This is a genomic window from Pusillimonas sp. (assembly GCF_029263785.1).
In the GTDB taxonomy this organism is placed as follows: domain Bacteria; phylum Pseudomonadota; class Gammaproteobacteria; order Burkholderiales; family Burkholderiaceae_B; genus Pusillimonas.
Genome location: NZ_JAJUFE010000002.1, coordinates 57,016 through 113,394, shown reverse-complemented (window position 1 = coordinate 113,394; position 56,379 = coordinate 57,016). Strand labels below are relative to the sequence as shown.

General features: G+C 58.6%; 55 protein-coding genes and 1 riboswitch (2 of these 56 cut by a window edge). Of the genes, 24 read left to right on the top strand and 31 right to left on the bottom strand.

Translation table 11 applies throughout. The features are described 5' to 3' along the window. The 3 genes in view from secB to Q1J88_RS01140 are tightly spaced (at most 47 nt apart) and all read right to left on the bottom strand, a layout consistent with a single transcriptional unit that may run on beyond the window. Positions 1-265 carry the 5' end (the start) of a protein-export chaperone SecB gene (secB, locus tag Q1J88_RS01150; RefSeq protein WP_301115558.1) on the bottom strand. It extends 266 nt beyond the left edge of the window, so only the first 265 of its 531 coding nucleotides appear in the window; its start codon is at positions 263-265; its stop codon lies beyond the left edge, outside the window. A gap of 47 nt (positions 266-312) precedes the next feature. Next, positions 313-570, bottom strand: a complete 258-nt coding sequence (gene grxC / locus Q1J88_RS01145) for a glutaredoxin 3 (RefSeq protein ID WP_301115557.1) — start codon at positions 568-570, stop codon at positions 313-315. A 28-nt stretch (positions 571-598) separates the two neighbouring features. Beyond that, positions 599-1,009: a rhodanese-like domain-containing protein gene (locus Q1J88_RS01140; protein ID WP_301115556.1), complete on the bottom strand. Its 411-nt coding sequence runs from the start codon at positions 1,007-1,009 to the stop codon at positions 599-601. A 99-nt stretch (positions 1,010-1,108) separates the two neighbouring features. Between Q1J88_RS01140 and gpmA the strand changes: the two genes are divergently transcribed. The 4 genes from gpmA to moeB all read left to right on the top strand — a co-directional run bounded on the left by gpmA (position 1,109) and on the right by moeB (position 5,604). Beyond that, on the top strand, positions 1,109-1,858 hold the full coding sequence (gene gpmA, locus Q1J88_RS01135; protein ID WP_301115555.1) for a 2,3-diphosphoglycerate-dependent phosphoglycerate mutase: 750 nt from the start codon (positions 1,109-1,111) through the stop codon (positions 1,856-1,858). A 5-nt stretch (positions 1,859-1,863) separates the two neighbouring features. Then, a complete protein-coding gene (locus tag Q1J88_RS01130; protein ID WP_301115554.1) occupies positions 1,864-3,240 on the top strand; it encodes a peptidoglycan DD-metalloendopeptidase family protein in 1,377 nt (458 codons plus the stop codon). Between the two features lie 74 nt (positions 3,241-3,314). After that, positions 3,315-4,832 (top strand): S41 family peptidase, encoded by a 1,518-nt coding sequence (locus tag Q1J88_RS01125; RefSeq protein WP_301115553.1) that lies wholly within the window; start codon positions 3,315-3,317, stop codon positions 4,830-4,832. Further along, positions 4,825-5,604 (top strand): molybdopterin-synthase adenylyltransferase MoeB, encoded by a 780-nt coding sequence (gene moeB, locus Q1J88_RS01120; RefSeq protein ID WP_301115552.1) that lies wholly within the window; start codon positions 4,825-4,827, stop codon positions 5,602-5,604. Before Q1J88_RS01125 ends, moeB begins: the two co-directional genes overlap by 8 nt. Here the strand turns inward: moeB and slmA are convergent. The 7 genes from slmA to Q1J88_RS01085 form a co-directional block, all read right to left on the bottom strand. Continuing rightward, positions 5,601-6,173, bottom strand: coding sequence for a nucleoid occlusion factor SlmA (gene slmA, locus Q1J88_RS01115; protein WP_301115551.1), 573 nt, complete (start codon positions 6,171-6,173; stop codon positions 5,601-5,603). The two genes, moeB and slmA, sit on opposite strands and share 4 nt — an antisense overlap. Before the next feature lie 34 nt (positions 6,174-6,207). Next, positions 6,208-6,984, bottom strand: a complete 777-nt coding sequence (locus Q1J88_RS01110; protein ID WP_301115550.1) for a pyrimidine 5'-nucleotidase — start codon at positions 6,982-6,984, stop codon at positions 6,208-6,210. A gap of 9 nt (positions 6,985-6,993) precedes the next feature. Continuing rightward, positions 6,994-7,896: an acetylglutamate kinase gene (gene argB / locus Q1J88_RS01105; RefSeq protein WP_301115549.1), complete on the bottom strand. Its 903-nt coding sequence runs from the start codon at positions 7,894-7,896 to the stop codon at positions 6,994-6,996. A gap of 78 nt (positions 7,897-7,974) precedes the next feature. Then, positions 7,975-8,469 carry a TlpA disulfide reductase family protein gene (locus Q1J88_RS01100; protein WP_301115548.1) on the bottom strand — a complete coding sequence of 165 codons (495 nt, stop codon included), beginning with the start codon at positions 8,467-8,469 and terminating at the stop codon, positions 7,975-7,977. Further along, positions 8,466-9,176, bottom strand: a complete 711-nt coding sequence (locus Q1J88_RS01095; protein ID WP_301115547.1) for a BON domain-containing protein — start codon at positions 9,174-9,176, stop codon at positions 8,466-8,468. Before Q1J88_RS01095 ends, Q1J88_RS01100 begins: the two co-directional genes overlap by 4 nt. Further along, positions 9,176-9,769 carry a phosphoheptose isomerase gene (locus tag Q1J88_RS01090; RefSeq protein WP_301115546.1) on the bottom strand — a complete coding sequence of 198 codons (594 nt, stop codon included), beginning with the start codon at positions 9,767-9,769 and terminating at the stop codon, positions 9,176-9,178. Before Q1J88_RS01090 ends, Q1J88_RS01095 begins: the two co-directional genes overlap by 1 nt. An 8-nt stretch (positions 9,770-9,777) precedes the next feature. Continuing rightward, on the bottom strand, positions 9,778-10,269 hold the full coding sequence (locus Q1J88_RS01085) for a YraN family protein (RefSeq protein WP_301115545.1): 492 nt from the start codon (positions 10,267-10,269) through the stop codon (positions 9,778-9,780). 32 nt (positions 10,270-10,301) lie between these two features. On the opposite strand from Q1J88_RS01085, the gene rsmI reads away from it, so the two are divergent. Next, on the top strand, positions 10,302-11,225 hold the full coding sequence (gene rsmI / locus Q1J88_RS01080; RefSeq protein ID WP_301115544.1) for a 16S rRNA (cytidine(1402)-2'-O)-methyltransferase: 924 nt from the start codon (positions 10,302-10,304) through the stop codon (positions 11,223-11,225). 77 nt (positions 11,226-11,302) lie between these two features. On the opposite strand, the gene Q1J88_RS01075 is transcribed toward rsmI, so the two are convergent. The 10 genes from Q1J88_RS01075 to Q1J88_RS01030 all read right to left on the bottom strand — a co-directional run bounded on the left by Q1J88_RS01075 (position 11,303) and on the right by Q1J88_RS01030 (position 19,006). Then, positions 11,303-12,385: a septal ring lytic transglycosylase RlpA family protein gene (locus Q1J88_RS01075; RefSeq protein WP_301115543.1), complete on the bottom strand. Its 1,083-nt coding sequence runs from the start codon at positions 12,383-12,385 to the stop codon at positions 11,303-11,305. Continuing rightward, the gene (rapZ, locus tag Q1J88_RS01070; protein WP_301115542.1) at positions 12,382-13,254 is read right to left on the bottom strand and encodes an RNase adapter RapZ; all 873 of its coding nucleotides are present in this window, start codon (positions 13,252-13,254) and stop codon (positions 12,382-12,384) included. The genes Q1J88_RS01075 and rapZ overlap by 4 nt, the downstream gene beginning before the upstream one ends. 12 nt (positions 13,255-13,266) lie before the next feature. Continuing rightward, positions 13,267-14,196 (bottom strand): HPr(Ser) kinase/phosphatase, encoded by a 930-nt coding sequence (gene hprK, locus Q1J88_RS01065; RefSeq protein WP_301115541.1) that lies wholly within the window; start codon positions 14,194-14,196, stop codon positions 13,267-13,269. A 16-nt stretch (positions 14,197-14,212) separates the two neighbouring features. Further along, positions 14,213-14,677, bottom strand: a complete 465-nt coding sequence (locus tag Q1J88_RS01060; protein ID WP_301115584.1) for a PTS sugar transporter subunit IIA — start codon at positions 14,675-14,677, stop codon at positions 14,213-14,215. Positions 14,678-14,840: 163 nt separating this feature from the next. Then, positions 14,841-15,164 carry a ribosome-associated translation inhibitor RaiA gene (gene raiA / locus Q1J88_RS01055; protein WP_301115540.1) on the bottom strand — a complete coding sequence of 108 codons (324 nt, stop codon included), beginning with the start codon at positions 15,162-15,164 and terminating at the stop codon, positions 14,841-14,843. A gap of 176 nt (positions 15,165-15,340) precedes the next feature. Further along, on the bottom strand, positions 15,341-16,135 hold the full coding sequence (gene lptB / locus Q1J88_RS01050; RefSeq protein ID WP_301115539.1) for an LPS export ABC transporter ATP-binding protein: 795 nt from the start codon (positions 16,133-16,135) through the stop codon (positions 15,341-15,343). 54 nt (positions 16,136-16,189) lie between these two features. Beyond that, the gene (gene lptA / locus Q1J88_RS01045; protein WP_301115583.1) at positions 16,190-16,789 is read right to left on the bottom strand and encodes a lipopolysaccharide transport periplasmic protein LptA; all 600 of its coding nucleotides are present in this window, start codon (positions 16,787-16,789) and stop codon (positions 16,190-16,192) included. Continuing rightward, on the bottom strand, positions 16,770-17,408 hold the full coding sequence (lptC, locus tag Q1J88_RS01040) for an LPS export ABC transporter periplasmic protein LptC (RefSeq protein ID WP_301115538.1): 639 nt from the start codon (positions 17,406-17,408) through the stop codon (positions 16,770-16,772). The genes lptA and lptC overlap by 20 nt, the downstream gene beginning before the upstream one ends. Positions 17,409-17,411: 3 nt before the next feature. Beyond that, entirely contained in the window at positions 17,412-18,014 is a 603-nt protein-coding gene (locus Q1J88_RS01035) for an HAD hydrolase family protein (protein WP_301115537.1), read from the bottom strand. Between the two features lie 2 nt (positions 18,015-18,016). Then, positions 18,017-19,006: a KpsF/GutQ family sugar-phosphate isomerase gene (locus tag Q1J88_RS01030; protein ID WP_301115536.1), complete on the bottom strand. Its 990-nt coding sequence runs from the start codon at positions 19,004-19,006 to the stop codon at positions 18,017-18,019. A gap of 111 nt (positions 19,007-19,117) precedes the next feature. Here Q1J88_RS01030 and Q1J88_RS01025 point away from each other — a divergent pair, with 111 nt between their 5' ends. Next, complete coding sequence (locus Q1J88_RS01025) at positions 19,118-19,654, top strand: adenine phosphoribosyltransferase (RefSeq protein ID WP_301115535.1); 537 nt, start codon at positions 19,118-19,120, stop codon at positions 19,652-19,654. Positions 19,655-19,883: 229 nt separating this feature from the next. Here the strand turns inward: Q1J88_RS01025 and ilvA are convergent, their stop codons facing one another. Beyond that, entirely contained in the window at positions 19,884-21,425 is a 1,542-nt protein-coding gene (ilvA, locus tag Q1J88_RS01020) for a threonine ammonia-lyase, biosynthetic (protein WP_301115534.1), read from the bottom strand. Between the two features lie 80 nt (positions 21,426-21,505). Between ilvA and Q1J88_RS01015 the strand changes: the two genes are divergently transcribed. Both Q1J88_RS01015 and Q1J88_RS01010 read left to right on the top strand, forming a co-directional pair. Beyond that, positions 21,506-22,048, top strand: coding sequence for a YqaA family protein (locus Q1J88_RS01015; protein WP_301115533.1), 543 nt, complete (start codon positions 21,506-21,508; stop codon positions 22,046-22,048). Between the two features lie 87 nt (positions 22,049-22,135). Continuing rightward, complete coding sequence (locus Q1J88_RS01010; protein ID WP_301115532.1) at positions 22,136-26,083, top strand: FAD/FMN-binding oxidoreductase; 3,948 nt, start codon at positions 22,136-22,138, stop codon at positions 26,081-26,083. A gap of 64 nt (positions 26,084-26,147) precedes the next feature. Here Q1J88_RS01010 and phoR read toward each other — a convergent pair whose 3' ends face one another. Both phoR and phoB read right to left on the bottom strand, forming a co-directional pair. After that, entirely contained in the window at positions 26,148-27,455 is a 1,308-nt protein-coding gene (gene phoR, locus Q1J88_RS01005; RefSeq protein ID WP_301115531.1) for a phosphate regulon sensor histidine kinase PhoR, read from the bottom strand. Positions 27,456-27,490: 35 nt separating this feature from the next. Beyond that, positions 27,491-28,195: a phosphate regulon transcriptional regulator PhoB gene (phoB, locus tag Q1J88_RS01000; protein ID WP_301115530.1), complete on the bottom strand. Its 705-nt coding sequence runs from the start codon at positions 28,193-28,195 to the stop codon at positions 27,491-27,493. A gap of 229 nt (positions 28,196-28,424) precedes the next feature. Here phoB and ubiE point away from each other — a divergent pair, with 229 nt between their 5' ends. The 6 genes from ubiE (at position 28,425) to rfaE2 (ending at position 34,162) form a co-directional block, all read left to right on the top strand. Further along, positions 28,425-29,189 carry a bifunctional demethylmenaquinone methyltransferase/2-methoxy-6-polyprenyl-1,4-benzoquinol methylase UbiE gene (ubiE, locus tag Q1J88_RS00995; protein ID WP_301115529.1) on the top strand — a complete coding sequence of 255 codons (765 nt, stop codon included), beginning with the start codon at positions 28,425-28,427 and terminating at the stop codon, positions 29,187-29,189. Between the two features lie 166 nt (positions 29,190-29,355). Next, positions 29,356-30,309, top strand: a complete 954-nt coding sequence (locus Q1J88_RS00990; RefSeq protein ID WP_301115528.1) for a Tim44 domain-containing protein — start codon at positions 29,356-29,358, stop codon at positions 30,307-30,309. Positions 30,310-30,502: 193 nt separating this feature from the next. After that, positions 30,503-31,135, top strand: coding sequence for an SCP2 sterol-binding domain-containing protein (locus Q1J88_RS00985; RefSeq protein ID WP_301115527.1), 633 nt, complete (start codon positions 30,503-30,505; stop codon positions 31,133-31,135). A 2-nt stretch (positions 31,136-31,137) separates the two neighbouring features. Beyond that, positions 31,138-32,694 carry a ubiquinone biosynthesis regulatory protein kinase UbiB gene (ubiB, locus tag Q1J88_RS00980; protein WP_301115526.1) on the top strand — a complete coding sequence of 519 codons (1,557 nt, stop codon included), beginning with the start codon at positions 31,138-31,140 and terminating at the stop codon, positions 32,692-32,694. A 134-nt stretch (positions 32,695-32,828) separates the two neighbouring features. Then, a complete protein-coding gene (locus Q1J88_RS00975) occupies positions 32,829-33,689 on the top strand; it encodes a ferritin-like domain-containing protein (protein ID WP_301115525.1) in 861 nt (286 codons plus the stop codon). Then, positions 33,686-34,162, top strand: a complete 477-nt coding sequence (gene rfaE2, locus Q1J88_RS00970; protein ID WP_301115524.1) for a D-glycero-beta-D-manno-heptose 1-phosphate adenylyltransferase — start codon at positions 33,686-33,688, stop codon at positions 34,160-34,162. The genes Q1J88_RS00975 and rfaE2 overlap by 4 nt, the downstream gene beginning before the upstream one ends. Before the next feature lie 46 nt (positions 34,163-34,208). On the opposite strand, the gene Q1J88_RS00965 is transcribed toward rfaE2, so the two are convergent. The 6 genes from Q1J88_RS00965 to Q1J88_RS00940 form a co-directional block, all read right to left on the bottom strand. Continuing rightward, positions 34,209-35,534 (bottom strand): TolC family outer membrane protein, encoded by a 1,326-nt coding sequence (locus Q1J88_RS00965; RefSeq protein WP_301115523.1) that lies wholly within the window; start codon positions 35,532-35,534, stop codon positions 34,209-34,211. 15 nt (positions 35,535-35,549) lie between these two features. After that, positions 35,550-36,230: a protein-L-isoaspartate O-methyltransferase gene (locus Q1J88_RS00960; protein WP_301115522.1), complete on the bottom strand. Its 681-nt coding sequence runs from the start codon at positions 36,228-36,230 to the stop codon at positions 35,550-35,552. 87 nt (positions 36,231-36,317) lie between these two features. Further along, on the bottom strand, positions 36,318-37,130 hold the full coding sequence (gene thiD / locus Q1J88_RS00955) for a bifunctional hydroxymethylpyrimidine kinase/phosphomethylpyrimidine kinase (protein ID WP_301115521.1): 813 nt from the start codon (positions 37,128-37,130) through the stop codon (positions 36,318-36,320). A 43-nt stretch (positions 37,131-37,173) separates the two neighbouring features. After that, positions 37,174-37,968 (bottom strand): thiazole synthase, encoded by a 795-nt coding sequence (locus Q1J88_RS00950; RefSeq protein WP_301115520.1) that lies wholly within the window; start codon positions 37,966-37,968, stop codon positions 37,174-37,176. A 753-nt stretch (positions 37,969-38,721) separates the two neighbouring features. Then, positions 38,722-39,669, bottom strand: a complete 948-nt coding sequence (locus Q1J88_RS00945; RefSeq protein ID WP_301115519.1) for a helical backbone metal receptor — start codon at positions 39,667-39,669, stop codon at positions 38,722-38,724. A 28-nt stretch (positions 39,670-39,697) separates the two neighbouring features. Beyond that, a complete protein-coding gene (locus Q1J88_RS00940; RefSeq protein WP_301115518.1) occupies positions 39,698-41,641 on the bottom strand; it encodes a TonB-dependent receptor in 1,944 nt (647 codons plus the stop codon). Beyond that, a riboswitch (cobalamin riboswitch) is annotated at positions 41,602-41,778 on the bottom strand. Its footprint overlaps the gene before it by 40 nt. 258 nt (positions 41,779-42,036) lie before the next feature. Here Q1J88_RS00940 and metH point away from each other — a divergent pair. Together metH and Q1J88_RS00930 are read left to right on the top strand one after the other, a co-directional pair. Beyond that, entirely contained in the window at positions 42,037-45,810 is a 3,774-nt protein-coding gene (gene metH, locus Q1J88_RS00935) for a methionine synthase (protein WP_301115517.1), read from the top strand. 43 nt (positions 45,811-45,853) lie between these two features. Then, positions 45,854-46,693, top strand: coding sequence for a helix-turn-helix transcriptional regulator (locus tag Q1J88_RS00930; protein WP_301115516.1), 840 nt, complete (start codon positions 45,854-45,856; stop codon positions 46,691-46,693). A gap of 4 nt (positions 46,694-46,697) precedes the next feature. On the opposite strand, the gene Q1J88_RS00925 is transcribed toward Q1J88_RS00930, so the two are convergent. After that, entirely contained in the window at positions 46,698-48,137 is a 1,440-nt protein-coding gene (locus Q1J88_RS00925; protein ID WP_301115515.1) for a DHA2 family efflux MFS transporter permease subunit, read from the bottom strand. 69 nt (positions 48,138-48,206) lie between these two features. Here Q1J88_RS00925 and Q1J88_RS00920 point away from each other — a divergent pair, with 69 nt between their 5' ends. The 4 genes from Q1J88_RS00920 to Q1J88_RS00905 all read left to right on the top strand — a co-directional run bounded on the left by Q1J88_RS00920 (position 48,207) and on the right by Q1J88_RS00905 (position 50,553). Beyond that, positions 48,207-48,395, top strand: a complete 189-nt coding sequence (locus Q1J88_RS00920; RefSeq protein WP_301115514.1) for a DUF3460 family protein — start codon at positions 48,207-48,209, stop codon at positions 48,393-48,395. Between the two features lie 12 nt (positions 48,396-48,407). After that, positions 48,408-49,283 carry a ScpA family protein gene (locus tag Q1J88_RS00915; RefSeq protein ID WP_301115513.1) on the top strand — a complete coding sequence of 292 codons (876 nt, stop codon included), beginning with the start codon at positions 48,408-48,410 and terminating at the stop codon, positions 49,281-49,283. A 27-nt stretch (positions 49,284-49,310) separates the two neighbouring features. Continuing rightward, positions 49,311-50,165: a pantoate--beta-alanine ligase gene (panC, locus tag Q1J88_RS00910; protein WP_301115512.1), complete on the top strand. Its 855-nt coding sequence runs from the start codon at positions 49,311-49,313 to the stop codon at positions 50,163-50,165. A 115-nt stretch (positions 50,166-50,280) separates the two neighbouring features. Next, a complete protein-coding gene (locus Q1J88_RS00905; protein WP_301115511.1) occupies positions 50,281-50,553 on the top strand; it encodes a LuxR C-terminal-related transcriptional regulator in 273 nt (90 codons plus the stop codon). Here Q1J88_RS00905 and Q1J88_RS00900 read toward each other — a convergent pair. After that, entirely contained in the window at positions 50,493-51,167 is a 675-nt protein-coding gene (locus Q1J88_RS00900; protein ID WP_301115510.1) for a hypothetical protein, read from the bottom strand. The two genes, Q1J88_RS00905 and Q1J88_RS00900, sit on opposite strands and share 61 nt — an antisense overlap. Positions 51,168-51,334: 167 nt before the next feature. Between Q1J88_RS00900 and coaE the strand changes: the two genes are divergently transcribed. From coaE to Q1J88_RS00880, 4 genes are all read left to right on the top strand, one after another. After that, a complete protein-coding gene (gene coaE, locus Q1J88_RS00895) occupies positions 51,335-51,970 on the top strand; it encodes a dephospho-CoA kinase (RefSeq protein ID WP_301115509.1) in 636 nt (211 codons plus the stop codon). 22 nt (positions 51,971-51,992) lie between these two features. After that, positions 51,993-52,745 (top strand): cell division protein ZapD, encoded by a 753-nt coding sequence (gene zapD / locus Q1J88_RS00890; RefSeq protein WP_301115508.1) that lies wholly within the window; start codon positions 51,993-51,995, stop codon positions 52,743-52,745. Between the two features lie 119 nt (positions 52,746-52,864). After that, positions 52,865-54,118, top strand: a complete 1,254-nt coding sequence (locus Q1J88_RS00885) for an MdtA/MuxA family multidrug efflux RND transporter periplasmic adaptor subunit (protein ID WP_301115507.1) — start codon at positions 52,865-52,867, stop codon at positions 54,116-54,118. Positions 54,119-54,141: 23 nt separating this feature from the next. Further along, positions 54,142-56,379, top strand: partial view of an MdtB/MuxB family multidrug efflux RND transporter permease subunit gene (locus Q1J88_RS00880; RefSeq protein ID WP_301115506.1) — the 5' portion only. The gene runs 870 nt beyond the window's last position; only the first 2,238 of its 3,108 coding nucleotides appear in the window; the start codon lies at positions 54,142-54,144; the stop codon falls past the right edge of the window.

Below are 56,379 nucleotides of genomic sequence, written 5' to 3'. Positions count from 1 at the left end.
CTTGCGTGGCTTCGATCAGGTACAGCACCTTGTCTTCGACGCGAGTCGTGACCGTGGCGGTGACAGTGGATTCAAATATGGTGTCAGCCAGTCGCTGGCCGCCAACATTGATCGATACCTCGACGGTGGGGCCTTCTTGCTCCAGAAAAATCTGGGGTGCATTAGGCATTTCGAGCGAGACGTCCTTGATGTACGTGCGCTGCAGGCCGAAGCTTGGCTCGGTGTTGTTGGTCTGGTTGGCTTGATTCTGGTCCTGGTCGGCCATTTGTCTTCCTAGAAATAATAATAGGCGCCGTAGCGCTTGTGAGTGGTTCAGCGATTAAGTAACGGCATGAGGCCGTCCGCGCGGTCAAGCGCAGCCAGATCATCATAACCGCCGACATGTGTGTCGTCGATGTAGATCTGTGGAACAGTACGTCGACCCGTGCGCTGCATCATTTCGGCCCGACGTTCGGGCTGCAGGTCGACACGGATCTTGTCGATCTCGGTTACGCCGCGCTGTTTGAGCAGCATTTCGGCGCGAATGCAATAGGGGCACGTTGCCGTGCAGTACATCGTTACGTTGGCCATGAAGATCCTCGGCGAGTAGGGGTGTGGCTCAGGCTTTCTTGGTTAGCGGCAAGCCCGCTTGTGCCCAGCCGCGCAGGCCGCCTTCGAGGCTGACGGCTTCGCGACCGTGTTTGCGCAACATTGCAGCGGCGCGGATTGATTCGCGTCCGGTGTCGCAAAACACGATAAGCGGCTTGTTCTTCGGCAAGGAGTCAAGCTTGGCCTCGAGTTCAGCTAGGGGCACATTGCGTGCCTGGGCGATTGTGCCCGCTTTGTATTGCTCGGTTCCCCGTACATCGATAAAGACTCCTTGGCTTCGGTTTGCCAGTTGAACCGCTTCGGTGGCGGTGACCGGGTGCGTGCCGCGCCGGGTGCTCAAGGTTGGCCACAGAAGCAATGCCCCTGAAACTATGGCAATAAGTACAATGATGAGGTTGTTCTGGCTTAGGAAGAAGTCCACGATATGTATCTCGATTTATCTCTTGAAGTAAAGAAGGATCGGTCGATTATAAAATGGACGCCAATATTCAACTAACTCCATATAAAACGTGGGCTTACTATGCATAAACTCGTTTTGATGCGCCACGGCGAAAGCCAGTGGAATCTCGAAAACCGTTTCACGGGCTGGACGGACGTCGACCTTACCGACACAGGCCGTGAGCAGGCTCGTCAGGCCGGAGAACTTCTCAAGCGGGAAGGCTTCGAGTTCGACCTGGCTTTTTCGTCGGTGCTCAAACGCGCCATCCGCACCTTGTGGATAGCTCTTGATGCCATGGACGCCATGCACACCCCCATCGGGCTCAGCTGGCGTCTGAACGAGCGTCATTACGGCGCGCTCCAGGGTCTCAACAAAGCAGAGACGGCAGCCAAGTTCGGCGAGGAGCAGGTCCTGGTATGGCGTCGCGCGTACGCCATCGCTCCAGACCCTCTCGACGTTGACGATCCGCGCCATCCCCGTTTCGACAAGCGCTATGCCAGGGTGGCTCCCGAGAATTTGCCGGCTACCGAGTGTCTTCGTGATACCGTTGAGCGCGTCGTGCCTTTCTGGAACGAATCGATTGCTCCGGCGCTTCGTTCGGGACGGCGTGTGTTGGTGGCCGCTCACGGCAACAGCCTGCGCGCCCTTATCAAGCATCTGGATTCCATCTCGGATACCGACATCGTCGGCGTCAATATCCCGACGGGTCAGCCGCTGGTCTATGAGCTGGACGACGACCTCAAGCCGATACGCCATTACTACTTGGGCAATCCCGACGAAATCCAGGCGGCCATGGCTGCCGTAGCGGCACAAGGCAAAGCCAAGGGCTGATTCCCATGCAGCGTATCGGTCTGGCGGTGCTGCTGGTCATGTGGCTGGGGTCGGCGGCTGCCGCCGACTCATCCGTTGCCCTGAAGGGCCGACAGGCCGAAGCGCAGGCACAACAAGCGCGTCTGCGTGACCGGATCGATACCCTGCAAAAAGATATCGTGCGACAAGAGTCGTCGCGAAAGGATGCTGCCAACGCGCTCAGAGAGTCCGAAAAAGCCATCTCTGATATTGATAGTAGGTTGCTTGAGCTTGATCAGCAACAGCGGCAGGCCGAAGCGGATATCAAGCGTCTCGAAGAGGAGACTGTTCAGCAAAACCAGATATTGACGCGGCGCCGCGCAGAGCTGGCCGATCAGTTGCGTGCGCAGTACGCCAGTGGTTTGTCGCCGTGGGCCGCGCTGCTGTCAGGCGACGACCCCCAGGCAATTGGTCGCGAGTTAGGCTACCTGAGTTATGTCTCGCAGGCGCAAGCAGAGGCAGTTCGAGCCGTTGATGAATCCATCCAGACCTTGACGCAGCTTCAGGCTCGCACCGCAGAGCGACGCAAGGACCTGGCCCGGCTCGAGCAGGAAACGCGCAGCAAGAAGGCCGAGCTCGTAGAGCAAAAGGCCGAACGACAGCGCGTGCTCAACGACATCAGCGAGCAGCTCAAGCAGCAGAAGGCTCAGGCCGAGACCTTGCAACGTGACGATCAACGCCTGGGGCGGCTTATTACCGGGCTCGAAGCGGCGATTGCAAAGCAAGTTGAAGAAGAGCGAATTGCCGAAGAACGGCGCCGCGAAGCTGCACGCCAGGAAGAGGCGCGGCGTCGTGAGGCCGAACGTCTGGCACAGGAAGAGCGCAAGCGTCGCGAGCAAGAATTGTCGAAATCCCGCCGCGATCAGGAAGCGGCAACCCGGGCTCGTGAGCAGGTAGAAGCCGCCAGGGCGCGTGAGCGGGCCCAGGAGCAGTCGCAAGCGGCGGCTCCGGCTGCGCCCAGTCCTGCCACGGCCTTACAGGGTCTGAGCCAGGGATTGCCGTATCCTGTGCGGGGGCAGGTTCAGGGTCGGTTTGGCATGGAGCGTCCTGAAGGCGGACGATGGAGAGGAATCGTTCTGCGTGCGCAGGAAGGAACCCGGGTCAACGCCATTGCTGCCGGCCGGGTAGTGTACGCCGACTGGTTGAACGGGTTTGGAAATATCCTGATCCTGGATCATGGGCAGCAGTATTTAAGTGTATACGCATACAATCAGAGCCTGCTGAAACAGGTGGGGCAAGTGGTATCAGCCGGCGAGGCCATTGCGACGGTCGGTGCCACGGGCGGTCAGGTGGAGTCCGGTCTATACTTTGAAATCCGTCATCAGGGCAAGCCGGTCAATCCGCTTCTATGGCTGGCGCGTTAATTTCGGTACTATTTGTGTCTGACGGCTTTTCATTGCGGCTAGCCGACTCTACATAATATTTCAGGAATGTGTGCATGGGCACTCGCAGGGTACGAAGTTTCGGTTTAGTGTTTTTGGGCGCGGTAGGCGGCATTCTGGTCAGCCTGGGCATATCCGCGCTGGCTCAGCGGGCCGAGCCGTTGCCGTTAAAAGAACTGCAACAGTTCGCTAACGTTTTTTCGGCGATCAAGGCCAGTTACGTCGAACCCCTTACCGACGAAAAGCTCATCAACGATGCCATCAAGGGCATGTTCGATGATCTCGATCCTCATTCGGCGTACCTGGACGCCGAGGCCTTCAAGGAAATGGAAGCCATCACGCAAGGCGGGTTCGGTGGCCTGGGAATCGAGATCGGCAGCGAAGACGGCATGCCAAAGGTCATCGCGCCCATCGAAGACACGCCCGCTGCGCGTGCGGGAATCCTTGCCGGCGACCTGATCACACATATCGATGGCAAGCCCACCAAGGGCATGACGCTGAATGAAGCCATAAAGCTCATGCGCGGCGAACCCAAGACGTCCATTGTGCTTACCATCAAACGGGCCGATCACGACAAGCCGATCGTCGTGAAGATCGTGCGAGACCTCATCAAAGTGCGCAGCGTGCGCAGCAAAATGCTCGAGAACGACATCGCCTACGTGCGCGTGGCCCAGTTCCAGGAGCGCACCACAAGCGACCTGGTCAATCAGCTGAAGAAGCTCGGCCAGAACAAACCTCCCAAGGGACTGGTGCTCGACCTGCGCAATGATCCGGGTGGTTTGCTCGATGCAGCCATCGGCGTCTCGTCGGTCTTTCTGCAACCCAATGTGCTGGTGGTCTCGACCAAGGGCCGCATCCCATCGGCCAATCGCGAGTACTACGCCAAGCGTAGCGATTACATGCGGTATTTTTCGGCCGGTGGTGACCCGTTAAGCGGCACGCCTGAATGGACCCGCACCGTACCCATGGTTGTGCTGGTTAACGTCGGTTCTGCCTCGGCTTCCGAAATTGTTGCAGGTGCCCTGCAGGATCACGGTCGCGCCAAGGTCCTGGGTAATCGAACGTTTGGCAAGGGCTCGGTGCAAAGTGTCTTGCCCTTGGGCGAAGACACCGGCATCAAGCTGACGACGGCGCGTTACTACACTCCCAAGGGTCGTTCGATCCAGGTGACCGGTGTCGAGCCCGACATCCTCGTCGACGACACGGCGCAAGGCAATCTGTTCAGGCTGCCCCGCGAGGCCGATCTGGCACATCACCTCGAAAATTCAATGGCAGCGCCCGAGGTCGTCACGCAGGCCGAAGAAGACAGTGACCAGCCCGAACCCAAGATGTTCGAGTTCGGCGGTGCCGACGATTTCCAGCTGCAGCAGGCCATAAACCTGCTCGAGGGGCGTCCGGTTCAAAAGAGCGGGCCGCGGGCCGCGATTGCCAAGGGCGAACCGTCTGCTGCACAGACTGCCCAGCCCACGGCCGAGGCAGAAAAAAAAAATGATGGCGCCCGGGACAACGCCCCGAAAGAGCGAGTAGAGCGCTACCGGCTTACACCCGACGGACTGGTGCCTGTTCATGAATGACCAGGATCTGCTGCGATACGCGCGGCACATCCTGCTCAATGAACTGGGAATCGAAGGGCAGGAGAAGCTGCTTGCAGCGCGGGTGCTGATAGTGGGTGCCGGGGGGCTGGGCGCACCGGCAGCACTATATCTCGCGGGCGCCGGCGTGGGCAGCATCATGCTTGCCGACGACGACGTCGTAGAGCTCAGTAACCTGCAACGGCAAATCATTCACACCACCGACCGGCTGGACCAGCCGAAGGCCGTGTCGGCAAAGTACGCCTTGAACGCATTGAATCCATCGGTTCAAATCGAACCGATCGTGCGCCGGTTAATGGACGACGACCTTGAAGCTGTTGTGGCCAAGGCTGATCTGGTGCTTGATTGCTGCGATAACTTCGCCACCCGGCATGCTGTCAACCGGGCATGTGTGCTGCACGGCAAACCGCTGGTTTCGGGTGCGGCGATTCGCTTTGCCGGTCAGGTCAGCGTCTTCGACATGCGTGACCCCGCTTCACCGTGCTACCAGTGCCTCTTTCCCGAGGCCGACGATGCAGACGAAGTCAGTTGCGCCACAACAGGTGTCCTTGGGCCGCTTGTGGGAATCATAGGCAGCACACAGGCTGCCGAAGCGATTAAGCTGATCACCGGAATGGGGCAGCCCCTGACAGGCCGACTGTTGTGTCTTGATGCGTTGACGATGCAATGGAGCAGCATACGTCTTCAGCGCGATCCTGGCTGCCCGGTGTGCGGACACCGCCAATCTGCCGGGACGCCGGAGTCAGGCGTTTAGAGACCGAGCAATTTCAGTCGGTCAGCGAATTTATCCGTGGGCTTGTCTTGCCAGCCACTTTGCACGAAGCGTAGCCATCGCCCTTGCACCCAGTTCATCAACATATCGGTAAGCAGGCTCCTGCTGTCGTCGGTTTCCGGGCTGGCCCTACCGGCCAGGCGGGTGCTTTGTTCCAACGCGCCGGCAATGGCATCCAGCACATCATTGACCTGGTGCAGGAGTGACGGAGCTTCGCCCACCAATGCGCTGCCCGTCAGCAAGCGCGCTGTGCCTGGATGGCGTTCAACAAAGAACAGCAGGGCGTGAACCTGCTTCCGCAGCCTTGTCGTAGCGAGTTTTTCGGTGGTGGCGATGTCGTGCAGATCTTCAAGGATCTGTGCCCGGGTCAGGGCGATCAAAGCCTGGAACATGGCTTCCTTGCCGGAGTAGTGACGATACAGGGCTGCTTCGGACTGATTCATTCTCTTGGCCAGTGCCGCAGTCGTGATGCGGCCGGCTGCCGGCTCTTCCAGCATGCTGGATAAGGCCTTGAGAATGGCGATCTGTCTGGATGAGGGCTGTTGTGGCATGGACCTGTCCTGATCGACGAGTCGGGCAGTTTGGTCAGTCGCGGAAAATATGACGCCCCGTCAGCAACTGGCCGATTGAATTGACGCGCAGGTCGACATACGCACTGCGGCCGGCATGCAGCCCGGAAAACGGCGTGCCCGGATGAAAGACATGCACCGTTTTCATACCGAGCTCTCGCGCGGCCTTGAGGTTCTTGAGCGTGTCTTCGACCAGCACCACGTTATGGGCGGGCTGACCGATGCGTGCCAGGACCTGTCGCATGAGTGCCTTGGAGGGTTTAGGGCGGATGCGGCCCTGCAACGCCATGTGGTCTACCGACCATAGTCCTTCGAACTGTTGCAAGATACCCAGAACCTTGAGAACGGCACGCGCATAGTTGAGCGGAGCGTTGGTCAGAAGTATTTTACGCCCTTTGAGGGCCAGCAGCTTGCGGGCGAGACCGCGTTCTGAATGCACAAGAGGGGCAGGATCAAAGCGATGGCTGCGTTCAAGAAATATATTCGCATCGACGCCATGATGACGCACCAGGCCGATGACCGTTGCCCCATAACGTTGCCAGTACTTGACCCGCAGTCGATGCGCTTCGCCCATGTCGACCTGCAGCGCTTCCATGACAGCTTCCGTCATGTTCTGGTCAATGGCGTTGAAGATGCCCGCCGAACAGTCATGCAGGGTATTGTCCAGGTCGAACAGCCATACGCGCTGCGAGGCGGAAGCGACTGAGCGCAATGGCTGTGTGGTACGACTGCGTGGACGATGCGGTGCCGGGGGCGTGAGCAGTCGCCGGTTTGACGCCGGCTGGTCTGACATACGGCGGCCTTAGTTAGAACTGATCATCGTGCCGACGCCCTGGTCGGTCAGGATCTCGAGCAACAGGCAGTGAGGAACCCGGCCGTCAACGACGTGGACGGAATTGACGCCATTTCGTGCGGCTTCGAGGGCTGACGATATCTTGGGCAGCATTCCACCGGAAATCGTTCCATCCTTGAACAGGGCGTCAATCGATTGCGCCGAGAGGCTGCGCAACAATTGGCCGCTCTTGTCGAGCACGCCGGGGGTGTTGGTCATCATGATGAGCTTCTCGGCGCCCAGCACCTCGGCAATCTTGCCCGCAACAACGTCGGCGTTGATGTTGTATGCGCGACCGTCTTCACCGTAACCGATCGAGGAAATGACCGGAATGAATTGATCATCTTGCAAGGCCTTGACCACCGCCGGCTCGATGTGGGTGATGTCGCCGACATAGCCGATGTCCAGCCACTCGCCCGGATTTTCGGCGTCAGGCATCAGCTTTTTGCGCGCCTGGATCAGCCGACCGTCCTTGCCGGTGAGGCCCACGGCCTTACCACCCGCTTCGTTGATCATCATGACGATGTCTTGCTGTACCTGCCCGCCCAGTACCCACTCGACCACCTCCATCGTCTCGGCATCAGTGACGCGCATCCCCTGGACAAAATTGCCTTCCTTGCCGATTCGTTTCAGGGCATCGTTGATCTGGGGACCGCCACCATGTACGACAATCGGGTTGAGGCCCACCAGTTTCAGCAGCACCACGTCGTGTGCGAAACTTCGTTGCAGGTCTTCTTCGATCATGGCATTGCCGCCGTACTTGACGACGACGGTCTTGCCATGGAAACGGCGAATGTACGGCAAGGCCTCGGAAAGCACATCGGCCTTGACGGTGGACGAGTAAGAGGAAAGTTCGTTGGCGGGTGTGTTCATGACTGATGTAAGAGCGTTGCTGTGAAAAACCCGAAAGCCGGGCGCTTTCGGGTTGGAGATTTCGAAGCGGGCCGGGGGTCAGCCGGCCAGCGCGCGTTCGACAGTCTTGCGAAACGCTACCTTGTCGTAATTGCCCAGGTAGCGCTTGATGATGCGACCTTGCTTGTCGACCAGGTAGGCGGTGGGAGTAAGCTTGACGTCATCGAAAGCCTTGGCGATTTCACCGCTTGAATCCATGGCCACGGTAAACGGCAGTTTGCGCGACTGTGCGAAGTTTCGTACGTATTCAGGCGGATCGTAATCCATTGCCACTGCGATGACTTCGTAACCCTTGTCGGAGTAATCGTTATACGCCTCGATGGTATCGGGCATCTGGGCAACGCACGTGACGCAGCTGGTGGCCCAGAACTTGACTAGGAACACTTTGCCACGCAGGTCTTCAGTGGTGAAGCGGTGACCATCCAGCGAAGTGAAAGTTACCTGCGGGGCGGTTTTTGCAGTGCCGGAGAACTGCCATAGGCCGAAACCGGCCACGATAACCAGGGCGACAGCGCCAAGTAGAAGCTTTTTCATTGGACAGGCATTGTTTGTACATCGGGCGAGCCGGTGTCGGAGGACATATCGGTTGCCGGTGAAGAGGAGTCTTGCGTGGGTGCCGCCGATTGGCCGGCGGGCGCCACGCTTTCAGGGGAGACGATCTCGAACAATTTTACAACCTTGTTGATTCCGCCCACACCTGCTGCGGCTTTGGCGGCGCGCTGGCCTTCGGCGTCGGTAACCCTGCCCATCAGATACACGACCCCGCGCTCGGTAGTTACTACGATGGTGCGCGTGGGAACGTCCTTGGTATTGATAAGCGTGGTGGTTACCTTGGTGCTGAGCCAGCTGTCGTTGGTGCGGACACTGACCGGGGTGATATCACCGACACGCAGCTGGTTGTACACCTGCTGAACCTTTTCAACGCGTGATGCGAGTTCTCCGGCGCGCTGCTTGTCCTGCTCGGTGGGAACGTCGCCCAGCAGCAGCACGCGACCCGCATACGAGACAGCATACGCCCGGCCATTTTCTCCGAGCAGCTTGCGCATTTCAGAACCGATCTTGAGTTCGATGGCCTGATCTTCGACCTGTTCTCCGGCGGTGCGCCGATCGGCTGCAACGACGGCTGTGGTGGCGGCTGCACCACCCACTACCAGCGGTGCACAGCCAGACAGCGTTCCGAGCGAGACGGCGGAAATGCAGACAGCGAGCAGAGGTTTCGTCAGATGCTGGGGCAGGTTCATTAGAGCGTGTCTCCGAGAAGCAGGGCGTCCATGCCGTCGCATAAGGCATGCAGAAGAAGAATATGGACTTCTTGTATGCGCATGGTGCGGTCATGTGGCACACACAAATGGATATCGGTTTCGTAAAGCAGGTCGTTGATTTTGCCGCCGCCTTTTCCGGTAAGGGCGATAACAGCCATTTCGCGTTCGTGGGCTGCTTCTATTGACCGCAAGACATTGGGGGAGTTCCCGCTGGTCGAAATCGCGACGAGGACGTCTCCGGGTTGGCCCAGCGCGTTTACCTGCCGCTCGAAAACGGCATCGAAGCCGTAGTCGTTGCCCACCGCAGTAAGGATGGAAGTGTCGGTGTTGAGCGCGATGCCGGCCAGCGGAAGGCGATCGCGCTCGAAGCGTCCGACCAGTTCGGCAATGAAATGCTGGGCATCGGCCGCCGATCCCCCATTGCCGCAGGCAAGGATCTTGTTGTTGTTGACCAGCGCGCTGAACAGCAGCTCAACGGCGGCGGACAACGGTTGAGCCAAGACCTGTGAGCTGGCCTTGAAGGTTTCGATCGCGTCGTCAAAATGCGATGTCATACGTGAGGTCATGTCCATGCCCATCATTATCTCATGGCTTCGAATGCAGATTTGATCCAGTCCAGGTTCAGGCTGTCGATGGCAATGACATCAAAACGACACCGTGGCGTCACACCCCGAAAATATCGCTGTGTCAGAATGGGCAAAAAATACCGGGCCGCACGCACCAGCCGCTGACGTTTCATCGTATCGACGCTGGCCGCAGCCCCACCGAAACGTGAATTGTGCCGTTGACGCACTTCGATAAACACCAGCACCGCGCCGTCCTGGCAGATCAGGTCGATTTCGCCGAGACGGCACGACAGGTTCCGCCCCAGCAACATTGCTCCTGACGCTTCAACATGGGCGGCTGCGCGCTCTTCGGCAGTGCGGCCCCGCCGCTGGCTGGGCGAGAGGCGGGGCAAATCGTCTGTGACAGCGTGTCCCTTCAGTTTCCTGGACGCATTGCGCCTGCGACGATGAATGGCCTTGTGCTGTGCGAGGCGAGCGAGCACGATGGGGTCTGACGTATCATCCAACCTTAGACACCTCCATTAAGCTGCCCTACAGTATGAGCCCAACCGTCACCTCTGATCTTCTTGCGTCATGGAATCGTCTTGCCCAAAAAGTCGCCGACCAGAATTGGCCGGCTTCTGCCTTGTACGTGGTGGCGACGCCCATCGGAAACCTGGGCGACCTCAGCCTGCGCGCGTTGCAGGCCCTGGCGCGTTGCGATGTGATTGCTGCGGAAGATACGCGTGCCAGTCGCGCCCTGCTGGACGCATGGGGTATTTCCACACCCTTGGTGGCTGCACACCGGCATAATGAAGCAGAGGCCTCGCAGGCGATTTTGCAGCGCCTGCGCAGCGGAGAGCGCGTCGCGCTGATCTCTGATGCCGGTGCACCTGGAGTCAGCGATCCGGGTGCCCGTATGGTGCGGGTTGTTCGCCAGGCCGGGTACACCGTCATTCCTGTTCCGGGTGCCAGCGCGGTCATTGCCGCCTTGATGGCCAGTGGCGCCACGTCAGACGAGAACCCCGCATTCGTCTTTGCGGGTTTTGCGCCCGCCAAATCGGCCGCACGGCAAAAATGGTTTCAGCAATGGACGAGTCTGCCGGCGCCGGTGGTAATGTTTGAATCGCCGCACAGACTGGCTGCGGCGTTGAAAGATTTGCTGAGGGTGTGTGGTCCCGATCGCCAGCTGACCATTGCACGTGAACTGACCAAGCGCTTCGAGCAGGTGGTGACGCTTCCGCTGGGCCAGGTGTCTGACTGGCTTTCTGAAGACGCCCATCGATCTCAGGGGGAGTTCGTTCTGATTGTGCATGAACCCGAGCCTGACCAGCAGGACGGTTCGCTGGATGCCGAAACGCTGGACTTGCTGGATACGCTCTTGGACATTGCAAGCGTCCGTGACGCGGTCCGTGCTGCCGCCAAAATCAGCGGAGTGTCTCGCGATGTGTTGTACGCAGCCGCTTTAGAGCGCAAATCCTGACCCGCTTCATTTGTGTTGGATAGTTGCCGGATTCGGCAAGTGTCAGCCATGGATCTTGGCGGCGTCCCGGCTCACAGCTAATCCCGGGTGGCCAGAGTTGCCTGGGCGCCGGTGTGCTGTTGAATGCGGAAGGCTGCGTTGACGGCTTCGGTTCGATTGGCAAAGGGGCCGATCCGCACCCGGTATAGGTCGCTCGAAGGAAACACCTGGGCGCGACGGCTTTCTACCATCGCGATCTGGTCATTCAGGCGCTGAGCGAGAAACTCAGCATTCTCCTGGCCGCTAAACGCTCCAAACTGCAAATAAATGCCTGTGCTGACGTCTTCCTCGAGCGTGGGCATTGTGCCGGACGATGGTTCAGACTCGTTTGAGGCTGAGGCAGTGCTCATGCCTGGCCAGCCTTCGGCTATTTCCAGTACAGCCAAGGCATCGGGAACGGGAGTCGCAACGGGTTCCGGCTCGAAGGTGCTGGCGGGCTCACTGTCGGTCATCTGCCGCGCCGGGGTCTGGGAAACCGGCACGGCAACCGGTGCAGGCGCGCTTGCCACCGGCTGGGCGACAACCTGACGGGATGTACCGGCCGTTGCCCAGCCTGTTCCGCCGGACTGGGCCCTGGCAATATCAGTGTGCGTAATGGCTTCCACCACTACCTTGCCGCTGCCCCGTCCGATCAGCCCGAGTTTTGCTGCAGCCGTGTATGAAAGATCGATGACCCGGCCGCTATGAAAAGGTCCGCGATCATTGACACGTACCACCACCGACGCGCCGGTATCGGGACGGGTTACGCGCGCATAGCTGGGTAGCGGAAGAGTGGGGTGCGCGGCTGTCATGGCGTACATATTATAGGTTTCGCCATTGGCTGTTTTTCGGCCATGAAACTTCCTGCCATACCAGGAGGCGATTCCTGTCTCGCGGTACGGTGTGTCTCCAGCCAGGGGGACGTAGGTTTTGCCCATCACGCGGTAGGGGCGCATGTTTGCCCGAGCGTAGGGTTCGATGCGAGGCACGGCGTCGGGGGTGCTGAGGATGTCTGCCGGAATATCCGAGCCCGGGCCGTCGTCCTTGTAATAGCCCCCTCGTTTGCTCGTCGACCCGCAGCCCGCCAAGATCAGTGCCACACCAATACAGGCTGCTGCAGTGAAAAGGCGGGAGTTCATCATGGTATGTCTGCTGCCGGCTGATTCCGGTGGCGGATCAGCAAGGGAGAATGGTCGGCGAAACGCTGTGCGAGCTGCTCGGTCACGTAAACCGAGCGGTGCTGTCCCCCAGTGCAACCAATTGCCACCGTCAGATAGTTGCGGGTATCTTGCATGTACAGGGGCAACCAGCGTCGAATAAAGCCGGCGATGTCGTCGATCATGGTCTCGACGCTTCCAAACTGTGAAAGCCATTTGGCAACCGCTTCGTCCCGGCCGGTCAGCGGTCGTAACTCGCGATCATAATGCGGGTTTGGCAGGCAACGCACATCGAACACCAGGTCGGCATCGCCGGGCACGCCGCGCTTATAGGCGAATGACTCGAAGGTCAGCACCACCGAGGATCTGTCCGCCTGAACCAGATCGCGCATCCATGCTCGCAATTGGCCTGGCGTCAGATCAGAGGTGTCAATGACGTGTTCCTGTTCCCGCAACGGAGCCAGCAGCTCACGTTCGGTGTTGATGCACTCTTGCAAAGAAGGTGATTTGTTGTCTTTGCTCAGTCGATCGGTCAGGGGATGGCGCCGACGCGACTCGGAGTAACGCTGCAGCAACGTGTGATCATTCGCATCCAGGAAGATCACGCGAAATTCAGTGCCGCTTGCACGTAACGCGGTAATGACTGCCGGCAGATCCTCAAGTTCGCCGGGTGAGCGTACATCGATGGCGACTGCCACGCGTTCCAGGCCGTCTTCGCGTGTGCTGGCAATGAAGTCGTGCAAGAACCGGACGGGAAGGTTGTCCACGCACAAGTAGCCGGAATCTTCGAGCAGCCGCAAGGCTACCGATTTGCCAGAACCGGAGATGCCAGTGATCAGAACAATTTTCAGCATAGTTACCAGGCCCTAGTCGGGGCGGCTACTTTCCATGATGGCCAACGCCTGGCGTTCGATGAAATCGCCCATGGTATCGATGCCCCGAAGGGTGAGGATGGTGTTTCGAACTGCCGCTTCGACCAGCACCGCCAGGTTACGGCCTGGGGCCACCTGGAGCATGACGCGGCGGATGGGTATGCCGAGAATGTCTTGAGTAAGGTCTTGTACGGGCAGACGCTCGAATGCGTCGGCGTTCAGGCGTACCAGCTGCACGATCAGCTTGAGTTTCATTTTGCGACGCACCGAGGTTTCGCCAAAAATGGTGCGAATATCGAGCAGGCCAAGCCCCCGTACCTCGAGCAGGTTTTGCAGCAGGGGTGGACAGTGTCCTTCGATGATGTTTGGTGCGATGCGCGAAAGTTCGACAGCGTCGTCGGCAACCAGTCCGTGTCCGCGGGAAATCAGTTCGAGCGCGAGCTCGCTTTTGCCCAGCCCGGAGTCGCCCATAATAAGTACGCCCAGGCCAAGGACGTCCATGAACACGCCATGGACAGTGGTTGTTGGCGCAAGGCGCTTGCCCAGGTAAAAGCGCAGCAGTTCGATGAGCTCGGCGGCTTCTATCGGGGTGGCCAGAAGGGGAATGCGCTGATCTTCGCAAAATTGACGCAGATCGTCCGGTACATTGAGGTCGCCGGCCAACACAATGGCAGGAACGCCCCCGGCTACCAGGTCTTCGAGTTGCAGATGCCGGCGGCGCGGTTCGACGCGGTTGTAGTAGGCAAGTTCTTCTTTGCCAAATACCTGTATGCGGGAGGGGTGTATGAGGTTCAGGTGCCCGATGAGGTCGGCCCCCGAAAGGCCGCTTTGGGCAATGGTACGGTCGGCGCCCATGCTGCCGGCAATCCAGGTGAACGAAATTTTCTCGGCGTTTTCGTTGATGAGTTCCTGAACGGTCAGCATGTGGAACCTTCCTGGCTTATTCAGCCGTCGCGACGTCGGTGGTAAGCAAGCGATGGATGACGGCCGGGTCGGTTTCGGTGGATAGTACCTGTCGCAACGAGGGATTGGACACAAGGCGTGCGATTTCAGCCAGCAGGTCGAGGTGAAGCTGTGTTGCGGTTTCGGGCACGAGTACGAAAAACAGCAAATTCGCCAATCGGCCGTCGCTGGCGTCGAAACGTACCGGGTCGGCCAGGCGTACAAATGCGGCACAAGGTTCTTTCAGCCCCTTGATGCGGCCGTGCGGCACGGCGATGTGATGCCCTAGCGCCGTGGAGCCCAGGCGCTCGCGAGCGATCAGGCTTTGAAAGACGGCAGTTCGGGCAATACCATGATGGTTTTCAAAAAGCAGGCCCGCTTGCTCGAACGCTCGCTTCTTACTGGTAGCTTCGATATCGAGAACGATGTTTTCCAGTGGCAGGATTCGCGACATGAGATTCATACTGGGCATTATATGGGCATATGAGCTGTCATAGAAAGCCAAAGGCCCCAGTCGGATGAATGGGGCCTGATTGGTCCCCCTTTCGTTGTATGCCGAATACGGCTGGAGGGACTAGGGTGCTTGCCTTGGCGCCAGGCCAGGCATTGCGAACCCGTGGCGTGATTTATGCGCTTACCGGCAGCTTTTTGACCGGTTCGTGAGCATGATCCTGCATTTTGGTTTTGTACTTGATGACCTGTCGATCGATCTTGTCAGACAGCAGGTCGATGGCAGCGTAGAGGTTTTCGTCGGACGCCTCGCAGTGAATGTCTTTGCCGCGCAGGCGCATGGTGACCTCGGCGGTGTGCTTCAAACGCTCTATTGAGAGCATGACCTGGGTGTCGATGACATTGTCAAAATGTCGTGCTACCCGTGACATCTTGTTTTTGACGTACGCACGGATGGCGGGGGTGATTTCTAGGTGACGGCCAGTGATATTCAGGTTCATGTACTGCTCTCCTGTAAAGACAGAGTGCGCAGGATGCGCGTGATAGGGGCTGAAAAATCTCCTTCTAAAGTAATGAACACGGTTTTAGTTTATCGCTTGGAAAAACTAAATCAAGTCGGAAGAAACCACTGTTTGCGAAAGGTCAAGAAGTCCGCATAATATGCGGATGGACCCGCCTACATGCGGAAGTTCTTGCCCAGATAAACCTTGCGAACGGCTTCGTTATCAATGATTTCGCTGGGGTGTCCGTTGGTAAGAACCTTGCCTTCACTGATAATGTATGCCCGGTCACATATCCCCAGGGTTTCACGCACGTTATGGTCGGTAATCAGCACGCCGATATTGCGACCCTTCAGAAAGTGCACGATGCGTTGAATTTCAATGACCGCGATGGGATCAACACCGGCAAAGGGTTCGTCAAGCAGGATGAACCTTGGGTTGGTGGCCAGTGCCCGGGCAATCTCGACACGGCGTCGTTCACCGCCAGACAATGAAATAGCGGTATTGCGGCGAATATGACCGATCTGCAGTTCGTCCAGCAGTGTCTCCAGGTTTTCGCCGATGCGAACCGAGGACAACGGCCGTCCGTCGGCATCTAACTGAAGCTCGAGTACTGCCCGTATGTTTTCTTCGACGGTCAGCCGGCGAAATACCGACGCATCCTGCGGCAGGTACGACAAACCCAGGCGAGCCCGCTTATGCATGGGCATGGCGGTGATGTCGGTGTTGTCGATCTCAATACGACCCGCATCGGTAGGTACGATGCCGACGATCATGTAAAAGCTGGTGGTTTTGCCCGCCCCGTTGGGGCCGAGCAGGCCAACTACTTCACCGCTGTCAACGGAAAGAGAAACGTCTCGTACGACCGTACGCTTGCCATAGGTCTTGCGCAGGCCGGTCGCCTTCAGGCTGCCCGGCTGATCGCTGGGGGGGCGGGTCGTGCCGAAGCGCGACTTGGCGGGTGAAAACATAAATGGTTTTTGTGAATACAGATCGTTATAACTGGGCGTGCCAAGTGCGTTTGATCAGCCGTTGGTGGATTTTCGCTTGCATGCCTCGATGGCGGCATCGGTCTTGGCGCTGGGAGTGGCCAGCGAACGGACGCGGCCGCCCTGTGCCGAGGATTGGGGACCGCCAAAGGCCTGGTAGACGCTGGTGGTCTGGTTGTACTTGACCCGTTCGCCGCGGATGGTGTCCAGCGCCTTGCCACAAACGTACTTGGTGACGATGGCCTGTCCGATCATTTCAATTTCATCGGTCTTGCCGTTATATTCGCCGCGCAGGCCTTCGGCCTCAATGACTTCGAATCTCTCGGGGTTTTCCTGGCGCACATTCACCCGTTTGTCGGGACTTGAAACCGTGGCAACGCCGTGCTGGAAGCCTTCTGCATCTTCGCGCATGACGAGAGTGTCGGCGTGCAGTGTCATGAGACCGCGCGTCATGATGACGTTGCCTGTGAACGTACTTTCTTTGGTCACGTCGTTGTAATTGAGCGTGTCGGACAATATAAGCGTGTCAGGCTCTTCTTCGGGGGCTGCCTGTTGCGCAGACACTGCCGGGGCGGCCAGGGCAAGCGCAGCAGCGCACAGCCAGATGGAGAGTCGTTCAAGGTGTCTTGGTTTCATCATTTTTATCTCGAGAGCCTTGGTTTTCGGAGCGGGTCGCCTGCGCGTCTTCTGCTGCAATGCGCACATCGCTCGACGAAAAAACCTGCAAGGTGCGCTTGCCGTTATCGTACCGCATGCCCGTTCCTACCATGGTCGATTTGCCGTTGACCACTACTGCCGGAAGATCCGTGTAGGCCACGTCCTCGTCAGGAAGCAGGATCAGCTCTTCGCTGCTTACGTCCAGGGCAGGCCTGTCGTCGTAAGGTTGGCGATGCAGATGCGCGTCGCCGCGCATGATGATGCGTGTGCCGTCGCGGTCCATGATGGCGATGTTTGAGGTTCCCACGGTTACGGGGGAATCGGCCCGCTGGCCGGTCGCGCGCGCCTGCTGTACCTCGTAGGAATCATCGTCTGGAAAATGCTGCAGATAGTCGCCCTCGATGCGATTGATTGCTACGCCTTGAGCGTCGGTGCGAACCATGACAAAGTTTCTGGACCACGCATCCGGTTCGTGCGTGATGCGGCGCGGAGGTTCGATGGAAACTGCGCGTTGCGTGTAGTCAGCCGCCCACCAGGTTCCGATAACCAGAAAAATCAACAGAGCAATGGCGACCAGGGCCGGAACGCGCTCTTTCATGGCTTATTGCGTGACGCCGCCCAAAATGACCGCATTGGGCGAGAAAAAATGGCGCAGCCGACCTTGTGCCGCAAGAATCAGGTCGCAGCATTCTCGCGCCGCACCATGGCCGCCGTCGCGTGAAGCGACCCAATGTGCAGCCTGCGTGATGTAAGGGGGAGCGTTTGGCACGGATGCGGCGAAGCCCACGCGTTGCATGGCGGCCAGATCGAGTATGTCGTCGCCCATGAAGCCGACCTGATCCAGCGTACAGCCTTCTTCCTGTGCCAGTTCGGCGATAGCCTGGGCCTTGTCGCGTACGCCCTGAAGCACCAGAGAAATACCGAGCTCGGCGGCGCGCATGGCAACAATCGGACCTTCACGGCCGGTGATCAGCGCCACTGCGATTCCGCCTTCTCTCATAAGGCGCAAGCCGTGTCCGTCCAAGGCGTGGAATCGCTTGATTGTTTCGCCGTTTTCACCGTACCAGAGACTGCCGTCCGTCAGGATGCCATCAACATCAAACGCCATCAGTCGAATATGACGGGCGCGCTCAACCGCAGCGGACGTGGCCTTGGTGAGAATCAGGGCTTCGGCCGGGTGAGGAGGGGTGATTTCAGGTTTCATTGTCAGATTACCTTGGCTGCCAGCAGGTCGTGCATATGCAGGGCGCCTAATAGTAGCCCGTCTTGGTCGACGACGAGAACCTGGGTCAGCCGGTTGTCATTCATGAGCGTGGCCGCTTCCACGGCAAGTGTGGCGGGTGAAACAGTTTTTGGATGAAGGGTCATTCCATCAGCTACTTTCAGTGAACGGATATCACCGCGAGCCGATATGAGTCGACGAAGGTCGCCATCTGTAAATATTCCCTGTGGCCTGTTGTCTTTGCCAACGACGATTGTCATGCCCATGCCCTTGTGGGACATTTCTTCCAGTGCTTTGGGGATAGGCGTGTCGGCACTGACAATGGGCAGTGCTTCTCCGGACCGCATTACATCGCGAACCAGCGTAAGCAGGCGCCTGCCCAGGGCACCGCCTGGGTGCGAGCGTGCAAAATCCTCGGAACTGAAGCCCCTGGCCTCCAGGCATGCCACGGCGATGGCATCGCCCAGGGCCAGTGTTGCCGTGGTGCTGGCCGTGGGAGCCAGATTAAGTGGGCAGGCCTCGTGGTCCACGTGTACATCCAGGTGCAGATCGGCATTGACCGCCAATTGCGACTGCACATTGCCTGTCATGGCGATAAGTGGAATGCCCATGCGTTTCGTGATGCTGAGCACGGTCAGCAGTTCGCTGGCAGCACCGGAATACGAAATGGCAAGTACCAGGTCTCGGCTGGTGAGCATGCCCAGGTCGCCGTGCAAGGCTTCGGCGCCGTGCATGAAAAATGAAGGTGTGCCGGTTGAGGCGAGCGTCGCCGCAATTTTACGGGCGATGTGCCCGGACTTGCCGATACCAGTGACCACCACGCGGCCTTCACAGGCCAGCACCATTTGCACCGCGCGCGAGAAATCCTCGTCCAGGCGGTCGCGCAGGGCGATCAGGGCATCGATTTCTGTGGACAGTGTGCGGCGCGCCGACGCGATGGGCTCGGATGCAATCGTTGGGTGCATGCTTTTCATTGGATGATTTTAAACGCTGACGGTTCCTCGGCCAAAAGTGACGCCTGAAACGGGATGATTGGAGTTATAGTTACTGCTGCTCAGCATCCCAGGACTTTTCGTCGATTTTCCATGCATACAGATCCCGTCAACTACATTCGCGACGCGATACGTAGTGTCCCCGATTGGCCGAAACCCGGCGTCACCTTCCGCGACATCACCCCAGTTTTGCAAGATCCGCAGTCTTTCAGGGTTCTGGTCGACTTGTTTGTTTATCGCTACATGCGTCAGCGTCTCGACTTGGTGGCCGGCATCGACGCGCGTGGGTTTATTTTGGGCTCCGTACTGGCCTACGAGCTTAACCTCGGATTTGTGCCCGTGCGAAAAAAGGGCAAATTGCCCTTTCATACCCTGGCTGAAGAATACACGCTTGAATACGGTAATGCCACGGTTGAGATGCACTCCGACGCCGTCAAACCCGGCCAGCGTGTCTTGCTGATTGATGACCTTATCGCCACCGGCGGCACCATGCTTGCCGCGGCAAAGCTTTTGCAGCGCCTTGGCGCGAACGTAGTCGAAGCCGCGTCCATCATTGATCTGCCCGATCTGGGCGGATCCAAGGCCCTCAAGGAAACCGGCCTGCCTCTTTACAGCGTCTGCTCCTTTTAAGCCGCAACTCGCGCAATCGCGAGCCGGCTTCACCCGGTGCCTCCGAGCCGGGCGCCGAAGGGCGCCTTCTTAAACCGCCCGGCCACCTGGTTCAGGCATGCCGGGCGGGGTCAGCGTCATGGCATAAACCCGTAACCGGCATGCCTCCCGCAAAGCGAAGCTTGTCAGCAGAGCGGCGTCGCAAAAGGTGGTGGCTTCAGCCCCCGCGGCAATGTCTCGGGGTAATGAATCAGAGAAACAAGCGATACGCAGGGTTGTTAGTCTCGTTCCAGTATGGATATCCCAGCGATTCCAGGAACCCCTTCACATCCGTCTTGCTACTTTCCGGCGGCAGCTGCATTCCGACCAGAACACGACCATAGTCGTCTCCCTGATTGCGATAATGGAACAAGCTGATGTTCCAGTCCGGATTCATCGCCTGCAGGAAGCGGGCCAGCGCACCCGGCCGCTCGGGAAACTCGAACCGGAACAGCATCTCGTGCTTTGCCAGAGGCGAGCGGCCGCCCACCATATACCGAAGGTGAGTCTTCGCAAGCTCGTTGCCAGTCAGGTCCAGAGCTTCCAGTCCCTTCTTGCGGAACGTATTCGCCAGCTTTTCAGGTTCGTCCGCCGAGCTGATCTGTACCCCGACGAAAACATGTGCCTGTTCGGCATCCGAGATCCGGTAGTTGAATTCAGTGACACTGCGCTTGCCCAATGCCTCGCAGAGCCTGCGAAAGCTCCCGCGCTCCTCCGGGATCGTCAGTGCAAACAGCGCCTCGCGGGCCTCGCCGACGTCGGCGCGCTCGGCCACAAAGCGCAGGCGGTCGAAGTTCATGTTGGCGCCGCTGGTTATTGCCACCAGTGTCTTGTTCTTCCACTTGTTTTGGGCGGCGTAAAGCTTTGCGCCCGCCAGCGACAGCGCGCCCGCAGGCTCAAGCACGCTGCGCGTGTCCTGGAAGACATCCTTGATGGCAGCGCACACAGCGTCGGTATCGACAGCAACGAAATCATCTACATATTGGCGTACAAGCCTGAAGGTTTCCGCGCCCACCAGCTTTACCGCCGTACCATCTGAAAACAGCCCGACATCGTTGAGCTCAAGCCGGCGTCCTGCCTTGACGCTGCGCATCATCGCGTTGGAGTCGACGGTCTGCACGCCGATAATGCGGGTTTCGGGTCGCAGTTGCTTGATATAGGCCGCTACACCGGCAATCAGGCCGCCCCCGCCGATTGGAACGAACACCGCGTCGATGGGTTTGGAGTGCTGACGCAGAATCTCCATACCCACCGTGCCTTGACCGGCGATCACATCCGGGTCGTCGAAGGGATGGACGAAGGTGAGCTTTTCCTTCTTTTCAAGCTCCATGGCGTGCTGGTAGGCGTCGGAGTAGCTATCGCCGACGAGCACCGCTTCACCGCCCAGTGCCTTTACCGCATCGATCTTCAAGCGTGGCGTGGTCGTGGGCATGACAATCACCGCGCGGCAGCCGAGCCTTCGCGCTGACAGCGCAACCCCTTGGGCATGATTGCCGGCCGAAGCAGCAATAACCCCGCGCTTGAGCTCTGCGGGACCAAGATTTGCCATCTTGTTGTAGGCGCCCCGCAATTTGAAGCTGAACACCTCTTGGGTATCTTCGCGCTTTAGAAGAACCTTGTTCTGGATGCGCGCTGAAATGAGGGGGGCGGTTTCGAGAGGGGATTCGACGGCGACGTCGTAAACCTTGGAGTTGAGGATGCGCTTGAGATAGTCGTTGGACATGGAAAGAGCGGGCGAGAAAGTAGAGTGCAAGAAAGAATATCACAGCGGTAAATTCGCCCAGCCAATTTCCCCTGATGAACATGCCCTGAAAGCGGATACACTTACGCGCTATGGAAGCCTGGCTGCGCTCTTCGATACACTGGTTGCTGGCGGCCCTGGCTCTGCCCCGGGTCGGGTTAAGTGCCATTTTCGTCGTCAGTCTGGTGTCGGCCACCATTCTGCCCCTGGGCTCAGAGCCTGCCGTCTTTGGCTACGTCAAACTGTCTCCTCATATGTTCTGGCCCGCCGTGCTGGTCGCCACCCTGGGCAATACCATCGGAGGGGTGATCAGCTATGCCATGGGGCTGGGTGCCGAAAAGGGTTACGAGCGATGGCGCGAGAAACATGGGCACGTCGATATCGAAGCTCAGCGCCGGAAGTCGGCCGGACGGTGGCATCATCACGTCAGCGCCTGGGTGCACCGCTTCGGGCCGGCCGCCATGTTTTTTTCCTGGCTTCCGGTCGTGGGCGACCCTTTGTGTGTCGTTGCCGGATGGCTGAAGCTGCCGTTCTGGCCGTGCGTGTTTTTTATGGCATTGGGCAAGTTCCTGCGCTATGTGGTGATGACGGCCGCCCTGTTGTGGTTTTTTCCCGAGGCCGTAAACGGCGTGTAAAGGGCGCGCGCCGCAGCTGTCGCGGCTTGGCAAAACAGCGATGAAGTAAACTTACTGGTTGCCAGCCTGGTTTTCTCTTCCATTGCCATGAACGCCCCTCTCGCTAGCCAACTGCTTTCCGCCAAAGCACACCCGGCGGACGCGCCTCGTTTGCGCGAAATTCCCTACAACTACACTTCTTTTTCCGACCGTGAAATTGTCTGTCGTTTGCTGGGCGAAGAAGCCTGGCAGTGGCTGACAGATTTGCGCGCCGAGCGACGCACGGGCCGATCGGCCCGCATGCTGTTTGAGGTTCTGGGCGATATCTGGGTGGTCAGGCGCAATCCCTATTTGCAGGACGACCTGCTGCACAGTCCCAAGCGGCAGCACGCGCTGATCGAGGCACTGCGACATCGGCTGGCCGAAATTGACAAGCGCCGCCAGGCGGACGATTCCGAGCGCGACGAGCGCGTGGCGCATTTGCTTCAGGCGGCCCGCAGCGCCGTGGCACAGTTCGAATCCGAGTTTGAACTGACAGCCGTTCTGCGCAAGAAGGTATTGAAACGCCTGTCCCGCGTAACGCACCGGGACAACATCAAGTTTGACGGCCTGTCGCGTGTCTCGCACGTGACAGACGCCACGGATTGGCGTGTCGAGTACCCCTTTGTGGTGATCACGCCTGATACCGAAGACGAAATTGCAGCCTTGGTGCGCGCCTGTATTTCGCTGGACCTGACCATCATTCCCCGAGGCGGCGGTACCGGCTATACGGGCGGAGCCATTCCCCTGACCTGGCGCTCGGTCGTCATCAATACCGAAAAGCTCGACAAACTCGGTCCGGTCGAGGCGGTCACCCTGCCCGGGGTCGATGCCCCCGTAACCACGGTCTGGTCGGGCGCCGGAGTGGTGACACGCCGCGTCGCCGAGGCGGCCGAGGCAGCCGGATTCGTATTTGCCGTTGATCCGACTTCTGCCGATGCGTCCTGCGTTGGTGGCAACGTTGCCATGAACGCGGGAGGCAAGAAGGCCGTGCTTTGGGGCACCGCACTGGACAACCTGGCCTGGTGGCGCATGGTCGATCCGGAAGGCAACTGGCTCGAAGTCACCCGCATGGACCACAATCTGGGCAAGATTCACGACGCCCCTCAGGCGACTTTCAAGCTTGAGTGGTTTGATGGTGCCGCGCCTCCGGGAACCCGACCCCTGCGCAGCGAAACCCTCGTTATTGAAGGCGCCCGTTTTCGTAAGGCGGGCCTTGGAAAGGACGTCACTGACAAGTTTCTGGCAGGCTTGCCGGGCGTTCAGAAAGAAGGGTGCGACGGCCTGATCACCTCGGCGCGGTGGATATTGCATCGCATGCCCGCGCATACACGCACGGTCTGTCTGGAGTTTTTTGGTCAAGCTCGTGACGCCATCCCGTCTATTGTCGAGGTCAAGAACTATCTGGATACCGAAGGGCAACGGATGGGTGCCATTTTGGCGGGCCTGGAACATCTGGACGAGCGTTATCTGCGCGCGGTCGGCTATTCCACCAAGAGCAAGCGGGGAACCTTCCCCAAAATGGCCTTGTTTGGTGACATTGTGGGTGACGACCCCGATGCCGTGGCAAAAGCGGCGAGCGAAGTCGTGCGTATTGCCAATACGCGCCATGGCGAGGGATTCGTAGCCGTCAGTGCCGACGCGCGCAAGCGTTTCTGGCTCGACCGGGCTCGAACTGCCGCCATTGCGCGCCACACCAACGCCTTCAAGATCAACGAAGACGTCGTGATCCCCCTTGATCGCATGGGCGAATACACCGACGCCATCGAACGCATAAATATCGAGCTTTCCACGCGCAACAAATTGCGCTTGCTTGATCAGCTCGAACTGTTTCTGTCGTCCGGCGAATTGCCGGTGGGCAAGACCGAAGACCACGAAGACGCCGAGCACACGCGCGAAGAAATCTTGCAGGAGCGGGTGCGCGACGCCGTTGCCACGCTGAGGCAGGTGCGCGAGCGCTGGAACTGGCTATTGCTGAATCTTGACGAGCCCCTGGCGCAAAGCCTGGGCCGCATGCAGGATCTGGGCATCGAAGACCTCGAGCAACGCACGCTGGCCAATCGCGTGGCGTCCCAGCCGGATGCTCGCGTGTTCGACGTGCTGCAAGATCACACCATTCGCATTTCGTGGAAGACCGAAGTCCAGGCGCTGATGGAGCGGTATTTCGCCGGTGCTGATTGTGCGGCGGTACTGGCCGAAATACAGGCGATTCACGATCGTGTCCTTCGCAGCCGGGTTTTTGTTGCCTTGCACATGCACGCGGGCGACGGCAACGTTCATACCAATATTCCGGTCAACTCCGACGACTACGAGATGCTGCGCGAGGCAAACGAGGCCGTGGCGCGCATCATGAAGATCGCACGCGATCTGGATGGCGTCATTTCCGGTGAGCATGGAATCGGACTGACCAAGTACGAATTCCTGACGCAAGAAGAGCTCCAGCCCTTCCAGGAATACAAGCAGCGCATCGATCCGCAAGGGCGATTCAATGCCGGCAAGCTGATGCCGGGAGCCGATTTGCGACATGCCTGGACCCCCAGTTTCAACTTGTTGGGGCACGAGTCGCTGATCATGCAGCAAAGCGAGATCGGCGCGATCTCGGCCGCCATCAAGGACTGTCTGCGTTGCGGAAAGTGCAAGCCGGTGTGTGCCACCCACGTGCCGCGTGCCAATTTGCTTTATTCGCCGCGCAACAAGATTCTTGCCACCTCGTTATTGATCGAGGCTTTCTTGTATGAAGAGCAGACACGTCGTGGCGTCAGCCTGAAGCATTGGGGCGAATTTGAGGATGTGGCCGATCACTGCACGATTTGCCACAAATGCTACAACCCATGCCCGGTCGACATCGACTTCGGCGATGTGTCCATGGAAATGCGGGCGCTCCTGCGTCGTATGGGCAAGAAATCGTTCAACCCCGGTACGGCCGCGGCCATGTTCTTTCTGAATGCGAAAGACCCGCGAGTAATCAAGGCGACACGAACCGCCATGATTGACGTGGGCTACAAGGCTCAGCGCCTTGCCCATGACATTCTTGCCGCACCGGCACGCAAGCAGATCGAACATCCTCCGGCAACAGTTGGCAAGGCGCCGATACGCGAGCAGGTGATTCACTTCGTCAATCGCAAGATGCCGGGTGGCCTGCCCAAACAGACGGCGCGCAAGTTGCTGGATATCGAAGGCTCCGAGTACGTACCCATCATTCGTAACCCGGTCAGCACTTCGCACGATACCGAGGCCGTGTTTTATTTTCCGGGTTGCGGGTCGGAGCGGTTGTTCTCGCAGGTGGGCCTGGCGACTCAGGCCATGTTGTGGCATGCAGGCGTTCAGACGGTGCTGCCGCCGGGGTATCTGTGTTGTGGCTACCCGCAGCGCGGCAACGGCATGAACGACAAGGCCGAGAAAATCATCACGGACAACCGCGTACTGTTCCATCGCATGGCAACCACTCTCAACTATCTTGACATCAAGACTGTTGTCGTCAGTTGCGGCACCTGCTATGACCAGTTGGCAGGGTACGAGTTCGACAAGATATTCCCGGGTTGCCGGCTGATCGACATCCACGAGTACTTGCTCGAAAAGGGCATCAGGCTGGATGGGGTAACGGGCGTGCGCTACATGTACCACGACCCCTGTCACACGCCCCTCAAGCTTCAGGACCCGATGAAAACGGTCAAGTCGCTGGTGGGCGAAGACGCCATCAAGACAGATCGGTGTTGCGGCGAGTCGGGCACACTGGCCGTGACACGTCCCGACGTGTCGACACAGGTACGCTTCCGCAAGCGCGAAGAGCTCGGCAAGAACGAGGCGACGCTTCGAGCCGACGGTTACCAGGGAGAGGTCAAGATGCTTACTTCCTGCCCATCTTGCTTACAGGGGTTGTCGCGCTTTCAGGGCGATACGGGTGTGGATGCCGATTACATCGTTGTCGAAATGGCACGCCATATCCTGGGTGAAACCTGGATGGAAGACTACGTCCGGCAGGCAAATGCCGGCGGAATCGAGCGCGTTCTGGTCTAGTCCCTCGCAAGATACCCAGCCTTCGTCGGCAGTCGGCAGGACAGCAAGCCGACGACGGGGGCGCCTACGCCATCGATTCGTCGGGAGGCACGACTCGGGAGGCGGGAAACTCCAGCGAAAACAGGCTTCCCGCCCCCAGTCGGCTGCGTATGTTCAGCTCGGAGTCGTGTCGCATGGCCACATGTTTGGTAATGGCCAGGCCCAGGCCAGTGCCGCCGGTGGCGCGTGACCGGCCCCGGTCTACGCGATAGAAGCGTTCGGTCAGGCGCGGAATGTCGTGGGCGGCTATGCCAATGCCGGTGTCCTGTACGGAATAGCAGGCTGTACCCGACTCGGTCTTGTACCAGCTGACGGTAATGGTTCCGTCCCTGGGCGTGTAGCGTACGGCATTGGTAAGCAGGTTTTCGATACCGGATGCCAGTTCAGACTCGATGCCGGTGATGTAAAGGTTCGGGTCGACGTTTACCACGAATACGTGTTGATCCTTCGACAGGCTGCGGGCACGCTGCAGCGCGATTTCGATCAGGTCGCTGACCCGCACCGGCTTGCCCTGGCTCGAGGGCGACGATTCAAGTGTGGATAGCGTCAGCAGGTCGTCGACAATGGCCTGCATGCGGCTCGCCTGTTCAACCATCATCGTGTGATATTGCTCGCGCTGCTCGTCGCTGATTGATTCCTGCGGCATGTCGTGCATGGTTTCAAGAAAGCCTGCCAGCACGGTCAGTGGCGTACGCAATTCGTGCGATACGTTGGCGACGAAATCCTTGCGGGTCGTCTCAAGCTTTTCGAGTTGCGTCACATCTCGTGTGACGATCAGGAACTGCTTGACGCCATAGCGGGTGAGTTGTACCAGCAGCGCACGGTCCCGGCCGTCACGAGTCAGGTGCAGCAGCAGCGGTTCGTTCCAGTCGTCCCGACGCGCATACGCTGCAAACTCTGGCGTGCGCAGAATATTGAAGATGCTGAAGCCGCGGTCGGTTTCCAGGTTCAGGCCGGTATGTTCGGACGCCATCGGATTGCACCAGGTGACGTTCATTTCCTCGTCCAGCGTAATTGCACCGTCCGGCAAGGCGCCCGCTGCGAGCATGATGCTGTCGACATTCCGGCGCAGTTCGTCGATTTCCTGACGATTGGCACGCAATTTTCGGTAGATGGGGGCCAGTATTTCATCCCACGGGCCGATCGACGGCGGGGGAGGGGCATCCAGGTTCTTTACCCATCGTTTGATCTGCGACAACTGGATGCCGCTGATGAGTATCATGCTGACCAAACCGAATGTCAGGATCGCCCAGCCGGTTTGGGGATTGATCCATTGACCAATTAACCAGGCGACAAGAGCCCAGATGCAGATGGAGAAAAGGGTTTTGGTCATGCTGGAAGAAGCAGCAGTGCTGGTGTTCGTCAGTGTCAGTTCGGGTGCACCGGCTTTTGCGCGGTGAATCGGTAACCTGCGCCGCGCACCGTTTCGATGTGACTGTCGTGACCGGTGGGCTCGAGAGCTTTACGTAACCTCCTGATGTGCACGTCTACCGTTCGCTCCTCGACAAATACATGGTCTCCCCAAACCTGGTCCAGAAGCTGGGCGCGTGAAAATACGCGTTCGGTGTGGGTCATGAAAAAATGCAGGAGGCGGAATTCGGTGGGGCCGATTGTCAGGGTTACACCGTCGCCAGTTACGCGATGCGTTGCAGGATCCAGTGAGAGTGTACCTATTTTTACGATGTCGTCGGTCAGTTGCGGCGCGCGTCGTCGCAGGACGGCCTTGATCCGCGCCATCAGCTCTTTGGGAGAGAAGGGCTTCGTGATGTAGTCGTCGGCACCGGCTTCCAGACCTTCTATCTTGTCATGTTCGGAGCCTTTTGCCGTCAGCATGATGATCGGAACCTGACGGGTGCGGTCGTCGCTACGCAGTTTTTTGGCCAAGGTTATGCCGGAAGCGCCCGGCAGCATCCAGTCCAGCAGTATCAGGTCGGGCAGCTCGGCGCGAATCAGGGTTTGCGCCTGCTCGGCGTCAAACGCTCGAAGAACCTTGTGTCCGGCATAGCTCAGATTCACGGAAATCAATTCCTGAATGGCCGGCTCGTCTTCGATGACTAATATGGTGGTACTCATGACTGAATCGTCTCGCAAGGAATACGGGTTGACTGATGTAGCCTGCCATCTTATGGCTTGATTATTACAGGTTTGTTAATTGCGCAGAGGCGCCGGTTGCTGGCCGGCAGGCCAATTGGCTGTACGCACGGCATGTGTTACCTGCCGGAAACCGTCGACCTGATGATCGGCCCCTCTGAGCGGGTTTCATCTAAAATGGTCTGTTCAAGCATCGAAAAAGCGCGCAATTATGGAAGATTCTCGTTCCGATAACTCCGGTACCAACACGACTCATTTCGGCTTTCAGACCGTTGCAGAAGCCGAGAAAGCACGCAAGGTGGCCGAGGTGTTTCATTCGGTGGCGGCCAAGTACGACGTCATGAATGACTTGATGTCTGCCGGGCTGCACCGCGCCTGGAAAGCATTTACCATCGCGCGCGCCGATGTCCGGCCCGGCATGAAGGTTCTTGACATCGCCGGTGGAACCGGTGATCTGGCCAAGGCGTTTGCCAGACGTGTGGGCTCAAGCGGTCAGGTATGGCTTACCGACATCAACGATTCCATGCTGCGAGTGGGGCGCGACCGCATGGTGGATGCCGGTCTTATTCTGCCTACCGCAGTATGCGACGCCGAAAAACTTCCATTCCCCGACGGATATTTCGACCGCGTAAGCGTAGCCTTTGGACTGCGCAACATGACTCACAAGGAACAGGCGCTTGCCGAGATGCGGCGTGTGCTGAAACCTGGCGGAAAACTGCTTGTGCTTGAGTTTTCCCGGATTGCCAAACCCCTGGCACCGGCTTACGACTGGTATTCGTTCAATATCCTGCCCTGGCTCGGGAAAAAGGTCGCGGGCGACGAAGAAAGTTATCGCTATCTGGCCGAATCAATACGCATGCATCCCGATCAGGAAACTCTTGCACAAATGATGCGGGAAGCAGGCCTGTCCCGAGTGCGCTACTTCAACCTGACAGCCGGGCTCGTCGCGCTGCATGAGGGCGTGAACCTCGGTTAATTGCAGCTGCGTTGAACTTTAGTATTGGGTGCCGGTCAGAATTACGCTACTATTCAGGTAAACGTAAGCTATGGCCTGCTCACCCTTGGTGGGTCCGCCATTGCGACCATTCCATTTTCCCTGGCCAGGCGCCCCAGATGGTGTCAGTTCAAAACAGGAGCACTCAATGAGCAAACGGATATCCCGTTTTTTTGCCATGGCAATCCTCGCGGTAAGCGCGGTTGGCATGGTGTCGATGTCCTTCGACGCAGAGGCACGTCGTTTCGGGGGCGGAAAAAGCTTTGGCAAGCAGTCTTCCCGTGTAACGCAGAATCAGCCGGCGGCCTCTGCCCCGCCAGCGGCTACCACCACGCAGCGTAGCGCCTCGTCAGCGGCTGCTCCGGGTGCCGCTGCCGCCGGAACCGCCGCTAAAAGCGGCATGTCCCGTTTTCTCGGCCCATTGGCCGGCATAGCCGCCGGGCTGGGTATTGCAGCGTTGCTGTCCCACCTTGGCCTAGGGGGCGCGTTCCTCGAGATGATGTCCAGCCTGATCCTGATCGCGTTGGTGATCTTCGCAATCATGTTCATCGTTCGTCGCCTGCGCGGTCCCAGTGCGGCACATCAGGCCGCGGGCGGTGCAATGCGGCGTGAAAGCATGGGTGCGTCCGAGTGGTCCCGGCCCGCGCCGGCCGCCGCACCGTCGTCGCCGTCTACTGAACCGGCAGCTGCAGCCCAGCAACCCCAAGACGGCTGGTTCATCCCGCAAGGGTTTGACACCGCCGCCTTCCTGGCCAATGCCAAGCGTCAGTTCATCGCCATTCAGGGCATCTGGGATCGGGGCGACACCGACCAGCTCAGCGAATACCTGACCGACGATCTTATTGCGGAATTCCGTCCTCAGATCGAGGCACGCGAAGGACGTCCCGAGCATACCGAGGTCGTACTGCTGAATGCCGAGCTGCTGGGCATTGAACAGGTCGCCGGGGGGCACCTTGCCAGTGTGAGGTATTCGGGCATGCTGCGTGAAGCCCCGGGAGCCGAGGCGTTCCGCTTCGAAGAAGTCTGGAATCTGTACAAGGCCGATGGCGCGGGTTGGTTGCTGGCAGGCATACAGCAGATTCGCGGCGAAGAGGCACATTAACCGGCAAATGGGCGGCCCGATTTTTTAGGGTGCCCAGCCCGTTTTCCGTCGAAGCACTCCAAGGGCGCGCACGGCGCGTTCTCCGGGGTGCTTTTTCTTGAGACTGGCAATCGGCTTCAAATCGTCAAAACCGTTAAACTTAGGGCCTGATACCCTTTGAATAGCTTGCTGTAACGCGGCTTTCCGATTCCTCATGCTTGCATTTGCGCCATTACCTGTTCCGGCTTCTGTCTCTGCCCGACTGCTCAATGCCTTGTTGCGTCGGGAGGATTGGGCCGCACAACGACTGGCACGTCATGCCGGCAAGACGGTCCGCTTCGTTGCCATACCTTGGGACATCAGCCTTTCCATCGGTTCAGACGGTATGGTCGAGGTATCGGATCAGTCTATTGTGCCCGACGTCACACTCACCTTGCCCCGTGGCGGCCTTGCAAAACTTCCCGACATCCTGCGGCGCGGAGATACCGACGAAATTACAGATTTGCTTCACATTGAAGGCGATGCCGGGCTGGCGCAGGTCGTCTCCGAGCTTGCTCGCGGCTTGCGGTGGGATGCCGAAGACGATCTGGCGCGACTGGTAGGTGACGTGGCGGCGGTCCGAATTGTGTCGGCTGCGCGTAGTCTGGCTCGCGGTGTCGAACAGTCTGCCACCCGCATCACCGAGAACCTGGGCGAGTATCTGGTCGAGGAGAGCAGGCAGGTATTGGGGCGGCACGCCTTCGAAGACTGGCGTAGTGGCGTAAATGAACTGGCGCAACGCCTGAACAAGCTCGAGCACCGGGTAGAGCGTCTTGAGCGTGGTACGGTTCATATGGGGCCGGCGTAACCATGTTGACGTTGTGTCGCCTGATCCGAATTATCTTTGTCTGCCTGCGTTACCGGCTCGACGAGCTCGTTCTTTCCAGCATCAAGCATCCGCTTGCCTATGGCATGTTGAAAGTGGTCCGGCTGGGCCGGCCGCCGCGCATGGCGCGCGGAGTGCGCTTAAGGCTGGCGCTTGAGGCACTGGGGCCGATTTTCGTCAAGTTCGGTCAGGTTCTTTCGACCCGGCGTGATCTTATTCCTTTGGATGTGGCCACGGAACTTGCCCTGCTACAAGACCGGGTGCCTCCATTTCCGTCCGAGCAGGCAGCAGCGTGCATCGAGACGGCCTTGGGGGCATCACCCCATGTCCTGTTCCAGCACTTCGAAAAAGATCCTGTTGCCTCGGCATCGGTGGCACAGGTGCATTTCGCGGTCTTGCATGATGGTCGCGAGGTGGCCGTCAAGGTTCTGCGCCCCGGCATGCTCAGGGTCATCGACAAAGACCTTGCCCTGATGCGGATTTTGGCAAATATTGTCGAGCGACTGCTGCCCGACGGTCGCAGGCTGAAGCCGCGCGAGGTAGTGGCCGAGTTCGACAAGTATTTGCACGATGAGCTCGATCTGATGCGGGAAGCCGCCAATTGCAGTCAGCTGCGTCGCAATTTCGGTCCGGATACCGGACGGCATCACCTGTTGATGGTGCCCGAAGTGGTGTGGGAGTTCACATCCAGCACCGTTTTCACGATGGAGCGCATGCACGGCATTCCCGTCAGTCAGCTCGACCGACTGCGGGATGCCGGGGTGGATATCGAGTTGCTGGCGCGTACCGGTGTCGAGATCTTTTTCATGCAGGTCTTTACAGACGGGTTTTTTCACGCCGACATGCACCCCGGCAATATCTATGTGTCGGACGCACCTGAAACCCTGGGGCGCTATATCGCGCTTGATTTCGGGATCGTGGGATCGTTGTCCGAGCATGATAAAAACTATCTTGCTCAAAACTTCCTGGCGTTCTTCCGGCGGGATTACCGTCGTGTTGCCCAGTTGCATATCGAGTCTGGCTGGGTACCCCGGGATACGCGCGAAGAAGAGCTTGAGGGGGCTGTGCGAGCCGTTTGCGAGCCGTATTTTGACCGCCCCCTGGCGGAAATTTCTTTGGGACAGGTGCTGATGCGCCTGTTCCAGACTTCACGGCGCTTCAACGTCGAGATTCAGCCCCAACTCGTGTTGCTGCAAAAAACCTTGCTCAATGTCGAAGGGATGGGGCGCGAGCTGGATCCCAATCTCGATCTCTGGAAGACAGCCAAGCCTTACCTGGAGCGCTGGATGCGCGAACGGGTGGGGTTCGCCGGTTTGCGTCAGCGCCTCGAACAAGAGGCGGTGCAGTGGGGGCAAATGCTGCCCCAATTGCCGCGCCTGACCTATGCAGCCCTGGCAAGGCCTGACATCAAACCACACCTGCATGCCGAGTTGCTGCGTCTGCGAAAAGCCCAGGAGCAGACCAACCGCTTGCTGATAGTTTTTGCTGCCACAGTGGCGGTAGCGATCGGTGTTGCAATCTGGGCACTTGCGGCCCATTGAATTGGGTATTACGCTTTATTTCATGAGTTTGTCAAGTTTCCGTCTTATCCTGGCGGGGCAAGACTCGAGCTTGGCGATCAGGCTTGCGTGGGTATTCCAATGCAGTCGATTCACCAATACTAAGAGAGATTTCTATGCTTTATCCTGAATTGTTCAAATCAATGGAAGCAGTGCGCTGGAATATGGGCACTGATATTCCCTGGGATCAGTTCGAGGCCAGCAAACTGTCGGACGAACAGGCCTACACCATCAAGATGAACGCCATCACAGAATGGGCGGCCTTGCCAGCGACTGAGATGTTCTTGCGCGACAATCGTGACGACAGCGATTTTTGCGCTTTCATGTCTATCTGGTTTTACGAAGAGCAGAAACACTCTCTTGCCCTGATCGAGTATCTGCGCCGCTTCCGTCCCGAGCTGGTTCCCACCGAAGAAGAGCTGCACAAAGTGCGTTTCGAGTTCGATCCCGCTCCGGCACTCGAAACCCTGATGCTGCACTTTTGTGGCGAGATCCGGCTCAATCACTGGTATCGTCGCGCCGCCGATTGGCACACCGAACCCGTTATCAAGGCTATTTACAAGATCATTGCGCAAGACGAAGCACGCCACGCGGGAGCGTACCTGCGTTACATGAAACGCGCGCTTGTAAATCAGGGTCAGGAGTTCGGTCAGTCTGCCCGCCTGGCGTTTTCCAAAATCGGCGTGTTGATGGCTTCGGCCCATCGGACGCCGCAGGCCCTGCATCCGACGAACCTGCACGTCAACAAGGAAATGTTCCCCAATGACACCGTTCAGTCCAAGCTGCCCAGCCCCGGCTGGCTCGAGAACTGGCTTGATAACCAGATTTGCTTCGACAAGGAATGGGAGGGCAAGGTCAGTGCCCGGATCCTGCACAACCTGTCTTTGCTACTGGACACCACCTTCAACACGGTTCAGGATCTCAACCGCTATCGCAAGACCCTTACCCGAGGCCAGCCGGCTGCGGCAGACGCATGAGCGTCCGGTTCGAGTCAAAGATGCTGACGCGCGATGAATGTATTGCGCGTTCGGGCGAATTTGCCCGGCCGCTGGTGTTCACCAACGGCGTCTTCGACATTCTGCACAGGGGTCATGCAACGTATCTCGACAAGGCGGCACAACTGGGCGCGACCCTGATTGTGGCTGTCAATACAGATGACTCCGTCAAGCGCCTGGGAAAGGGTGCTGACCGGCCCCTGAATTCGCAGTCCGATCGCGCCGCCTTGCTGGCGGCGCTTTCCAGCGTTTCGTACGTGACGAGCTTCCACGAAGACACACCTTTCGAACTGATCTCTGAGCTTCGACCAGATATCATCGTAAAGGGGGGCGACTACGACATGAAGGCCTTGCCCGAAACCGCATTGGTCGAATCCTGGGGTGGTCGCGCGGTAGCAATTCCGTTCGAATTTGAGCGCTCTACCACGGCTCTGATCAATAAGATACGAGCCTGAAGCGTTTTTTGGCGTCAAGCGTGAATATGCCTGGACGTGTGGCCGCTTACTGGGATAGTTGCGTCGGGACCTTGAGCAGGCTGTTGATGGCGACAATGTCTTCATCGCTGAGGATGCCGCTGGCTGCCTTCAGGCGCAGGCTGTTCATCAGCGTTTCGTACCGGGCGCGCGACAAGGCACGCCGTGTTTCGTACAGCTGCTGCTGGGCATTGAGCACGTCGATATTGACCCGTACGCCCAGTTCATAACCGGTACGGTTGGCCTCAAGTGAAGCCAGACTGGACTTTTCGGCGGCCCTTAAAGCCTCAATGCGAGACAGGCCGGATATCACTCCCGAAAAATACTGCTGGGTCGATTGCACGGCCTGACGCTTGGCCGATTCGTAAATATAACGAGCCTGCTGAAGGCGGGATGTCTGTTCGCGAACCTGAGACGAAATTTCGCCTCCGCTGAACAACGGGATTGACAGTTGCAGCCCCACAGCGGAATCGATCGAGCGAGGGCCGTTGCGCTGGCCGTTGATTCCGCGATCGCTCGCGCTACCTGTCTGCGCATACAGGCTTAACGTGGGGTAGTGGCCGCCCTTGGCAATATCGATTTGTTTTTCGGCGATAAGGGTGTCGAGACGCGCGCGAGCGACATCCAGACTTGCCTGCGCAGACTGGGCGGTCCAGTCATCGAGGCGCGCCGGAGCCGGAGGGGGTAACGAGGTTTCGGGATCAAGCCCAGCCAGTTCGGCCGGACGTTCGCCGGTGATTTTTGCAAGCTGGTCTTCACTGATCTGAAGGGCGTTCTGCGCTTCGATCTCAGAGGCATTGAGAAGATCAAGTCGCGAACGCGCCTCGTGAATGTCGGTGACGGTGGTAGCGCCCAGCTCGAAGCCACGCTCGGCAGCTTCGAGTTGTGTTTCGACGGCGCGTTTCTGTGCCTGGATTGTGCTCAGCGTATCTTGTGCGGCAAGCACATCGAAGTAGGCTTGCGAGACGCGCAAGATGAGGTCTTGGTACGCCTGCTGCAGGGCCAGGTTGGCAGAGTCTGCGATGTATTCTGATTGCCGCAGGCGGCTCCAGGTGCCGACGTCGACAATAGGTTGGGTCAGGGTCAGGGCCCACAGGCCAACGCCGCGGGTTTCGTGATGCTGGAAGTTGGTCCTGCGTACGTCGTTGATTTCGCCGGCCGAATCCAGAGTGATGTAAGGAAGCAGCTTGGCGCGCGCCTGGGGAATCTTTTCCTGGTCGGCATCTCGTCCGGCGCGTGCGGCAGCGTAAATCGGGTCACGCTGCAAGGCGGCTGCCCAGGTTGCGAGCAGGTCTTGGGCCAATGCCGGAAAACAGGCGGCGAAACTGATGACTGCCGCGAGAACGTAACGCATCGGGCCCGGACGCATTTAGAACTTGAACTGAGACACTGCCGTACCGCGCAGTGGCTTGATGACGGTGTCGAACAGGCCTTCGGTGTCGAAGCTGGCGGCACTGGTTCGCGTAATACGACAGGCAGTCATGACCGGCTGTGTTCCCACCACCACGACCATGCGACCCCCGATGCTCAGCTGGTACTTGAGGGCGTCGGGAACGGCAGGTACCGAACCTGTCAGAAGGATTGCGTCGTACTCGGCTGTACCCCAACCTGCATGGGCGTCGCCGACTTCAACCTTGACGTTGTCGACCTGGCTGCGCCTGAGGTTGTCGGTGCCGAAGGCCGCGATGCGGCTGTCGATTTCAATGCTGGTTACCTGCTGAGCCAGGCGTGCAAGCAATGCCGCCTGATAGCCGGAACCCGTGCCAATTTCAAGGACGCAGTCGGTGGGCTCAAGTTGAAGCTCTTGAATCAGGCGGGCTTCGACTTTGGGGGTGAGCATGGTTTCGTGGGTATCGACGGCGTTGATGACCAAAGGCAGTTCGATGTCGGAAAATGCCAAGGCCCGCATATGTGGCGGTACGAAGCGCTCGCGTCGCACATCAAATAGTGCTTGCAGGACTTTGGGATCCTGAACCTGCCATGGGCGGATCTGCTGCTCTACCATGTTGAAGCGAGCGAGTTCGGTGTCGGATAGTCCGGTTGCGGTCATAACATCAAGAAAAGAAGGAAGAACAAACTGGGGTCATTGTACCGATTCTGTATCGATTGGTTTCGATTCAAGTGTATCGACGGACACTTACCACCAGTCATGAAAATGGTGAACGGGGCCTTGTCCGGAACCCACTTTCAGCTTGTCTGCCTGGCCAATGGCGGCAACAAGATACGCTTTGGCGCGCTTGGCGGCTTCGGGCATGTCGCCACCGGTTTGAGGCAACAGCGCAGCCAGTGCGGCAGACAAGGTACAGCCAGTTCCGTGGGTATTGCGCGTATCGATGCGACGGCCCGGAAGCTCGATCATGCGGTCGCCGTCATGAAGCAGGTCGATGGTATCCTGGCCTGGAAGGTGGCCGCCCTTGAGAAACACCCAGCGCTCACCGGAGTCATTGAGCAGACGGCGAAGCTTTTCGGCGACACGACGCATGTCGCGCAGGTTGTTGACGGCAGATGCTTCGACCAGTACACCGGCCTCTGGCAGGTTGGGAGTCAGGACGGTGGCCAGTGGCAGCAGGCTCTCACGCAGCTCGTTGACTGCGCTGGGTTCCAGCAAGGCGTCGCCGCTTTTGGCGATCATGACGGGATCCAGCACGATATGGGCCGGCTTCCAATGGGCCAGGCGTTCGGCGACGGCACGTGTGACGGGCTGCTGGCCAAGCATGCCGATCTTGACGGCATCAACCCGTACATCGGCAAACAAGGTATCAATCTGTTGAGCTACAAATGCTGCGGGCACGGGACTCACGCCGGTCACGCCCTGGGTGCTCTGGGCGGTAAGCGCAGCAATAACTGCCATGCCATAGGCGCCCAGGGCGCTCATGGCCTTGACATCGGCCAGTACGCCGGCGCCGCCGGAGGGATCGACTCCGGCGATGGAAAGAGTGTTTGGGATCATGTCTGGACGAAAACTGGTATCGAACAACTAGCCTTGAACAGCACTATTTTGGCTGAATAAGACCTTCGGTTGGCGAGCTTGGATCGGCGGTGTAAAACTTGCGGGGCATGCGGCCTGCAAGGAATGCCTCACGTCCGGCCTGGACGGCTTTCTTCATGGCACTGGCCATGAGAACGGGATTGCGGGCACCGGCGATGGCACTGTTCATCAGCACGCCGTCACAACCCAGTTCCATGGCAACGGCAGCATCGGAGGCCGTACCAACGCCGGCGTCAACAAGCACGGGAACGCTGGACTGGTCGATGATCAGACGCAGATTCCAGGGGTTGAGGATGCCCATGCCGGAACCGATCAGCGAGGCCAGGGGCATGATGGCGACGCAGCCGATGTCTTCCAGCATGCGGCACTGAATGGGGTCATCGGCACAATAGACCATGACCTTGAAGCCGTCCTTGACCAGTGTTTTGGCGGCTTCCAATGTTTCGGGCATATTGGGGAAGAGGTTGTTCTGGTCGCCAAGGACTTCGAGCTTGACGAGATCATGTCCATCGAGCAGCTCTCGGGCCAGTCGCAAGGTGCGTACGGCGTCAACGGCGGTGTAGCAGCCGGCGGTGTTGGGCAGGATGGTGAACTGGGACGGGGGAAGGTAGTCGAGCAGGCTTGGCTGGTCGGGATCTTGGCCGATGTTGGTCCGGCGGATTGCCACTGTAATGATCTGAGCACCGCTGGCGTCGATGGCGGCGCGGGTTTCCTGGAAGTCTTTGTATTTTCCGGTGCCGACGAGCAGGCGTGAAGTGAATTCGCGTCCGGCGAGCTTGAAGGTGTCTGATTGAGTCATTTACGAGAGATTTGGCATTCGGTGACGGGAGGTGCACTTGCGGTAAAGGGTGCGAGTGACCGGATTGCCGTCTTGGAAGGGGTTGCTGCGATGAATATAAAAGAATAATGCATTTGGTGAGGTTTGTGCAGGAATGGCGCCGGCAACCGGGATGATCTGTCATTTGCGTGTGATTGGCCATCATGGGTTCTTAAAGGCCCTGGGACGTCAGGTGCGTTGCGCGCCGCTCCCTGCGGCCCGGCGTTGCCGGGCTCCCCTTGCAGTCGAAACGTTTGGGGCGCCTCGCGAACTCGCGGCGTCGGACCTGTGGTCCGACAATCGTGCCGCTCAAACATGCGCGAGGCTTGCCTCCCCAAACGCTCCGGCTGCGCGGCGTGGTCGGACGGCGCGCAACACACCAGACGTCCCAGGGCCTGAGACTGGGGGGTGGTGGTGGGCTGAAGGTGATCGGCACTTTGTATCCCAGGGGTGCATTTCCTACGCCTGTATGTGTTCTGGTCGCACTGGAGATTATGTAGCCTGGACGGGGGCTGCCCTGTAAAAAAGGGCGTCCAGCGTGCGCCGGATGCTGACGAAGGGAGGCGGGGAAGACGGCGGCCGTCTGCCGAATCCCGAGCTGCGTAGCAGCGAGGTTGAGTTCGGCCGACGCCCGCCGGACGAGGCAGATCCGGGAAGTCCGGCGCAGCCGGACCGCACGATGCGCCCATTTTTACAGGGCAGCCCCCGTCCAGGCGCCTTAAAAACCCTGACAGATCATAAATTCGCCTCCGTCGCGGTATCCATCGCGCCAAACGTTTCTCGCGCCTTTTCAAGATATCGGCAGATAGCGACGGCGGCGTCAACCAGCCGAGGTCCTGGGCGGAAGAGAGCATCGGGGTTTATGCCGTAAATCCTCGTATGGGTCGGGCCAAGACCGAGTCTCCCCCAACGTGCTTGAGCCTCGTTCAACTGGTCAGGGTTCGTCGTGGCTATCAAGATAAGCTGAGGACGTTGGTGAAGCACGCGTTCCGGGCTGATGGGAAGGGCCGGGAGCTTGCTGTCCCGGAAAATGTTGAAGCCGCCGCAGGTGCTCAGCGCGTCGTTCAGAAGCGTGTCGCGGCCAACCGCGTAAAGCGGAGCAGCGCCGATTTCGATGTATACAGAAACGGGCGATTTCCGGGCATATTGGCTGCGCAAGGCCGCCAAGGTTTCTCGTATGTTTGATGCCCGCGAGCTTGCTGCGGCTTGTGTGTCCAAAAGCGTGCCCAGTTGTTCGATGGCGTCGGGAATGTCATCCATTCTTTCGGGGGCAATCAGGGTAATGGGAATGTCGACGCTTTTGAGTAAAGGGGTGGCAGCGGCCACGGCCCCCGAAGCCTGCCAGGCGAGAACGACGTCAGGATGAAGACTGATGAGCGTTTCGATGTTGATGCTGGCGGCCCCGTCTCCTACCTTTGGCAAGGTTTTGACTGACTCCGGGTAGTCACTGCTGATGACCGTGCCGACCAAAGTGTGGCCGGCACCCGCGGCGTACAGCAGTTCTGTGATGTGCGGGGCCAGAGTGACTACTCGCTCGGGGGCGGAGGCCGGAGCGGAGCCTGAGGCGAACAGCAGGATAAAAGCCATTATCCAGTGCCGTATCGGGTGCAGGCCGAGTCGGGCGCCCCAGGATGCCAAAAGCGATGCATTGATCAGGGGCTGTGCATGAGCTTGGCATGACATCGCTTTTTGACTCCGAAGCCGGTTTCGCCTACATCTTCACAGAAAGGTTTACGAAGACATTTGACCCCGGCATGTTGTAGCCGTGCGCATTCGCGTAGTCCTTGTCGAAAACGTTGTTCCAGCGCAGCTGTACAGCGACGGCGGAGGTGAAGGCATACGACGCTGTCAGATCCAGCAAGCCGTAGCCGCCCAGCCGGACGGTATTCGTGGAGTCATCGTAGCGGTTTCCGGTGAACTGGTACTGGGCGCCCAGTTCGAGTTGGCCGATGCGATGATGTGCGCCTACGCGGTACACATGTTTCGCGCGGCGGCTAAGCTGAAGGCCGGTCTGGTCGTTGCGGGCGTCGAGATAGTCGTAGCCGCCACTGATTGTCGTGTCCTTCCAATGGCGTTCTGCGGTAAGGCTCAGGCCGCGCAGCGTCGCCGAGTCGATGTTTTGAAGTATCCAGTTCTCGTCAGCGTTTATAAGATTGCGCACCTTGTTCCGGTAGGCGGTCAGGCTCAGATCGTAGGCCTTCGAGGTGTACTTCAGACTCGCTTCAATATTGCGCGACTTCTCGGGCTGGAGGTTTGGATTGGCGCTCCAGGGGCCGTACAGGTCTCTCATGGTGGGCATCTTGAAGCCAGTGTTGCCGGCCACCCCAAGCTGCCAGCCGGGGGCAATATCGTAGCGGTAGGCCAGCGAGCCTGTGGTCTGGCTGCCGTGGCCGGAAATGGCGTCGTTGCGCAGGCTGGCCTGCAGGTGGTGGCGGGTGAATTGTCCGCGCCAGACGAGATTGCCCGAGTTTGTATTGCGCGCGTCCTGATCGAACAGGTCGGAACTTCGGATCCGTTCTTCCAGGCGTTCCAGTATCAGCGATACGTCCTGATTTTGCGTTAGTTGCAGATTGTTCTGCCAGGTGTAGCTTCGTTGCAGGCTGGAATATAAATTTGACCAGTGCGGGGTCAGTGACTGTCCGGTTTCCTTTGTCAGGCCAAGTCGCAGAATGCTTTGCCACCTGTCAGTGATGTCATGGGTGCTTGTCAGCGTGTAGGCCTGCTGGCGCGTGACGGTCAAAGCGGGGTCGGTCTGGAATTCGTCATAGTCGCCATGGATATAGCTGTTGTAGGCTGAGAGATTCACATGGTGACCGGGACGCCACCGGTAGCCCAGCGACCCGGAGATGCTGTGTTGATGGTAGCCATCATGATCCGGATGAAAATAGCCGAAACGCTCAGTTCTGTTGGTGGCACTGTAGCCGTCGCTGCCGGCCATCGCGGCTGAAAATGCATAGTTCCATCCGTCTTGCGCGCCGGAAATGCCGGTGCTTGATTTGAAGGTACCGTAGGAGCCCGCCCCAAAGTTTGCAAAAGCACTGAACGGCTGGTCGCCTTCGGCCTGTCGGGTGATGATATTGATGACGCCGCCGATGGCGTCGGAACCGTACAGGCTGCTGGCTGCCCCCCGAAGGATCTCAACCCGCTCGATCATGGCAGGGTCCAGGGCGTTCCAGTTCGGGTAGCCCCCGATCGAACTATTGATGCGGACACCATCGACAAGCACCAGTGTCTGGTTCGAATTGGCCCCGCGTACGAACACGCTGTTCAATGTCTGCGGGCCACCATAATCATCGTATTGAATCCCCGAATGGCGAGAAACGATCTGCGCGAGATTGTTTTGGCCAGCCATAGAGAGTTCTTCGCGGCTGATTACGGTGACGTCTCCCAGGGCGCTGGCTTGTGACTGGGCAATGCGGCCTGGCGTGACGACAATGCGTTCGAGTTGGGTGGAATCTTGCGCGTAGGAAGGGGCGAGGCAGAGGGCAAGGGCAGCGCAGGCGCCGGCCCGGATGAAAATAGTCATGATGGGTTTCAGAGCAAGGCGTGCGTCCCCGCACGCCGTAAGGAAAAAACCATTGCTTGGCTTGCTGATGACGGGTTGCGAACATGGCAAGGCAATGGGCTCGTGAAGGCTGGTGTCGGGCTGGTGCATGAGCACATTACCGTTGCGGGGGCAGCACAGTTTTCGCGGTCAAAAAAAAGCGACGGCGGTCTGTTTCCCATTGAACTTTCGCAGATCATGAGCCGGGAATGGCGTCATGAACCGAAAGCACTTTCAGGCCGAAATTTAACACGCGGGAAGCGCCCCTGCTTTAGCACGAGTAAAGCTAAAGAATAAGATGAGTTTTACTCATGTTGACCTGTTTATGCGGCCTTTCAGGCGTGTTTTGCCGTTTTGCACAGCGTTTTTGAAGCGCGGTCGGTGGTCTGGCCGATACAATGATTTCTCATTTCCGCCCGAGACTTTGTCTTGCACCGGTTTGTCTGAACAGGCGGTTCCCCGCCTTTCAGCAACGCTCTGTTTTTCTTCTTTAGGTAGTTGTTCACGTGTCTTATCCAGCTTTGCCGTACCCCCTGTCCTCGTACACTCGCGGCGCCGAGTTTGTGCGCCTTTTGGCATCGCGCATGTTGATACTGGATGGCGCCATGGGCACCATGATCCAGCAGGAAAAGCTCACCGAGCTGGATTTTCGCGGCGAACGTTTTGCCGATCATCCCAAGGATGTGAAGGGTGACAACGAACTGCTGTCATTGGTGCGGCCCGACCTCATATTGAACATCCACCGACAGTATCTCGATGCGGGTGCGGATGTTATCGAGACGAACACCTTTGGGGCCACCTCCATTGCTCAGGGTGATTATGGTCTGGCCCACATCGCGTATGAACTGAATCTGGAGTCGGCTCGCCTGGCGCGCCAGGCTTGCGACGAGTTCAGCACTCCGGAGCGTCCGCGCTTTGTAGCGGGTGCCCTCGGGCCACAACCCAAGACAGCGTCAATTTCCCCTGATGTCAATGATCCCGCAGCTCGTAACGTCACCTTCGACGAGCTGCGTGTGGCGTACGCCGAACAGCTGAACGGGCTGCTGGATGGCGGAATTGATATCGTCCTGCTCGAAACGATCTTCGATACCCTGAATGCGAAGGCGGCGATCTTTGCCATTGAAACTGTGTTCGAGGAAAGGGGCGTGCGTCTGCCCGTCATGATTTCGGGAACCGTGACAGACGCCTCTGGACGAATACTTTCAGGGCAGACCGTTGAAGCGTTCTGGAATTCCGTGCGACATGCGCGCCCTGTCACCATCGGTCTTAACTGTGCGCTGGGTGCCGCTTTGATGCGCCCCTATGTGGCCGAACTTTCGAAAATCTGCGACACCTATATTTGCGTGTATCCCAACGCCGGCTTGCCCAATCCGATGGCAGAGACCGGCTTTGACGAAACACCGGAAGACACGTCTTCGTTGCTGGAAGAGTTCGCTCGGGCAGGCCTGGTCAATATGGTGGGGGGATGTTGTGGTACGACGCCTGAACACATCAGGGCCATTGCCGCCAAGACGGCCGACCTGCCGGTGCGGGAAGTGCCGGTCATTCCAGTGCGTACGCGCCTGTCGGGCCTCGAGGCATTGAACTTCGACGCGGATTCATTGTTTATCAACGTCGGCGAACGCACCAACGTGACGGGCAGCAAGATGTTCCTGCGCCTGATCCGGGAAGAAAAGTACGAAGAGGCGCTGGCCGTGGCGCGTCAGCAGGTGGAAAACGGCGCGCAGATCATCGACATCAATATGGATGAGGCCATGCTGGACTCGGCAGCGTGCATGCACAGGTTCCTGAACCTGGTTGCGTCCGAGCCGGACATTGCACGAGTGCCCATCATGATCGACAGCTCCAAATGGGAAGTCATCGAGACCGGGCTGCGCTGTATTCAGGGCAAGCCCGTGGTTAATTCGATTTCCATGAAAGAAGGAGTGGAACCCTTCCTTGAGCATGCCAGACTGTGCCGCAAGTATGGTGCGGCGGTTGTGGTCATGGCGTTTGATGAGCAAGGCCAGGCCGATTCGTTCGAGCGTCGCAAGGAGATCTGCGGCAAGGCGTACAAGCTGTTGGTCGAGGAAGTGGGCTTTCCGCCGGAAGACATCATTTTTGACCCCAACGTGTTCGCCATTGCCACAGGCATTGACGAACACAATCACTACGCGATGGACTTCATCGATGCCGTCGGCTGGATTACGCGGAATCTGCCGCATGCACGGGTGTCGGGGGGCATTTCCAACGTCAGCTTCTCGTTCCGCGGCAACGAACCGGTGCGCGAGGCGATTCACACGGTATTTTTGTACTACGCCATTCAGCAAGGTCTGACGATGGGTATCGTCAATGCCGGCCAGTTGGGCGTGTACCAGGATCTCGACAAGCACTTGCGCGACCTTGTCGAGGACGTCGTGCTTGACCGAGCCGAGCCGGTGGGTCGCACCGATCCCAATGACGCGCGCAGCAATACCGAACGTCTGGTTGAGTTTGCTGAAACAGTGCGTGGCACAGGCATGCGCAAGGAAGAAGATCTGACCTGGCGTGAGCAGCCGGTAGAGCAGCGGCTCACCCATGCGCTGGTCAATGGAATTACCACTTACATTGTCGAGGACACCGAAGAGGTCAGGAAGAAGATCGAGGATGCAGGCGGCCGGCCGATTCAGGTCATCGAAGGTCCCTTGATGGACGGCATGAATGTCGTCGGCGACCTGTTCGGCGCAGGCAAGATGTTCTTGCCGCAGGTGGTCAAGTCAGCCCGGGTCATGAAGCAGGCCGTTGGTCACCTCGTGCCTTTCATTGAAGAAGAAAAACGCCAGATTGCCGCAGCCGGCGGTGACGTGCGGCCTAAGGGAAAGATCGTTATTGCCACCGTCAAAGGTGATGTTCACGATATTGGCAAGAATATTGTCACGGTCGTATTACAGTGCAATAACTTCGAAGTCGTGAACATGGGCGTAATGGTGCCCTGTGCCGACATTCTGGCCAAGGCCAAAGAGGAAAAGGCCGACATGATCGGACTTTCGGGGTTGATCACTCCCAGCCTCGAAGAAATGGCGTACGTGGCCTCAGAGATGCAGCGTGACGAATATTTCCGCAGCCGCAATATGCCCCTGCTGGTAGGGGGCGCCACCACCAGCCGGGTGCATACGGCCGTAAAGATAGCACCCCAGTACCAGGGTCCGGTCATTTATGTGCCGGATGCCAGTCGCTCTGTAGGCGTGGCCACGAACCTGATGTCTGATTCACGCGATACCTATCTGGCTGAAGTGGCCGAAGAGTACGAAACGGTGCGCAGGCGCCATGCGAACCGGAAGGAGACTCCGCTGATCACGCTCGAAGAGGCGCGTGCGGGGCGTCCTGCCATCGATTGGAGCAGCTACGAGCCTCCGCGTCCAAAGTTTATCGGTCGGCGTGTATTCGCCAATTACGATCTTGCAGAAATCGCAAAGTACATTGACTGGACGCCTTTTTTTCAGACCTGGAGCCTCTTTGGCCAGTACCCGGCGATTCTCAAGGACAAGATTGTTGGCGAGCAGGCCGTCAAACTGTTCGAGGAAGGCCAGGCGATGTTGCGCAAGATCATCGACGGTCGCTGGCTGACGGCAAGCGGGGTGGTGGCGTTCTATCCTGCCAACACGGTCAATGACGAAGACATCGAAATTTATCGTGATGAATCACGTTCCGAGGTGCTGTTTACCTGGCGCAATGTACGTCAGCAAACGGTCAAGCGTGAAGGCGTGGACAATAAGTGTCTGGCTGACTACATTGCCCCCAGGGATAGCGGGGTCATGGACTACATCGGCATGTTCGCTGTCACGGGTGGCCTGGGAATCGAAGTACGCGACAAAGAGTTTCTGGATGCCGGCGACGACTACTCAAGCATCATGCTCAAGGCCCTGGCAGACCGCTTCGCGGAAGGGTTCGCCGAGTGCCTGCACGCCAGGGTGCGACGCGATCTTTGGGGATATGCGTCTGACGAGGCACTGGACAACGAAGACCTGATCGCCGAAAAATATCAGGGTATTCGTCCCGCTCCGGGCTACCCGGCGTGTCCCGAGCACGTGGTAAAAAAGGACATGTTCACGTATCTGAAGCCCGAGGAAATCGGGATGCAGCTGACCGAAGGTTACGCCATGTACCCCGCATCCAGCGTGTCGGGCTTTTACTTCAGTCATCCGAAATCACAATATTTCAACGTGGGACATATCGGACCGGATCAGCTGGCGGATTACGTCAGACGCAGTGGCCGTGACGAAGAAGATGTACGGCGCAGTCTGGCCAGTGTCCTGCGCTGAGTCCATTTCACGTTGAGCCCATCAACCGGGAACGCATCAGGCGATGACGACTCCAGAGACTGGTTCCGATAAACGAGATGAAGCAGGCCGCGCCGGTGACGGGCAGGCCCGCTCCGTTCGCCGGGCGGCACTGGGCGAGTTTTTGCGCAGCGTCAGGGCGCGTATCTCTCCGGATAGCGTTGGTTTGCCCTCGGGCACGCGGCGACGCACGCCCGGCCTGCGCCGGGAAGAGGTGGCTCAACTTGGCGGCATCAGTGTCACGTGGTACACGTGGATCGAACAGGGGCGTGATGTCTCTGTTTCACCGGCAGTATGGGCGCGGTTGGCCAATGTGCTGCACCTTACCCGCGCCGAGCGGCAGTACCTGTTCGAGCTGGCCGAGTGTGCCGATCCGGAACATGGCGGCGTTCTTGTCGATCCATTGCCCGAGGGGCTGGAAGACTGCGTTCATAACATCGTTGTGCCGGCTTACGTGCTCGACCGTTGCTGGAACGTATTGTCCCGTAATGAAGCCATGCTTCATTTGTTCGATGGTTGGCCCGACCGCGTCAAGAATCCCAACCTGTTGCGCTATATTTTTCTTGATCCTGCCGCTCCCCAACTGGTGGTCGACTGGGAGTCGCGTGCGCGGCGGGTTGTTGCCGAGTTTCGTGCTGACGTGGCGGCCTACGCCGAAGAAGCTGATGTGCGCGAGCTGATAGACGGCCTGCTGCGCGATAGTCCCGTGTTCGCGCATTGGTGGCGCCGACAGGCGGTGGTCGAACGGGAAGGCGGCAGCCGCGAGTTCCGGCATCCGTCCCAGGGCGTGCTCAGCTACCGCCAGATTACCTTTCGTTCTGCCATTCGTCCGGATTGCAAGCTTGTGATGCTGATGAGCGGGTAAGGGCTCAGCCCTTGCCCTTGCTGCGAAGATGCTGGGCAACATCGCCCGGCAATCCAAGAAACGAAAACATCGACAGACAAGCCATCAGGCCCAGCACCATGAAGCCCCAGAAGGTGTCGACCGGCTCGAGATGGTCGGCCCCTCGCAAGTTCATGCTCAGGTTCAGCACCAGCGCTGCCCCGCCTACGCCCAGGCTGATGGCCAGTTGTTGCATCATGGACGAGAAGCTGCTGGCCCGACTCATTTCGCGAGAGCCCAGGTCGGCGTAGGTAAGGGTGTTGACGGCAGTGAATTGCAGGGATCGTGAGAGCCCTCCGATCACCAATACGCCGATCATGATCCAGATAGGTGTTTGGGCGTTGAACAGACCGCAGACCATGACCAGCACACCCGCAATTACTGCGTTCACAACCAGCACGCGTTTGAATCCGAAGCGTGAAATGACCGGGGTCGCCACGAGTTTCATCAACAATGCGCCTGCGGCGCTGCTGAACGTGATCATGCCCGCGCTGAAGGCTGACATGCCAAAACCCACTTGCAGCATCATGGCCAGCAAAAAGGGTGAAGCACCTACGGTGAGCCGGCACAGGTTGCCCCCCAAGGTTGCAATGGCAAAGCTTCGCACTTTCAGCAGCGACAGGTCGACGATGGGGTGGTCGTGACGCCTGGCGTGCCAAATGTAGAGCAATCCACATATCAAACCCGTGCCCAGTAACGCAAGTACATGGCTGCCGGCCACGTCATCGTGACTGATCGATTCGAATCCCGATACCAGCGCTGCCAGGCCGACTCCGCTAAGGATGAACCCGAGCCAGTCGAGTCTGGCCGAGTCTTCGGGGATATCCGGAGCGATATATCGAAGGACCAGGGCAACGCCGAGCGCACCCACGGGTATGTTGATCAGAAATATCCAGTGCCAAGATGCGTAGTCAACCAGAAATCCGCCCAGAGGTGGGCCGACAATGGGGCCCAGCAAGGCAGGCATGGACAGGAACGTCATGGCGCGTAATAGCTGGGCCTTGGGAGTCATGCGCAGCAGCAGTACCCGGCCTACGGGTACCATCATGGCGCCTGCGGTTCCCTGCACGGTGCGGGCCACTACCAGTTGCGGCAAGCTTTGGGCCAGTGCACAGGCTGCAGAGCTTACAGTGAACAGTACGATGGCCGCGACGAACACTTTGCGGGCGCCAAAGCGGTCGGCCGCCCACCCGCTTATCGGAACAAAGACGGCCAGTGCCAGCAGGTAGCTGGTAATGGCCACGTTCATTTTGACCGGGGTGGTGTCCAGAGCCTGCGCCATGGTGGGCAAGGCAGTGGCGACGACTGTGGAATCAAGCATCTGCATGAATAGTGCACAGCCCACGATAAAGGGGATCATGCGAACCGCTTTCTGTTCGGAAGCCGAACGTCGCGGGGGCGGGGGTGCAAGAGTGTCTGACGCCATCCCGGCATTCTAACTTTGTTCGACTGCGTTAAACTCTCGGTTGACGTTAAATGTAGCGATACGAAGCATATGGCCCGCCATTACGAATCTGACATCACGAAATTCATTAATGAGTACAAGCGCAAGCATGCCGACACCGAGCAGCGCCAGCGTGAAGGGCGCGCGCTCCTGTGGGACAAGAACCTTGACCCCGAACAGCTTGAGTACTATCGCTCGGGCCGGGTTAACCAGCGTCCTTACGTCTACCAGACCGACTGATAACTCAAGTCAATGACTGCGTCCGTCTCGGCCGATGATCTGAATGCACTGGTCGACCCCAGGATCGACAGCACACCCGACGTCGTTGATAGCGTAGCGTTGGCTCGCTTATACGGCGAGCCTCTGTTCTCGCTTCCTCAGGATCTATACATTCCTCCTGATGCTCTCGAGGTTTTTCTCGAGACGTTTCAGGGGCCGTTGGATCTGCTTCTGTATCTGATTCGCAAGCAGAACTTCAACGTGCTGGATATTCCCATGGCCGAGGTAACGCAGCAGTATTTGTCCTACGTCGAGCAGATCCGGAATCAGAATCTCGAGCTGGCGGGCGAATATCTGCTTATGGCGGCTTTGCTTATCGAGATAAAGTCCCGAATGCTGTTGCCGGTCAAGAACTCCGACACTGGCGAAGAACCTGACGATCCCAGGGCAGAGCTGGTACGTCGCCTGCTCGAGTACGAGCAGATGAAGCTGGCTGCGCAAAAGCTCGACCAGCTCCCGCGTTTGGGACGAGATTTTCAGCGCAGCCATGCGTTCATGGACTTGCGTGTCGAGCGCGCTTTACCTCAAGTCAGTGCCGACGATCTTCGGCAGGCATGGGCTGACATCATGCGACGGGCAAAACTTAACGCGCACCACCGCATCACTCGCGAGCAGCTCTCGGTTCGCGATCACATGAGCCAAATATTGCGTCGACTCGCCAATGTTCGGTTCATGGAGTTTTCGGAATTGTTCAGTGAGCGCGTACAGCAGGGCGATGCCATTGCTGTCATCGTCGTACACTTCCTGGCCATGCTCGAGCTTTCGCGAGAATCACTGCTCGAAATAACGCAGGCAGAACCTTACGCGCCCATCTACGTGCGCTTGTCATATACGGCAGCGGCAGCCTGATAGCAGGCGCCCCCGACGGAGACCTACTTGAAAGTAGTACACACAATCGAAGAATTGCGCGATCAGCTGCGTGGGCAGTTGCATGTGTCGTTCGTGCCCACCATGGGGAATTTGCACGCCGGTCACCTGGCATTGATGAAGCTGGCTCGCCAGCATGGCAGTCCGGTGGTGGCCAGTATTTTTGTCAATCGCCTGCAGTTTGGCCCCAACGAAGACTTTGATCGCTATCCGCGGACACTCGAATCCGACATCGAAAAGCTCGAACGCGAACGCGATGTGTATGTGTTGTTTGCGCCGCGCGAGAGCGAGATGTACCCCGAGCCGCAAAGCTTCCAGATTCAGCCGCCGAGCGATCTGGGCGGCATACTCGAAGGCGAGTGTCGGCCAGGGTTCTTTACCGGCGTCGGAACGGTGGTGTTGAAATTGTTTTCTTGCGTGCAGCCGCGTGTGGCTGTTTTTGGAAAGAAGGATTATCAGCAACTGATGGTTGTACGAAGCATGTGCCGTCAGTTTCAGCTGCCCGTGAATATTCTGGCTCACGAGACAGTGCGCGACCACGATGGCTTGGCCTTGTCGTCGCGTAATGTGTATTTGTCACCAGCCGAGCGGGCAGAAGCACCACGTCTTTACGCTATGTTGCGCCAGATTCAACAGCGGCTCGAACAGGGTTGCCATGACCAGCTGCAGCTGGAAGGCGAGGCGCGCGAAGAACTGTCTCGGCGAGGCTGGAGTGTGGATTATGTATCGGTGCGGCGCCAACGCGATCTGGGAGTGCCCACGACAGCCGAGATTCGGGCCGGTGAACCATTGGTCGCACTGGCGGCGGCCAAACTGGGCTCAACGCGCCTGATCGATAATCTGGAGATGCAGTACCACGGTTGAACGCGGCGCGGCGGGTTGGAATCAGTAGGCTGAATCTGTCAGAACTGACAGGCGACAATATGTTGCACTTTATGACAGAATCCCTTCAAACTAATGACAATAAGAAGGGAATGGCATGAACGGAAACCCGCCGATCACCACATTGATTTCAACCTTGACCCCGCGTGAGCGCGACGTCATGGAGTATGTCGCCCTGGGCATGCCCAACAAGATAATTGCCGCCGAACTGGGTGTGTCCCAACGCACTGTCGAAGCGCATCGCGCACGCTGCTTTCAAAAGTTGCAGGTGCGCAATGCGGTCGAACTGGCTCGTCGGGTTGCAGGGCTTCAGTTGCAGCTTGGTGCGGGTGAACCGCTCAACTCGTCAATGCCGTCTATATCGGCCTGACGGGTCAGGTGGAAATCGAGCAGCGGCTGCTGGTCGTTTACTGTATTGACCCGCAGCAGATTGTCATTGACGAAGGTGAAGCTGGCGGCCGAGGCCGTGGAATTGTCCAGACTCAGGCGGATGCGCCACGGCGAATTCCCGGTTACTTCCCAGCAGCCCTGCTGAGCCGTTGCCGCTGTAGTACCACTTCCTGAAAGTGGTTGCGACCTGGCACGCCATTGCCCATTGGGCGCTAATGTGAGCGTGACACGGCTCGTGTCGCATGTGCCCCCCAGCAAGCAGGGCAGCGTTCCCAAGAAGGTCTTGGCTTCACGCAGCGGTCGTATCTGAGCAGCCATTGCTTCACGGGTGGCTTGCTGCGCTTCGGTGGCGGCGGCCTGCGATTCACGCCGCGCAGCATCTTCGCCGAAACCAAGTTGAATCTGCGATGGAGCGAGGCTGGTGCTGCGTCCCCGCGCCTGTGCCTGGGCGTCGGTAAGTGTTGACTCGGGCTGTTGGTATCGCACAGATTCCTGCTGACCCGCGCAGCCCGTCAGGACGACCATTACTGCACAAGCTGTCAGGGTGCTGATCTTTGAATTCAGATAAGCATAGCGGCGTGATGCGGCTGTCATGGTATGTTGTCGTTGAAATTGGATTTATGAACACCACGCGCCTTGGACGCGACTTGCTTTCAAAGGCATGTGGCCGGCAAATTCAGGCTTATCTTAACAGGCAAAGCTCGCCCGTTCGCATGGGACTAAGGTAAATTTAAAGTTTTGGCTTGGAAGGGATTTGTCCCATGTTGAAGATAGGCTTGACGGGTGGAATAGGCTCCGGAAAGACACAGGTAGCCGATTTTTTCGCCTCATGGGGCGCTTCCGTTATCGACACGGATGCCATTGCGCATCAGCTGACAGCACCCGGCGGGGCGGCGATCGGGCCGATTCGTGCCGAGTTCGGGCCGCAAGCCATTGCACCGGATGGGTCGCTCGACCGCCGAGCCATGCGCGAGCTTGTGTTCGCAGACCCCGACGCCCGGCGACGGCTTGAAGCCATTCTTCACCCAATGATAAGGCAGGTTACACGCGAGCAGGCGCAGCAGGCCACGGGATGCTATCTTGTATTTGTTGTCCCGTTGCTGATAGAGTCGGGGCGTTGGCGCGATGAGGTGGATCGCATCTGCGTTGTCGACTGCGATCCGGCCACCCAAGTTGCCCGTGTACAGGCCCGTAGCGGGCTGACGCAAGAAGCTATTGAGCGTATCATGTCGGTGCAGGTTGGCCGCGAGGCTCGTCTGGCCGCCGCCGACGACATCGTGCTCAACGATGGCGGCACAACTCTGGATGAACTCGAGGCGCGCTCGCGGGCGCTGCATGATGCCTGGTGCAAGTTGGCAGCTCGGCGCGACTCCAGCGGAAAGGACGAAGTGTACTAACCACCAAAAGGTTACTGGTCGCGTGATTCTTTATGAATATCCTTGCAACGAACGCGTTAGAACTCTGCTCCGGGTCGAGCATTTGTTTGGCAGGCTTTTTTTCTTTGCCGACGGCCCAGATGTTCACCACCACCAGATAGCTCTTGATACCCTGTTCGATCTGCTCGAAGTTTCCGAGCGCACAGATCTGCGTGGCTCGGTGCTTCAAGATCTTGAACGCCAGCGCGTGTCCCTCAGCAGCCTGAGGCAGCATCCGGGCGTTGACGGCAGTGCCCTTGATGCAATGCTGACCGAAATTCAGGATGCGGCGGCTGCGCTTGGCGCCCAGGGGCGAATCGGGCAGGGGTTGCGCGACAACGAATGGCTGGCCAGTCTGCGTGGCAGGCTGGCTGTGCCCGGCGGTTCGTCCCCGGCCGATATCCCCTCGTATTACGCCTGGCAGATCAAACCCCACGAGGTCCGGGTCAACGACCTCAAGCAATGGATCAGCCCGTTTCTGCCCTTGTATAGCGGACTGGCCCTGATTCTGCGAATGCTTCGTGACTCCAGTGACATCGAGTCGCTCGAAGCCCGTCAGGGTGCCTATCAAGAAATGCTCACTGGCAAAACCTATCAGCTGCTGCGCACCTGGGTTGATGCCGATCTGGGTGTCTTCCCCGAAATGAGCGCCAATAAATATGTAATCTGGATCCGTTTTTCGACCCAGGACAACGAGCTCAAGCCCCAGCCGGTCACGCGCGATATCCCTTTTCGCCTGGCTCGCTGCAATCTTTGACCGTCGATACTCCACCCGCTGGAAAGTTGTTGCGGTCGATTTCATTTGGCTATTTTTTGTTCGCGCCTTTCATGGAATTGGCGACAATAGCGGCTTGATTTCCTATTGGAGAACTTTGCATGTCGGATTTGCGTCCCGAAGCGGGCAGGCGACGTATTTCCCGCCCCTGGTGGTGGGCGGTGTTCATCGTGGTAGTGGCACTGGCGGCCTACTGGTACTGGAGCGGCAGCAAGCCGGCGCCGGCGGGCCGGCCTGGTGGCGGTGCTCCTTTCATGGGCAGCATGATGGGTGCGCCGGTTCCCGTGCGCATCGCCACCACCGAGGACAGCACCATTGACGTCGTCTACCGCGCCATTGGTACCGTTACTGCCTACAACACTGTCACTGTACGGGCCCGGGTCGACGGCGAACTGCAAGAGGTGTTGTTTGAAGACGGGCAAAAGGTAAAGAAGGGTGACGTGCTTGCCCGGATTGATCCGCGTCCGTATCAGATCAGACTGGATCAGGCACTGGGGCAGCAAAGGCAAAACCAGGCGCAGCTGGAAAATGCTCAGCGCGACCTGCAGCGCTATCAATTGCTCTTCAAGCAGAACTCCATTGCCAAGCAGCAGGTGGACGCGCAGGTGGCGTTGGTCCAGCAGTATCTGGGTTCGCAAAAAAGTGATCAGGCGGCGGTGGATGATGCCAGGCTGCAGCTCAGTTTCACCGAGATCGTGGCGCCGATGGACGGGCGTCTGGGTTTGCGCCAGGTCGACCAAGGGAATCTGATATCGGCGGGCAGCACAGAAGGGCTGGTCGTGTTGACTCAAACGCAGCCCATATCGGTCGTATTCACCCTGCCGCAAGCCCGGGTCCCAGAGGTGCTGGAGCAGTTCAGGCAAGGTTCCCCCCTGGAAGTCGATGTTTACGACAGCAGCGACACCCGCAAGCTGGCCACCGGCCAACTGGAATCCATCGACAACCAGATAGACATTGCCACGGGCACGCTCAAGCTGAAGGCCCGCTTCGAGAACGAGGACGAAACCCTGTTTCCGAATCAGTTCGTCAACGTTCGTCTCAAGGTGCGAACCGGATTGCCGGCCATTGTGGCACCGGCCGCAGCCATTCAGCAGGGGTCGCAAGGTGCGTTCGTTTATGCACTTGACGACTCGGATTCAGTGCAAATCCGCCGAGTCGAAACGGGAACAGTGGAAGGCGATAAAGTGGCAATCACCCAGGGTCTGGAGGCCGGTGTGCGTGTGGTCACCGAAGGTGTCGACCGGCTGCGGGAAGGCTCCAGGGTAGAAATTGTGACAGCCACGGCAGACGCGGCGCGCCCGGCACCGGTGCCCGGTGGACGGCGTGGTGCTCCCGGCGTCGGCGCACCTCATTAGCAGGACATCGGGTTGACCTTGCCATGAATATTTCCCGCCTGTTCATTCTTCGTCCGGTGGCCACTACTTTGGCCATGATCGCGTTGTTGATTGCGGGCATCCTGGCGTATCGCATGCTGCCGGTATCGGCGCTGCCCGAGGTGGATTACCCCACCATACAGGTCAGTACGGAATACCCTGGTGCGAGTCCGGACGTCATGGCGGCATTGGTGACCTCGCCGCTTGAACGGCAGTTTGGCCAGATGCCGGGCCTTATTCAAATGAGCTCGACCAGCTCTGGGGGGTTGTCGTCCATCACCTTGCAGTTCGATCTTGAGCTGGCGATGGACGTGGCTGAACAGGAGGTACAGGCGGCGATCAATGCGGCTTCAAACCTGTTGCCCAATGATCTGCCCGCGCCGCCCGTTTACAACAAGGTCAATCCCGCCGACACGCCAGTCATTACGTTGGCCGTTACGTCTCCCACTCTGCCCCTGTATGACGTGCGTGACCTGATCGATATCCGCGTAGCTCAGAAACTGTCCCAGATTACGGGTGTGGGGCTGGTGAGTATTGCCGGCGGGCAGCGACCGGCTGTGCGCATCCAGGCAGACCCGCAAGCCCTGGCGGCGCGGGGCCTGACACTTTCTGATCTACGCAGTGCCATCACATCGGCCAATGTCAATCAGCCGAAGGGAAACCTTGATGGTCCGAACCGATCAACCACCATCAATGCCAATGACCAACTGCGCTCCATCGAAGATTATGAGTCGCTCATCTTGGCGTACGAGAACGGTGCCGCCCTGCGCCTGCGCGATGTGGCCGTCGCAACCAAAGGCGCAGAAAACATCCGCCAGGCGGCCTGGGTGGGCAACCAGCCCGCCATACTGCTGAACATCCAGCGTCAGCCGGGCGCCAACGTCATTGAAGTGGTCGATCGGGTAAAGCAGCTTTTGCCGTCGTTGCGCCAGGCCCTGCCTATTGGCGTAGACGTTGAAGTAGCGACTGATCGCACCCAAACCATACGTGACTCGGTCAATCACGTTCAGTTTGAGATGATGCTGGCGATCGTTCTGGTGGTGCTGGTCACATTCGTCTTTTTGCGAAGCTGGACGGCCACCTTCATTCCCAGTGTGGTGGTGCCGCTCTCCCTGATTGGCACGTTCGCAGTCATGTATCTGGCCGGCTTCAGCATCAACAACCTGACCCTTATGGCGCTTACGATTGCGACCGGGTTTGTGGTGGACGATGCTATCGTGATGATCGAGAACATCGCGCGGCATATAGAAGAAGGCGAGTCCGCGCTTCAGGCAGCGCTCAAGGGTGCGTCGCAGATTGGATTTACCTTGGTGTCGCTGACCTTGTCGCTGATTGCGGTGCTGATTCCCCTTCTTTTCATGAGCGATGTCATCGGCAGACTGTTCAGTGAGTTCGCCATCACGCTGGCGGTCGCGATTCTGCTTTCGCTTGGCATATCGCTGACACTTACGCCTATGATGTGCGCGCGCCTGCTGAAGACCGAGTCGGAGCAGAAACATGGGCGTTTTCAGCGCTGGCTCGGCGACGCGATGGACCGTCTGGTGGCTGCGTATGATCGGGGTCTGGTGTGGGTGCTTGCTCGCCAGCGGCTAACGCTTTGGGTAGCATTTGCGACATTGCTGTTAACAGCCTTGCTGTACGCGGTGGTTCCCAAAGGGTTTTTCCCTCAGCAGGACACCGGTCTGATTCAGGCCATCAGCCAGGCGCCCGCCACCGTTTCATTCAACGCCATGGCACAGCGCCAGCACCAGGCCGTTGACGTCATCCTGCAAGATCCGGCGGTGCAGAACGTGTCGTCGTTTATCGGAATCGATGGTAGCAACGCAACGATCAATACCGGTCGCATGCAGATCGCTCTGAAGCCCCTGGCGGACCGGGACGACAACGCTACCGATATTATCCGTCGCTTGAAGGAAAAGCTGTCCGGCTTGCCCGATATCAGGGTGTACATGCAGCCTGTGCAAGACCTGACCATCGAAGACCGGGTGAGCCGGACGCAATATCAGATGTCGTTGTCCGATCCGGATCCTGCGGTATTGCTGGAGTGGGCCCCGCGTCTCGAAGAGGCGATGCGGCAGCTGCCTGAATTGGAAGACGTTACCCTGGACCAGCAGGCCGGAGGTTTGCAGACCGTTCTGGCCATAGATCGCGACGCTGCCGCGCGGCTGGGTGTTACCACCTCGGCCATTGACGAGGCTCTGTACGATGCTTTCGGACAACGTCTGATATCGACGATTTTTACG

Coding starts and splice junctions, on each gene's coding strand:
- ubiE (WP_301115529.1), top strand. CDS start 28,425: ATGGAAGATTCTCGTTCCGATAACTCCGGTACCAACACGACTCATTTC.
- ubiB (WP_301115526.1), top strand. CDS start 31,138: ATGTTGACGTTGTGTCGCCTGATCCGAATTATCTTTGTCTGCCTGCGT.
- Q1J88_RS00990 (WP_301115528.1), top strand. CDS start 29,356: ATGAGCAAACGGATATCCCGTTTTTTTGCCATGGCAATCCTCGCGGTA.
- rsmI (WP_301115544.1), top strand. CDS start 10,302: ATGAGCCCAACCGTCACCTCTGATCTTCTTGCGTCATGGAATCGTCTT.
- Q1J88_RS00900 (WP_301115510.1), bottom strand. CDS start 51,167: ATGACAGCCGCATCACGCCGCTATGCTTATCTGAATTCAAAGATCAGC.
- Q1J88_RS00915 (WP_301115513.1), top strand. CDS start 48,408: ATGACTGCGTCCGTCTCGGCCGATGATCTGAATGCACTGGTCGACCCC.
- coaE (WP_301115509.1), top strand. CDS start 51,335: ATGTTGAAGATAGGCTTGACGGGTGGAATAGGCTCCGGAAAGACACAG.
- Q1J88_RS00960 (WP_301115522.1), bottom strand. CDS start 36,230: ATGACCGCAACCGGACTATCCGACACCGAACTCGCTCGCTTCAACATG.
- Q1J88_RS00885 (WP_301115507.1), top strand. CDS start 52,865: ATGTCGGATTTGCGTCCCGAAGCGGGCAGGCGACGTATTTCCCGCCCC.
- Q1J88_RS01095 (WP_301115547.1), bottom strand. CDS start 9,176: ATGAACCTGCCCCAGCATCTGACGAAACCTCTGCTCGCTGTCTGCATT.
- Q1J88_RS00985 (WP_301115527.1), top strand. CDS start 30,503: ATGCTTGCATTTGCGCCATTACCTGTTCCGGCTTCTGTCTCTGCCCGA.
- rapZ (WP_301115542.1), bottom strand. CDS start 13,254: ATGCTGAAAATTGTTCTGATCACTGGCATCTCCGGTTCTGGCAAATCG.
- Q1J88_RS00945 (WP_301115519.1), bottom strand. CDS start 39,669: ATGTCATGCCAAGCTCATGCACAGCCCCTGATCAATGCATCGCTTTTG.
- slmA (WP_301115551.1), bottom strand. CDS start 6,173: ATGCCACAACAGCCCTCATCCAGACAGATCGCCATTCTCAAGGCCTTA.
- Q1J88_RS00920 (WP_301115514.1), top strand. CDS start 48,207: ATGGCCCGCCATTACGAATCTGACATCACGAAATTCATTAATGAGTAC.
- Q1J88_RS01100 (WP_301115548.1), bottom strand. CDS start 8,469: ATGAAAAAGCTTCTACTTGGCGCTGTCGCCCTGGTTATCGTGGCCGGT.
- phoR (WP_301115531.1), bottom strand. CDS start 27,455: ATGACCAAAACCCTTTTCTCCATCTGCATCTGGGCTCTTGTCGCCTGG.
- Q1J88_RS01025 (WP_301115535.1), top strand. CDS start 19,118: ATGCATACAGATCCCGTCAACTACATTCGCGACGCGATACGTAGTGTC.
- Q1J88_RS01035 (WP_301115537.1), bottom strand. CDS start 18,014: ATGAAACCTGAAATCACCCCTCCTCACCCGGCCGAAGCCCTGATTCTC.
- Q1J88_RS00975 (WP_301115525.1), top strand. CDS start 32,829: ATGCTTTATCCTGAATTGTTCAAATCAATGGAAGCAGTGCGCTGGAAT.
- Q1J88_RS00925 (WP_301115515.1), bottom strand. CDS start 48,137: ATGGCGTCAGACACTCTTGCACCCCCGCCCCCGCGACGTTCGGCTTCC.
- Q1J88_RS01030 (WP_301115536.1), bottom strand. CDS start 19,006: ATGAAAAGCATGCACCCAACGATTGCATCCGAGCCCATCGCGTCGGCG.
- thiD (WP_301115521.1), bottom strand. CDS start 37,130: ATGATCCCAAACACTCTTTCCATCGCCGGAGTCGATCCCTCCGGCGGC.
- gpmA (WP_301115555.1), top strand. CDS start 1,109: ATGCATAAACTCGTTTTGATGCGCCACGGCGAAAGCCAGTGGAATCTC.
- hprK (WP_301115541.1), bottom strand. CDS start 14,196: ATGCTGACCGTTCAGGAACTCATCAACGAAAACGCCGAGAAAATTTCG.
- Q1J88_RS01130 (WP_301115554.1), top strand. CDS start 1,864: ATGCAGCGTATCGGTCTGGCGGTGCTGCTGGTCATGTGGCTGGGGTCG.
- Q1J88_RS01125 (WP_301115553.1), top strand. CDS start 3,315: ATGGGCACTCGCAGGGTACGAAGTTTCGGTTTAGTGTTTTTGGGCGCG.
- Q1J88_RS01110 (WP_301115550.1), bottom strand. CDS start 6,984: ATGTCAGACCAGCCGGCGTCAAACCGGCGACTGCTCACGCCCCCGGCA.
- Q1J88_RS00965 (WP_301115523.1), bottom strand. CDS start 35,534: ATGCGTTACGTTCTCGCGGCAGTCATCAGTTTCGCCGCCTGTTTTCCG.
- phoB (WP_301115530.1), bottom strand. CDS start 28,195: ATGAGTACCACCATATTAGTCATCGAAGACGAGCCGGCCATTCAGGAA.
- grxC (WP_301115557.1), bottom strand. CDS start 570: ATGGCCAACGTAACGATGTACTGCACGGCAACGTGCCCCTATTGCATT.
- raiA (WP_301115540.1), bottom strand. CDS start 15,164: ATGAACCTGAATATCACTGGCCGTCACCTAGAAATCACCCCCGCCATC.
- lptC (WP_301115538.1), bottom strand. CDS start 17,408: ATGAAAGAGCGCGTTCCGGCCCTGGTCGCCATTGCTCTGTTGATTTTT.
- argB (WP_301115549.1), bottom strand. CDS start 7,896: ATGAACACACCCGCCAACGAACTTTCCTCTTACTCGTCCACCGTCAAG.
- Q1J88_RS00950 (WP_301115520.1), bottom strand. CDS start 37,968: ATGACTCAATCAGACACCTTCAAGCTCGCCGGACGCGAATTCACTTCA.
- rfaE2 (WP_301115524.1), top strand. CDS start 33,686: ATGAGCGTCCGGTTCGAGTCAAAGATGCTGACGCGCGATGAATGTATT.
- moeB (WP_301115552.1), top strand. CDS start 4,825: ATGAATGACCAGGATCTGCTGCGATACGCGCGGCACATCCTGCTCAAT.
- Q1J88_RS01010 (WP_301115532.1), top strand. CDS start 22,136: ATGAACGCCCCTCTCGCTAGCCAACTGCTTTCCGCCAAAGCACACCCG.
- Q1J88_RS00930 (WP_301115516.1), top strand. CDS start 45,854: ATGACGACTCCAGAGACTGGTTCCGATAAACGAGATGAAGCAGGCCGC.
- Q1J88_RS01015 (WP_301115533.1), top strand. CDS start 21,506: ATGGAAGCCTGGCTGCGCTCTTCGATACACTGGTTGCTGGCGGCCCTG.
- Q1J88_RS01075 (WP_301115543.1), bottom strand. CDS start 12,385: ATGATGAACTCCCGCCTTTTCACTGCAGCAGCCTGTATTGGTGTGGCA.
- Q1J88_RS00940 (WP_301115518.1), bottom strand. CDS start 41,641: ATGCACCAGCCCGACACCAGCCTTCACGAGCCCATTGCCTTGCCATGT.
- Q1J88_RS00905 (WP_301115511.1), top strand. CDS start 50,281: ATGAACGGAAACCCGCCGATCACCACATTGATTTCAACCTTGACCCCG.
- lptB (WP_301115539.1), bottom strand. CDS start 16,135: ATGTTTTCACCCGCCAAGTCGCGCTTCGGCACGACCCGCCCCCCCAGC.
- lptA (WP_301115583.1), bottom strand. CDS start 16,789: ATGAAACCAAGACACCTTGAACGACTCTCCATCTGGCTGTGCGCTGCT.
- Q1J88_RS01090 (WP_301115546.1), bottom strand. CDS start 9,769: ATGGACATGACCTCACGTATGACATCGCATTTTGACGACGCGATCGAA.
- Q1J88_RS01060 (WP_301115584.1), bottom strand. CDS start 14,677: ATGAATCTCATGTCGCGAATCCTGCCACTGGAAAACATCGTTCTCGAT.